This is a genomic window from Pseudomonas sp. SCB32 (genome assembly GCF_009189165.1).
Taxonomy (GTDB): domain Bacteria; phylum Pseudomonadota; class Gammaproteobacteria; order Pseudomonadales; family Pseudomonadaceae; genus Pseudomonas.
In genome coordinates, this window is record NZ_CP045118.1 from 1,177,597 (window position 1) to 1,232,191 (window position 54,595).

At 63.7% G+C, this 54,595-nt stretch carries 59 protein-coding genes and 1 other RNA gene (2 of these 60 running past the window's edge); 39 read left to right on the plus strand and 21 right to left on the minus strand.

Features of this window, described 5'->3' with window-relative positions:
• Positions 1-171, plus strand: partial view of a carbon-nitrogen hydrolase family protein gene (locus tag GA645_RS05460; RefSeq protein ID WP_152220656.1) — the 3' portion only. 678 nt of this gene lie to the left of the window's left edge; only the last 171 of its 849 coding nucleotides appear in the window; its start codon lies beyond the left edge, outside the window; its stop codon occupies positions 169-171.
• Between the two features lie 2 nt (positions 172-173).
• Positions 174-1,616: a metalloprotease TldD gene (tldD, locus tag GA645_RS05465; protein WP_152220658.1), complete on the plus strand. Its 1,443-nt coding sequence runs from the start codon at positions 174-176 to the stop codon at positions 1,614-1,616.
• Between the two features lie 40 nt (positions 1,617-1,656).
• Here tldD and yjgA read toward each other — a convergent pair whose 3' ends face one another.
• The gene (yjgA, locus tag GA645_RS05470; protein WP_256676074.1) at positions 1,657-2,181 is read right to left on the minus strand and encodes a ribosome biogenesis factor YjgA; all 525 of its coding nucleotides are present in this window, start codon (positions 2,179-2,181) and stop codon (positions 1,657-1,659) included.
• 118 nt (positions 2,182-2,299) lie between these two features.
• Here yjgA and pmbA point away from each other — a divergent pair, with 118 nt between their 5' ends.
• The gene (gene pmbA, locus GA645_RS05475) at positions 2,300-3,649 is read left to right on the plus strand and encodes a metalloprotease PmbA (RefSeq protein ID WP_152220660.1); all 1,350 of its coding nucleotides are present in this window, start codon (positions 2,300-2,302) and stop codon (positions 3,647-3,649) included.
• A 60-nt stretch (positions 3,650-3,709) separates the two neighbouring features.
• On the opposite strand, the gene GA645_RS05480 is transcribed toward pmbA, so the two are convergent.
• The 10 genes from GA645_RS05480 to GA645_RS05525 form a co-directional block, all read right to left on the minus strand.
• Positions 3,710-3,982 carry an HPr family phosphocarrier protein gene (locus tag GA645_RS05480; protein ID WP_152220662.1) on the minus strand — a complete coding sequence of 91 codons (273 nt, stop codon included), beginning with the start codon at positions 3,980-3,982 and terminating at the stop codon, positions 3,710-3,712.
• Positions 3,983-4,014: 32 nt separating this feature from the next.
• Positions 4,015-4,872 carry an RNase adapter RapZ gene (rapZ, locus tag GA645_RS05485; protein WP_152220664.1) on the minus strand — a complete coding sequence of 286 codons (858 nt, stop codon included), beginning with the start codon at positions 4,870-4,872 and terminating at the stop codon, positions 4,015-4,017.
• A 2-nt stretch (positions 4,873-4,874) separates the two neighbouring features.
• Positions 4,875-5,339 carry a PTS IIA-like nitrogen regulatory protein PtsN gene (gene ptsN / locus GA645_RS05490; RefSeq protein ID WP_152220665.1) on the minus strand — a complete coding sequence of 155 codons (465 nt, stop codon included), beginning with the start codon at positions 5,337-5,339 and terminating at the stop codon, positions 4,875-4,877.
• Between the two features lie 9 nt (positions 5,340-5,348).
• Positions 5,349-5,657, minus strand: coding sequence for a ribosome hibernation-promoting factor, HPF/YfiA family (gene hpf / locus GA645_RS05495; RefSeq protein WP_017518151.1), 309 nt, complete (start codon positions 5,655-5,657; stop codon positions 5,349-5,351).
• 78 nt (positions 5,658-5,735) lie between these two features.
• A complete protein-coding gene (locus GA645_RS05500) occupies positions 5,736-7,238 on the minus strand; it encodes an RNA polymerase factor sigma-54 (RefSeq protein WP_152220667.1) in 1,503 nt (500 codons plus the stop codon).
• A 241-nt stretch (positions 7,239-7,479) separates the two neighbouring features.
• Entirely contained in the window at positions 7,480-8,205 is a 726-nt protein-coding gene (lptB, locus tag GA645_RS05505) for an LPS export ABC transporter ATP-binding protein (protein ID WP_152220669.1), read from the minus strand.
• Positions 8,205-8,741 carry a lipopolysaccharide transport periplasmic protein LptA gene (gene lptA, locus GA645_RS05510; RefSeq protein WP_152220671.1) on the minus strand — a complete coding sequence of 179 codons (537 nt, stop codon included), beginning with the start codon at positions 8,739-8,741 and terminating at the stop codon, positions 8,205-8,207. The genes lptB and lptA overlap by 1 nt, the downstream gene beginning before the upstream one ends.
• Positions 8,728-9,300 (minus strand): LPS export ABC transporter periplasmic protein LptC, encoded by a 573-nt coding sequence (lptC, locus tag GA645_RS05515; protein ID WP_152220673.1) that lies wholly within the window; start codon positions 9,298-9,300, stop codon positions 8,728-8,730. Before lptC ends, lptA begins: the two co-directional genes overlap by 14 nt.
• Before the next feature lie 8 nt (positions 9,301-9,308).
• A complete protein-coding gene (locus tag GA645_RS05520) occupies positions 9,309-9,833 on the minus strand; it encodes an HAD family hydrolase (protein WP_152220675.1) in 525 nt (174 codons plus the stop codon).
• Entirely contained in the window at positions 9,834-10,808 is a 975-nt protein-coding gene (locus GA645_RS05525; RefSeq protein WP_152220678.1) for a KpsF/GutQ family sugar-phosphate isomerase, read from the minus strand.
• Positions 10,809-11,049: 241 nt separating this feature from the next.
• On the opposite strand from GA645_RS05525, the gene GA645_RS05530 reads away from it, so the two are divergent.
• From GA645_RS05530 to hisC, 10 genes are all read left to right on the plus strand, one after another.
• Entirely contained in the window at positions 11,050-11,859 is an 810-nt protein-coding gene (locus GA645_RS05530; RefSeq protein WP_152220680.1) for an ATP-binding cassette domain-containing protein, read from the plus strand.
• A complete protein-coding gene (gene mlaE, locus GA645_RS05535) occupies positions 11,859-12,656 on the plus strand; it encodes a lipid asymmetry maintenance ABC transporter permease subunit MlaE (RefSeq protein ID WP_152220682.1) in 798 nt (265 codons plus the stop codon). The genes GA645_RS05530 and mlaE overlap by 1 nt, the downstream gene beginning before the upstream one ends.
• Entirely contained in the window at positions 12,656-13,129 is a 474-nt protein-coding gene (mlaD, locus tag GA645_RS05540) for an outer membrane lipid asymmetry maintenance protein MlaD (protein WP_152220683.1), read from the plus strand. The genes mlaE and mlaD overlap by 1 nt, the downstream gene beginning before the upstream one ends.
• Before the next feature lie 11 nt (positions 13,130-13,140).
• Complete coding sequence (locus GA645_RS05545) at positions 13,141-13,794, plus strand: ABC transporter substrate-binding protein (protein ID WP_152220685.1); 654 nt, start codon at positions 13,141-13,143, stop codon at positions 13,792-13,794.
• Entirely contained in the window at positions 13,791-14,099 is a 309-nt protein-coding gene (locus tag GA645_RS05550) for a lipid asymmetry maintenance protein MlaB (RefSeq protein ID WP_152220687.1), read from the plus strand. The genes GA645_RS05545 and GA645_RS05550 overlap by 4 nt, the downstream gene beginning before the upstream one ends.
• A 111-nt stretch (positions 14,100-14,210) precedes the next feature.
• Positions 14,211-14,450, plus strand: coding sequence for a BolA family protein (locus GA645_RS05555; protein WP_152220689.1), 240 nt, complete (start codon positions 14,211-14,213; stop codon positions 14,448-14,450).
• A 20-nt stretch (positions 14,451-14,470) separates the two neighbouring features.
• The gene (gene murA / locus GA645_RS05560) at positions 14,471-15,739 is read left to right on the plus strand and encodes a UDP-N-acetylglucosamine 1-carboxyvinyltransferase (RefSeq protein ID WP_152220691.1); all 1,269 of its coding nucleotides are present in this window, start codon (positions 14,471-14,473) and stop codon (positions 15,737-15,739) included.
• A 14-nt stretch (positions 15,740-15,753) separates the two neighbouring features.
• Positions 15,754-16,389, plus strand: a complete 636-nt coding sequence (gene hisG, locus GA645_RS05565) for an ATP phosphoribosyltransferase (RefSeq protein ID WP_017518137.1) — start codon at positions 15,754-15,756, stop codon at positions 16,387-16,389.
• Positions 16,390-16,564: 175 nt separating this feature from the next.
• Positions 16,565-17,884, plus strand: a complete 1,320-nt coding sequence (hisD, locus tag GA645_RS05570) for a histidinol dehydrogenase (protein ID WP_152220693.1) — start codon at positions 16,565-16,567, stop codon at positions 17,882-17,884.
• Positions 17,885-17,887: 3 nt separating this feature from the next.
• Positions 17,888-18,943, plus strand: coding sequence for a histidinol-phosphate transaminase (gene hisC / locus GA645_RS05575; RefSeq protein WP_152220695.1), 1,056 nt, complete (start codon positions 17,888-17,890; stop codon positions 18,941-18,943).
• A gap of 66 nt (positions 18,944-19,009) precedes the next feature.
• Here hisC and algW read toward each other — a convergent pair whose 3' ends face one another.
• On the minus strand, positions 19,010-20,158 hold the full coding sequence (gene algW / locus GA645_RS05580; protein ID WP_152220697.1) for a Do family serine endopeptidase AlgW: 1,149 nt from the start codon (positions 20,156-20,158) through the stop codon (positions 19,010-19,012).
• Between the two features lie 113 nt (positions 20,159-20,271).
• On the opposite strand from algW, the gene GA645_RS05585 reads away from it, so the two are divergent.
• Positions 20,272-21,030 carry a Nif3-like dinuclear metal center hexameric protein gene (locus GA645_RS05585; protein ID WP_152220699.1) on the plus strand — a complete coding sequence of 253 codons (759 nt, stop codon included), beginning with the start codon at positions 20,272-20,274 and terminating at the stop codon, positions 21,028-21,030.
• 30 nt (positions 21,031-21,060) lie between these two features.
• On the opposite strand, the gene mltB is transcribed toward GA645_RS05585, so the two are convergent.
• Positions 21,061-22,167 carry a lytic murein transglycosylase B gene (mltB, locus tag GA645_RS05590; RefSeq protein WP_152220701.1) on the minus strand — a complete coding sequence of 369 codons (1,107 nt, stop codon included), beginning with the start codon at positions 22,165-22,167 and terminating at the stop codon, positions 21,061-21,063.
• 393 nt (positions 22,168-22,560) lie between these two features.
• Between mltB and cysD the strand changes: the two genes are divergently transcribed.
• A complete protein-coding gene (gene cysD / locus GA645_RS05595; protein WP_152220703.1) occupies positions 22,561-23,478 on the plus strand; it encodes a sulfate adenylyltransferase subunit CysD in 918 nt (305 codons plus the stop codon).
• 12 nt (positions 23,479-23,490) lie between these two features.
• Positions 23,491-25,392 carry a sulfate adenylyltransferase subunit CysN gene (gene cysN / locus GA645_RS05600; protein ID WP_152220705.1) on the plus strand — a complete coding sequence of 634 codons (1,902 nt, stop codon included), beginning with the start codon at positions 23,491-23,493 and terminating at the stop codon, positions 25,390-25,392.
• A gap of 164 nt (positions 25,393-25,556) precedes the next feature.
• On the opposite strand, the gene GA645_RS05605 is transcribed toward cysN, so the two are convergent.
• Complete coding sequence (locus GA645_RS05605) at positions 25,557-25,997, minus strand: YhcB family protein (RefSeq protein WP_152220706.1); 441 nt, start codon at positions 25,995-25,997, stop codon at positions 25,557-25,559.
• A gap of 139 nt (positions 25,998-26,136) precedes the next feature.
• Here GA645_RS05605 and GA645_RS05610 point away from each other — a divergent pair, with 139 nt between their 5' ends.
• The 3 genes from GA645_RS05610 (at position 26,137) to zapE (ending at position 29,353) form a co-directional block, all read left to right on the plus strand.
• On the plus strand, positions 26,137-26,763 hold the full coding sequence (locus GA645_RS05610) for an alpha/beta hydrolase (protein ID WP_152220708.1): 627 nt from the start codon (positions 26,137-26,139) through the stop codon (positions 26,761-26,763).
• 60 nt (positions 26,764-26,823) lie between these two features.
• Positions 26,824-28,164 (plus strand): tryptophan--tRNA ligase, encoded by a 1,341-nt coding sequence (locus GA645_RS05615; RefSeq protein ID WP_152220710.1) that lies wholly within the window; start codon positions 26,824-26,826, stop codon positions 28,162-28,164.
• A 94-nt stretch (positions 28,165-28,258) separates the two neighbouring features.
• Positions 28,259-29,353, plus strand: coding sequence for a cell division protein ZapE (gene zapE, locus GA645_RS05620; protein WP_152220712.1), 1,095 nt, complete (start codon positions 28,259-28,261; stop codon positions 29,351-29,353).
• A 144-nt stretch (positions 29,354-29,497) separates the two neighbouring features.
• On the opposite strand, the gene GA645_RS05625 is transcribed toward zapE, so the two are convergent.
• Both GA645_RS05625 and GA645_RS05630 read right to left on the minus strand, forming a co-directional pair.
• The gene (locus tag GA645_RS05625; protein ID WP_152220714.1) at positions 29,498-30,460 is read right to left on the minus strand and encodes a hypothetical protein; all 963 of its coding nucleotides are present in this window, start codon (positions 30,458-30,460) and stop codon (positions 29,498-29,500) included.
• Positions 30,461-30,551: 91 nt separating this feature from the next.
• A complete protein-coding gene (locus GA645_RS05630; RefSeq protein ID WP_178119614.1) occupies positions 30,552-31,451 on the minus strand; it encodes a GlxA family transcriptional regulator in 900 nt (299 codons plus the stop codon).
• 252 nt (positions 31,452-31,703) lie between these two features.
• Here GA645_RS05630 and GA645_RS05635 point away from each other — a divergent pair, with 252 nt between their 5' ends.
• Complete coding sequence (locus tag GA645_RS05635) at positions 31,704-32,849, plus strand: acyl-CoA dehydrogenase family protein (RefSeq protein ID WP_178119491.1); 1,146 nt, start codon at positions 31,704-31,706, stop codon at positions 32,847-32,849.
• 56 nt (positions 32,850-32,905) lie between these two features.
• On the opposite strand, the gene GA645_RS05640 is transcribed toward GA645_RS05635, so the two are convergent.
• Positions 32,906-33,943, minus strand: coding sequence for an NADP(H)-dependent aldo-keto reductase (locus GA645_RS05640; protein WP_152220720.1), 1,038 nt, complete (start codon positions 33,941-33,943; stop codon positions 32,906-32,908).
• Between the two features lie 245 nt (positions 33,944-34,188).
• Between GA645_RS05640 and rplM the strand changes: the two genes are divergently transcribed.
• The 7 genes from rplM (at position 34,189) to GA645_RS05675 (ending at position 38,977) form a co-directional block, all read left to right on the plus strand.
• Entirely contained in the window at positions 34,189-34,617 is a 429-nt protein-coding gene (gene rplM, locus GA645_RS05645; protein WP_152220722.1) for a 50S ribosomal protein L13, read from the plus strand.
• 14 nt (positions 34,618-34,631) lie between these two features.
• Positions 34,632-35,024 carry a 30S ribosomal protein S9 gene (gene rpsI, locus GA645_RS05650; RefSeq protein WP_017518120.1) on the plus strand — a complete coding sequence of 131 codons (393 nt, stop codon included), beginning with the start codon at positions 34,632-34,634 and terminating at the stop codon, positions 35,022-35,024.
• 250 nt (positions 35,025-35,274) lie between these two features.
• Complete coding sequence (gene petA, locus GA645_RS05655; RefSeq protein WP_152220724.1) at positions 35,275-35,865, plus strand: ubiquinol-cytochrome c reductase iron-sulfur subunit; 591 nt, start codon at positions 35,275-35,277, stop codon at positions 35,863-35,865.
• Positions 35,865-37,076, plus strand: a complete 1,212-nt coding sequence (locus GA645_RS05660) for a cytochrome bc complex cytochrome b subunit (RefSeq protein ID WP_152220726.1) — start codon at positions 35,865-35,867, stop codon at positions 37,074-37,076. The genes petA and GA645_RS05660 overlap by 1 nt, the downstream gene beginning before the upstream one ends.
• Complete coding sequence (locus tag GA645_RS05665; protein ID WP_152220728.1) at positions 37,076-37,855, plus strand: cytochrome c1; 780 nt, start codon at positions 37,076-37,078, stop codon at positions 37,853-37,855. Before GA645_RS05660 ends, GA645_RS05665 begins: the two co-directional genes overlap by 1 nt.
• Before the next feature lie 88 nt (positions 37,856-37,943).
• Positions 37,944-38,561 (plus strand): glutathione S-transferase N-terminal domain-containing protein, encoded by a 618-nt coding sequence (locus GA645_RS05670; RefSeq protein ID WP_152220730.1) that lies wholly within the window; start codon positions 37,944-37,946, stop codon positions 38,559-38,561.
• Positions 38,562-38,572: 11 nt separating this feature from the next.
• Entirely contained in the window at positions 38,573-38,977 is a 405-nt protein-coding gene (locus GA645_RS05675) for a ClpXP protease specificity-enhancing factor (RefSeq protein ID WP_152227938.1), read from the plus strand.
• A 49-nt stretch (positions 38,978-39,026) separates the two neighbouring features.
• Here the strand turns inward: GA645_RS05675 and GA645_RS05680 are convergent, their stop codons facing one another.
• Genes GA645_RS05680 through GA645_RS05695 form a run of 4 tightly spaced genes read right to left on the minus strand, consistent with a single transcriptional unit; the run spans position 39,027 to position 42,412 of the window.
• A complete protein-coding gene (locus tag GA645_RS05680) occupies positions 39,027-39,605 on the minus strand; it encodes a BON domain-containing protein (RefSeq protein WP_152220732.1) in 579 nt (192 codons plus the stop codon).
• Positions 39,602-40,195: a phosphoheptose isomerase gene (locus tag GA645_RS05685; RefSeq protein ID WP_152220734.1), complete on the minus strand. Its 594-nt coding sequence runs from the start codon at positions 40,193-40,195 to the stop codon at positions 39,602-39,604. The genes GA645_RS05680 and GA645_RS05685 overlap by 4 nt, the downstream gene beginning before the upstream one ends.
• A gap of 28 nt (positions 40,196-40,223) precedes the next feature.
• Positions 40,224-40,601, minus strand: a complete 378-nt coding sequence (locus GA645_RS05690; protein ID WP_152220736.1) for a YraN family protein — start codon at positions 40,599-40,601, stop codon at positions 40,224-40,226.
• On the minus strand, positions 40,598-42,412 hold the full coding sequence (locus GA645_RS05695) for a penicillin-binding protein activator (protein ID WP_152220737.1): 1,815 nt from the start codon (positions 42,410-42,412) through the stop codon (positions 40,598-40,600). The genes GA645_RS05690 and GA645_RS05695 overlap by 4 nt, the downstream gene beginning before the upstream one ends.
• Before the next feature lie 126 nt (positions 42,413-42,538).
• Between GA645_RS05695 and rsmI the strand changes: the two genes are divergently transcribed.
• The 12 genes from rsmI to murG form a co-directional block, all read left to right on the plus strand.
• Complete coding sequence (gene rsmI / locus GA645_RS05700; protein ID WP_152220740.1) at positions 42,539-43,387, plus strand: 16S rRNA (cytidine(1402)-2'-O)-methyltransferase; 849 nt, start codon at positions 42,539-42,541, stop codon at positions 43,385-43,387.
• Positions 43,388-43,427: 40 nt separating this feature from the next.
• An RNA gene (gene rnpB, locus GA645_RS05705) (RNase P RNA component class A) lies at positions 43,428-43,784 on the plus strand.
• A 308-nt stretch (positions 43,785-44,092) separates the two neighbouring features.
• Positions 44,093-44,548 carry a division/cell wall cluster transcriptional repressor MraZ gene (gene mraZ, locus GA645_RS05710; RefSeq protein ID WP_152220742.1) on the plus strand — a complete coding sequence of 152 codons (456 nt, stop codon included), beginning with the start codon at positions 44,093-44,095 and terminating at the stop codon, positions 44,546-44,548.
• Positions 44,549-44,556: 8 nt separating this feature from the next.
• Positions 44,557-45,498: a 16S rRNA (cytosine(1402)-N(4))-methyltransferase RsmH gene (gene rsmH, locus GA645_RS05715; RefSeq protein ID WP_152220744.1), complete on the plus strand. Its 942-nt coding sequence runs from the start codon at positions 44,557-44,559 to the stop codon at positions 45,496-45,498.
• Positions 45,495-45,788 carry a cell division protein FtsL gene (gene ftsL / locus GA645_RS05720; RefSeq protein ID WP_152220746.1) on the plus strand — a complete coding sequence of 98 codons (294 nt, stop codon included), beginning with the start codon at positions 45,495-45,497 and terminating at the stop codon, positions 45,786-45,788. Before rsmH ends, ftsL begins: the two co-directional genes overlap by 4 nt.
• Positions 45,785-47,533: a penicillin-binding protein 2 gene (locus GA645_RS05725; protein WP_152220748.1), complete on the plus strand. Its 1,749-nt coding sequence runs from the start codon at positions 45,785-45,787 to the stop codon at positions 47,531-47,533. The genes ftsL and GA645_RS05725 overlap by 4 nt, the downstream gene beginning before the upstream one ends.
• Entirely contained in the window at positions 47,533-48,996 is a 1,464-nt protein-coding gene (locus tag GA645_RS05730) for a UDP-N-acetylmuramoyl-L-alanyl-D-glutamate--2,6-diaminopimelate ligase (protein WP_152220750.1), read from the plus strand. The genes GA645_RS05725 and GA645_RS05730 overlap by 1 nt, the downstream gene beginning before the upstream one ends.
• Positions 48,989-50,353: a UDP-N-acetylmuramoyl-tripeptide--D-alanyl-D-alanine ligase gene (gene murF, locus GA645_RS05735; protein ID WP_152220752.1), complete on the plus strand. Its 1,365-nt coding sequence runs from the start codon at positions 48,989-48,991 to the stop codon at positions 50,351-50,353. The genes GA645_RS05730 and murF overlap by 8 nt, the downstream gene beginning before the upstream one ends.
• A complete protein-coding gene (gene mraY, locus GA645_RS05740; RefSeq protein WP_152220754.1) occupies positions 50,354-51,436 on the plus strand; it encodes a phospho-N-acetylmuramoyl-pentapeptide-transferase in 1,083 nt (360 codons plus the stop codon).
• A gap of 13 nt (positions 51,437-51,449) precedes the next feature.
• Complete coding sequence (murD, locus tag GA645_RS05745; protein WP_152220756.1) at positions 51,450-52,796, plus strand: UDP-N-acetylmuramoyl-L-alanine--D-glutamate ligase; 1,347 nt, start codon at positions 51,450-51,452, stop codon at positions 52,794-52,796.
• Positions 52,796-53,995 (plus strand): putative lipid II flippase FtsW, encoded by a 1,200-nt coding sequence (ftsW, locus tag GA645_RS05750; protein ID WP_152220758.1) that lies wholly within the window; start codon positions 52,796-52,798, stop codon positions 53,993-53,995. The genes murD and ftsW overlap by 1 nt, the downstream gene beginning before the upstream one ends.
• Positions 53,985-54,595: the 5' portion of an undecaprenyldiphospho-muramoylpentapeptide beta-N-acetylglucosaminyltransferase gene (gene murG / locus GA645_RS05755; RefSeq protein ID WP_152220760.1), read on the plus strand. The gene runs 463 nt beyond the window's last position; 611 of the gene's 1,074 nt are visible here — the first part of the coding sequence; its start codon is at positions 53,985-53,987; its stop codon lies off the right edge, out of view. Before ftsW ends, murG begins: the two co-directional genes overlap by 11 nt.

Here is a 54,595-nt window from a genome sequence, read left to right on the forward strand (position 1 = left end):
GCCATCGTCGACCCCTGGGGGCGTATCCTGGCCGAGCAGGGCAAGGGCGAGGCCGTATTGCTGGCCGAGCGCGACAGCGAGGAACAGGCGGCGGTCCGGCAGCGTATGCCGATTGCCCGGCACAGACGATTTTTCCCGCCGGTCGAACCGCGACCGGCGCGCACGGAGTAGATATGAGCGAATTGTTGTCATCCGTCAGCCAGCACCTGCTGGCCCCCGGTGGTCTGGACATCGAACGGTTGTTGCCGGTGCTGCATGAGCTCAGCGGCCCGGGTATCGATGCGGCCGACCTGTACTTCCAGAGCCAGATCTCCGAGTCCTGGATGCTCGAGGACGGCATCGTCAAGGAAGGCAGCTTCAACATGGACCAGGGCGTTGGTGTACGTGCGCAGTCCGGTGAGAAGACCGGTTTTGCCTACAGCAATGCGATCACCCATGAGGCGCTGATCCAGGCCGCCCGCGCTGCGCGCTCGATTTCCCGTGCTGGCCAGAATGGCAAGGTGCAGGCGTTCAGTGCCGTGGTGCCGCAACGCCTGTACTCCGGTGAGAATCCGCTGGACGTCCTCAGCCGCGCAGAGAAAGTGGAACTGCTGCAGAAGATCGACGTGGCGACCCGTGGCCTCGATCCGCGTATCCAGCAGGTTACCGTGAGCCTCGCCGGTGTCTGGGACCAGGTGCTGGTTGCCGCAACGGACGGCTCGCTGGCAGCGGACATCCGCCCGCTGGTGCGCTTCAACGTCAGCGTCATCGTCGAGCAGAACGGCCGTCGTGAACGTGGCGGCCACGGTGGTGGCGGACGCACTGACTACCGCTATTTCCTCCAGGAAGACCGTGCCATGAGCTACGCCCGTGAGGCGCTGCGCCAGGCACTGGTGAACCTCGAGGCCGTTCCCGCGCCTGCTGGCAGCCTGCCGGTGGTGATGGGCGCCGGCTGGTCTGGCGTGCTGCTCCACGAGGCGGTGGGCCACGGTCTGGAAGGCGACTTCAACCGCAAGGGCAGCTCAGCCTACAGCGGCCACATGGGCGAGAAGGTCGCTTCCAGCCTGTGCACCATCGTCGACGACGGTACCCTGGCCGGCCGTCGTGGTTCGCTGTCGGTGGACGACGAAGGCACGCCGACCCACTGCAACGTGCTGATCGAGAACGGCATCCTCAAGGGCTACATGCAGGACAAGCTCAACGCCCGTCTGATGGGCGTGGCGCGTACCGGCAACGGCCGTCGCGAGTCCTACGCGCACCTGCCGATGCCGCGCATGACCAACACCTACATGCTGGCCGGGCAGAGCGAGCCGGAAGAGATCATCGCCAGCGTCGAGCGTGGTATCTACTGCGCCAACCTGGGCGGCGGCCAGGTGGACATCACCAGTGGCAAGTTCGTCTTCGCCACCAGCGAGGCCTACCTGATCGAGAACGGCAAGATCACCCGCCCGGTGAAGGGCGCGACCCTGATCGGTAACGGTCCGGAAGTGATGAGCCGGGTGTCCATGGTCGGTAACGACCTGGCGCTGGACAGCGGCGTTGGCACCTGCGGCAAGGACGGTCAGTCCGTGCCGGTCGGTGTCGGTCAGCCGACCCTGAAGATCGACGCGATCACCGTCGGCGGCACGGGCGCCTGAGGCCGTTGATGGCCAGGCGGGGATGGGACGACGCGGCTGCTCAGCGCAGACCGCGTTTGAGCTCGTCCAGTTCGCGAATGTACTTGAAGATCTTCCGCGCCGCTGCCGGAGGCTTGTTGTGAGCGGCCTCGTGCTGGGCGTGGCGGATCAGCTGCAGCAGGTGCTGGCGGTCGCTTTCCGGGTATTCGCCGAAGAACGCGGCGAGCGCCGCGTCACCGCCGGTGATCAGGTGGTCGCGCCAGCGCTCCAGGGCGTGGAAGCGTTCGTTGTACTGGCGGGTCGAGGTGTCTACCTGATCCAGCAGCGCGACGATGGCGTCGATGTCCTGGTCGCGCATCAGCTTGCCGATGAACTGCCGGTGGCGCTTCTTGGCGGCGTTGGCCTTGTGCTTGGGTGCTTCGTCCAGTGCGCGGCGCAGCGGATCGGTGAGCGGCATGCGGTCCAGCAGGTCCGGCTTGAGCGTCGTCAGGCGCTCGCCGAGGTCCTGCAGGGCGTGCAGCTCGCGTTTGACTTGCGTCTTGCTCTTCTCTTCGAAGAGCGAGTCGTCATCGTGAATTTCAGCCATGGCGGGGGTCTCGTTGAAAACGCCGCCATGATAACGAGTCGAGGGCCGCTTGTCCGGCCCGGTCGGTCGCCGTCGCCCGAGTGCGATGTCGCCGGTACATGAACAGGAGAGGCATGCAATGAGCGAACACAACCCGGCGGTGGGCCCGGACGTCCTTCCCGAACTGCGTGAGCAGGTCGAGCGGATTATCGCCGAGGCTTCCCGGCAGGGCGCCAGCGCCTGTGAGGTGGCGGTTTCGGTGGAGCAGGGATTGTCCACCTCGGTGCGCCAGGGCGAGGTGGAGACCGTCGAGTTCAACCGCGACCAGGGGTTCGGCATCACCCTTTATGTCGGCCAGCGCAAAGGCTCGGCCAGTACCTCGGCCACCGGTTCCGATGCGATTCGCGAAACTGTGGCGGCAGCTCTGGCCATTGCCAAGCATGCTTCCGAGGATGATTGCGCCGGTCTTGCCGACCCCGCGCTGATGGCCCGCGACCTGCCGGACCTGGATCTGTACCACGCCTGGTCGATCACCCCGGATCAGGCGGTGGAGCGCGCGCTGGCCTGCGAAGCGGCAGCCTTCGCCGCAGACGCACGGGTAACCAAGGCCGATGGCACGACGGTGAACACCCACCAGGGTTGCCGCGTCTACGGCAACAGCCACGGCTTCGTCGGCGCCTACGCGAGTACCCGGCACAGCCTGAGCTGCGTGATGATCGCCGAAGGTCAGGGCCAGATGCAGCGGGACTACTGGTATGACGTCAATCGCCGTGGCGAGCTGCTGGCCAGCTCTGAGTCGATCGGCCGTCGCGCCGCTGAGCGTGCCGCCAGTCGACTGGGCGCGCGGCCGGTGGATACCGCCGAGGTTCCGGTGCTGTTCGCGCCAGAGGTGGCGGTAGGTCTGTTCGGCCACTTCCTGTCGGCAATTTCCGGCGGCAGCCTGTACCGCAAGTCGTCGTTCCTCGAAGGCACGCTGGGGCAGCGTCTGTTCCCCGAGTGGCTGACCCTGGATGAGCGTCCGCTGCTGGCTGGCGCGCTGGGCAGTGCATCCTTCGATAACGATGGACTGGCGACCTATGGCAAGCCCTTCGTCGAAGGTGGCGACCTGGTCTCCTACATCCTCGGCACCTATTCCGGCCGCAAGCTGGGCATGCCAAGCACCGCGAACGCCGGTGGCGTGCACAATCTGTTCGTCAGCCATGGCGACGAGGACCAGGCGGCGCTGATCCGACGCATGGGCCGGGGCCTGCTGGTGACCGAGCTGATGGGGCAGGGGGTGAACCTGGTGACGGGCGATTACTCCCGCGGCGCGGGCGGCTACTGGGTCGAGAACGGCGAGATCCAGTTCCCGGTGCAGGAAGTCACCATTGCTGCGAATCTGCGAGATCTGTTCCGCAACATCGTGGCCATTGGCAATGACGTTGAGTACCGCGGCAACCTGCACACCGGCTCTGTGCTGGTGGAGCGCATGACGGTCGCCGGCAACTGATTGCCTTACCCATGAAAAAGCCCGCCATCTGGCGGGCTTTTTTTATTCAGCGGGAATCGCTCACTCGCCTTCGTCGAAGTAGTTGTTGATCAATTCGACCAGCGCGTTCAGTGCATCGTCTTCCTGCTCGCCTTCTGCGGCAATGTGCAGGTTGGTGCCCTTGCCGGCAGCCAGCATCATCACGGCCATGATGCTCTTGCCGTCGACGGTGCTTTCCGGGTTGCGCCCTACGCGAACCTGGCAGGGGTAACGTCCCGCCACGCCGACGAATTTGGCTGCCGCGCGGGCGTGCAGACCAAGCTTGTTGATGATGGTGATTTCGAGGGCGGGCATCGCGAGGGGCTGTCCTTTGTTGTGTGTTGCTACTAGCTCAGGTCGCGGTGGCGAATCTGCACGTTGGTGAGGGTTTCCTTGAGGGCCTTGCCAATGCGCTCGGCCAGGTAGGTCGAGCGGTGCTGGCCGCCGGTACAACCAATGGCGACGGTGACATAGGCCCGGTTGCTCGCGGCGAAGCGCGGCAGCCATTTGTTCAGGTAGCCGAGGATATCCTGGTACATCTCCTCGACATCGGGTTGTGCCGCCAGGTACTCCTGGACATCCGCATCGAGCCCGGTGTGCTCGCGCAGCTCGGGCTTCCAGTACGGATTGGGCAGGCAGCGCACATCGAACACCAGATCGGCGTCCACTGGCATGCCGCGCTTGAAGCCGAAGGATTCGACCAGGAAAGCGGTGCCCAGTTCGGGCTTGTTGAGCAGGCGCAGCTTGAGTACGTCGCGCAGCTGATAGAGGTTCAGGTGCGTGGTGTTGAGCTTGAGGTCGGCCAGGTCGGCGATCGGCGCCAGCAGAACGGCTTCGTCAGCGATGGCTTCGGCCAGCGAGCGACTGTCGCTGGTCAGCGGGTGCCGGCGGCGCGTCTCGGAGAAGCGCTTGAGCAGGGTTTCATCATCGGCGTCGAGGTACAGCACATCGCACTGGATGTGCTTGTCGCGGGCCTCCTGCAGCAGTTCGGGGAAGCGCTGCAACTGGCTGGGCAGGTTGCGGGCGTCGATGGAGACGGCCACCTGCGGGTGCAGCAGCTCGGTGTGCAGCAACGCTCGCTGTGCCAGGTCTGGGAGCAGGCTGGCGGGCAGGTTGTCGATGCAGTAGAAACCGTTGTCCTCGAGCACGTTGAGCGCAGTGCTCTTACCCGAGCCGGACCGTCCGCTGATGATGATCAGGCGCATGATCAGTGGCCGTTCTGGAAGTCCACGACGATCCGGTACAGCTCCTCGCCGTTGGCGGCGTGGCGCAGGCGGTCACGGACGTCGGAACGGTCGAGCATGGAGGCAATCTGCCGGAGCAGCTCCAGGTGCTCTTCGGTGGCGGCCTCGGGCACCAGCAGGACGAAGACGAGATCGACCGGTGCGCCGTCGAGGGCGTCGAAGTCGACCGGGGCGTCCAGGTGCAGGATGGCGCTGATGGGGGACTGGCAGCCGGGAAGGCGGCAGTGCGGAATGGCGATGCCATTGCCGAATCCAGTGGAGCCCAGGCGTTCACGGGCCACCAGATTTTCAAAGATGTCTTGCGCATCGAAACCTGGCAGCTCGCGAGCTACCAGGTTTGCGATTTGTTCAAGGACGCGTTTTTTGCTGCCGCCCGGCACGTTCACCAGGGAACGGCCGGGGGTCAGGATTTGCTCGAGTCGAATCATAGGGAGGGGTTAACGAACACCAACACCCTGCTGGCGTTCGAGGTATTTTTCCTTGTGCTTGATCAGTTGGCGGTCGAGCTTGTCGGTGAGCAGGTCGATGGCCGCGTACATGTCCTCATGTTCGGCACAGGCCACCACTTCGCCACCTGCGATATGCAGGGTGGCTTCGATTTTCTGCTTTAGCTTTTCGACCTCCATGATGACCTGAACATTGGTGATCTTGTCGAAGTGGCGCTCCAGTCGGCCGAGTTTTTCGCCGACATAGTCGCGCAGGGCGTCGGTCACATCCAGTTGATGTCCACTGATGTTGACTTGCATACCGCTTTCTCCTTATTGCCCGTGTGTAAGTGGCAGGTTAGATGGCCTGCCGCCGGAACACTTTGGCGTGGATCAACGTCATACCAGTCGCTTGCGTTCGCTGGAGGGAGCAATCCCCAAGGACTCCCGGTACTTGGCGACGGTGCGACGTGCCACTTGAATGCCCTGTGCCTCCAGTAAACCAGCGATCTTGCTGTCACTCAATGGCTTTTTCGGACTTTCCGCCGCGACCAGTTTCTTGATGATCGCGCGGATCGCGGTGGACGAGCATTCGCCACCCTCGGAGGTGCTGACGTGGCTGGAGAAGAAGTACTTCAGCTCGAAGATGCCACGTGGCGTGTGCATGAATTTCTGCGTGGTGACGCGCGAGATGGTCGACTCGTGCATGCCTACCGCTTCGGCGATGTCATGCAGGACCAACGGCTTCATCGCCTCCTCGCCGTATTCGAGGAAGCCACGCTGATGTTCGACGATCTGGGTCGCCACCTTCATCAGTGTCTCGTTGCGGCTCTGCAGGCTCTTGATGAACCAGCGCGCTTCCTGCAGTTGGTTGCGCATGAAGGTGTTGTCGGCGCTGGAGTCGGCGCGGCGCACCAGGCCCGCATACTGCGAGTTGACGCGCAGGCGCGGCACGGCTTCCTGGTTGAGCTCCACCAGCCAGCGCTCGTTATGTTTCCGAACGATGACATCCGGCACCACGTACTCGGCTTCACCAGACTCGATCTGCGAGCCCGGACGCGGGTGCAGTGACTGGATCAGCTCGATGGTTTCGCGCAGCTCGTCTTCCTTGAGCTTCATGCGGCGCATCAGCTGGCTGTAGTCGCGGCTGCCGAGCAGGTCGAGGTGGTCGGCGACCAGTTTCTGGGCGTCGGCCAGCAGGTAAGTGTTGGCCGGCATCTGGCGCAGCTGCAGCAACAGGCATTCGCGCAGGTTGCGCGCGCCCACGCCGGCGGGCTCCATCTGCTGTACGCGGCGCAGGACAACCTGCACTTCGTCCATCTCCACACCCAATTCGGGGTCGATGGAGGCGAGGATGTCGTCGAGGGATTCTTCGAGGTACCCGTCGTCGTTGATGCCGTCGATGATGCTCAAGGCTATCAGGCGGTCAGTGTCGGACATCGGTGCCAGGTTGAGCTGCCAGAGCAGGTGGCTCTGCAGGCTTTCGCCCGCGGAGGTACGGGCGGTGAAGTCCCACTCGTCGTCGTCGCTGGCGGGCAGGCTGCTGGCGCTGGTCTGGTAGATGTCCTCCCAGGCGGTATCAACTGGAAGTTCGCTGGGAATGCACTCGGCCCACTGGTCTTCATCGAGACTGTCGGCAGTGGGAGTGGTGCTTTCCTGGAAACTGTCCTGGGAGTTGCTGGTGGCGCCGTTGGCGCCCGACTCGGCGCCGTCCGCCATGGGATCGCTGTTGTCGTAATCCTCGCCCTCTTCCTGGCGCTCCAGCATCGGGTTGGACTCCAGGGCTTCCTGGATTTCCTGTTGAAGGTCCAGTGTGGAGAGCTGGAGCAGTCGGATGGCCTGTTGCAGCTGCGGGGTCATCGTCAGCTGCTGGCCCATCTTGAGGACGAGCGATGGTTTCATGGCTGGAACTAGGCACCTTGTTCGCTGGCGCAGCAAGCGCCATATCCACGACTACGGACGCCTAGGCGCCGCGAGGAAGCAAATTATATGCCTGAGTCTGGACGCTTTGCCTAGGGGCTGTCGACCTTTCGTTACAACCTGATTATCGGGCAAGTGCGAGGCAGCGGGACGCGCGGCGCGGAATGAGGGTCCGGACCGTCAGGGAAGGAGGTGGGGCGCCGCCGGGAGGGCGGCTTCCGGGTCAGAGGCGGAACTCGTGACCCAGATAGACTTCCTTCACCAGATCGTTGGCGAGGATGGTCTCGGCGCTACCTTCGGCGATCAGCTGGCCATCGTTGACGATGTAGGCGGTTTCGCAGATATCCAGCGTCTCGCGGACGTTGTGGTCGGTGATCAATACACCGATACCCTTGGCCTTGAGGTGATGGATGATCTGTTTGATGTCGCCCACGGAAATCGGGTCGACGCCAGCGAAGGGTTCATCCAGGAGGATGAACTTCGGGGAGCTGGCCAGTGCGCGGGCGATTTCCACGCGGCGTCGCTCACCACCGGACAGGCTCATGCCGAGGTTGTCGCGGATGTGGTGGATGTGGAACTCCTCGAGCAGGCTTTCCAGGGCTTCCTGGCGGCCGCTGCGATCCAGGTCGCTGCGGGTTTCGAGGATGGCGCTGATGTTGTCGGCCACCGACAGCTTGCGGAAGATCGAGGCCTCCTGTGGCAGGTAGCCGATTCCGGCGCGCGCACGGCCATGCATGGGCAGGTGCGTGACGTCCTGGTTGTCGATGCGTACCACGCCCTGGTCGGCGCGGACCAGGCCGACGATCATGTAGAAGCAGGTGGTCTTGCCCGCTCCGTTGGGGCCGAGCAGGCCGACGATCTGTCCGCTGTCGATGCTCATGCTGACGTCGCGGACCACTTGCCGGCTCTTGTAGCTCTTGGCGAGGTGCTGGGCGGTGAGCGTAGCCATTACTGCGCTTGATCCTGCTTTTTCTTGGGCTGGATGACCATGTCGATACGCGGGCGCGGTGTGGTCACCTGGGCGCCAGTGGCGCGGCCTGCGTTGACGATCTGGCGCTGGGTGTCGTAGACGATCTTCTCGCCTTCGAAGGTATTGCCTTCCTGAATGACTTTCGCCTGGTCGATCAGTACGACGCGGTTCTGCGCGACGAAGTACTGGATCGTCAGACCGTAGGCCTTGGTGACTTCCTTTTCCGGCGATGGCTTCTGCTCGAAATAGGCAGGCTTGCCCACCGAGGTCACGACCTCGATATCGCCGTTCTTGTTCTGCTTGAGTGTGACGGTATTGCCGGTCAGCTTCATGCTGCCCTGGGTTACCACCACGTCGCCGCGATAGACGGCCACACCCTGCTTATCGTCCAGTTCGGCGCTGTCGGCCTGGACGCGGATGGGCTGTTCCCGGTCGGTGGGAAGAGCCCAGGCGGCGTGGCTACCGATGGCGGCAGCGAGGCTGAAGAGAAGGGGGAGGGTTTTAACGAGCCTCATGCTGACCTCTTACGTTGGACAGCAGGAGCATCCGGCTGTCTTTCAGATACGCTTTCATGCCAACTGCAGTGGTCACACCGTTGGGGTCGGTGATTTTCACGGGCTGGTCAGTCTGCGCATAGTCCTTGTCCGGGAACACCGTCATTCGCGTCGTGTTGAGCAGCAGTGAGCGCTGTTGCGCATCGGTGCGCGCTACACGCACGTCGTCGATCAGCTCGACTTGCTTGCCCGCGGGGCCTACTTCGGCGCGAACGCTCTGGACATGCCACGGCTGCGGTTCCTGCTCGCGATAGAAGTACAGGTCCGGCGTGGTGACCATGGTCATGTCGGTTGCTTTCATGTGTTCCAGTTTGTCAGCGGTCATCTCGTAGGCGAGCGTACCGTCGACGCGGTACTGCACGCTGTGGGGGTTGACCGCGTAGAAATCGATGGCGTCATTGGCCTGCGACTTGAGCTGGCGCTCGTTGAAGTCCAGGCGGACGTTCCAGTAATAGCCGAGCGCGATCAGCAGGACGGCAATCAGGGCGAGCAGCAGCTTCTGGCGGAGTGTCTTGGGCATGTTCGGCTCTAGAGGTACGCGCTCTGGGCGGCTTCGAGATTGCCCTGGGCACGCAGGATCAGCTCGCAGAATTCGCGAGCTGCACCTTCGCCGCCGCGTGCCTGGGTGACACCGTCGGCATGTTGGCGGACGAACGGGTCGGCACTGGCCACGGCCATGCCCAGGCCCGCCTTGCGGATGGCTGGCAGATCAGGCAGGTCATCGCCCAGGTAAGCGACTTCCTCATAGCCTAGACCGAGTTCGGCAAGCAGCTCGTCGAGCGCGACCAGCTTGTCTTCACGGCCCTGGAACAGGTGAGTGATGCCCAGGTTCTTCGCCCGGCGCTCGACCACCGGGCTGGAGCGGCCGGTGATGATCGCGGTGCGCACGCCGGAGGCCATGAGCATCTTGATGCCGTGGCCGTCCAGGGTGTTGAAGGTCTTGAACTCGCTGCCGTCGGGCAGGAAATAGAGCTTGCCGTCGGTCAGCACGCCGTCGACGTCGAAAACAGCCAGGCGAACAGCCTTGGCGCGCTGCAGCAGGTCGGCGCTCATTCAGATGACTCCGGCACGGGTCAGATCGTGGATATGCAGGACGCCCACCGGGCGGTCTTCCCCATCGACCACGACGAGCACGCTGATCTTGTGGTCATCCATGATCTTCAGGGCCTCGGCGGCCAGCATGTCGGGGCGTGCGGTCTTGCCGTGGATGGTCATGACCTGGTCGATGCTCACCTGGCGTACATCCAGGCCCTTGTCCAGGGTGCGGCGCAGGTCGCCATCGGTGAAGATGCCGGCCAGTGTGCCTGCTTCATTCAGGACGATGGTCATGCCCAGGCCTTTGCGGGTCATTTCCAGCAGCGCGCCGCTGAGCGAGGTGCCCAGCAGTACCTGGGGCAGCTCCTCGCCGACGTGCATCACGTTCTCGACCTTGAGCAGCAGGCGGCGGCCCAGTGCACCACCCGGGTGCGAGAAGGCGAAATCTTCAGCGGTAAAGCCGCGGGCTTCCAGCAGGGCGATGGCCAGAGCGTCGCCGAGCACCAGCGTCACCGTGGTCGACGAGGTGGGGGCAAGGTTCAGCGGGCAGGCTTCCTGCTCGACGCTGGCATCCAGGTTGACGATCGCGGCCTTGGCCAGCGGCGACTCCGGGTTGCCGGTCATGCTGATCAGGGTGATACCCAGGCGCTTGATCAGGGGCAACAGGGTGACGATTTCAGCGGTCGACCCCGAGTTGGACAATGCGATGACCACATCGTCACGGGTGATCATGCCCATGTCGCCATGGCTGGCTTCGGCGGGATGCACGAAGAACGCGGGCGTGCCGGTGCTGGCCAGGGTGGCGGCAATCTTGTTGCCGACATGCCCGGACTTGCCCATGCCGACGACGACCACGCGACCCGTGCAGGCCAGTAGCAGCTCGCAGGCGTGGGTGAAGTTCGCGCCGATGCGCTCCAGCAGTGAGTCCACGGCGTCGCGCTCAAGACGGATGGTGCGTTGCGCCGAGTGAATGAAATCGTGTTTCTGGCTCATGTTCGAAATGGCGTGGAGCGAAGTGAAGGGCGAGATTATAACGGGAAAGCGCCAAAGGCTCATCACACACGTTCTTAATGTGAGCGTATTTTGCTGAACATTGCCTTAACGACCCCAGGGCGGGCCTTGGGGCGGGGCTTGCCGGAGTGCTATAGTTCGCGGCCGTTCGGCCTGTCACGCCGCGCCGTGCTCTCGTTGTGGGGGCGGGCCACAGGGACAGTGCCGTGATGCAAGGAGTTCTATGAGCACGAACGACCAATACGCTGTCGAGTTGAAGGGGCTGACCTTCAAGCGCGGCCAGCGTGCGATTTTCGATAACGTGGATATCCGCATCCCGCGCGGCAAGGTCACCGGGATCATGGGCCCTTCGGGTTGCGGCAAGACCACCCTGCTGCGGCTGATCGCCGCCCAGCTACGTCCGTCCAAGGGCGAGGTGTGGGTCAACGGGCAGAATCTCCCCACCCTGGGACGCAGCGATCTGTTCGATATGCGCAAGCAGTTCGGCGTGCTGTTCCAGAGCGGCGCGCTGTTCACCGACCTGGATGTTTTCGAGAACGTCGCCTTCCCGCTGCGGGTGCACACCCAGCTTCCTGAAGAGATGATTCGCGACATCGTCCTGATGAAGTTGCAGGCCGTGGGTCTGCGCGGGGCGGTGGAGTTGATGCCGGATGAGCTGTCCGGTGGCATGAAGCGTCGCGTGGCGCTGGCGCGGGCGATCGCGCTGGACCCGCAGATCCTCATGTACGACGAGCCTTTCGTGGGGCAGGACCCGATCGCCATGGGCGTTCTGGTCCGACTGATCCGTCTGCTCAACGATGCCCTGGGCATCACCAGCATCGTGGTCTCGCACGACCTGGCGGAAACCGCCAGCATCGCCGACTACATCTATATCGTCGGTGATGGTCGTGTGCTCGGGCACGGTACGCCGGATCAGCTGCAGCAGCTCGACGATGCGCGCGTGCGCCAGTTCATGAAGGGCATCCCCGACGGTCCCGTGCCGTTCCATTATCCTGCCCGCGATTATCGCGTCGATCTGCTGGGAGAACGCTGATGCGCAAGACTTCACAGCTCGAGCGAGTTCGTCTGCTCGGGCGCGCGGGCCTCGATGTCCTCGAGGCGCTCGGCCGTTCGACACTGTTCCTGGTGCACGCGATCTTCGGTCGCGGTGTTCACAGCGGCGCCTTCCAGCTGCTGGTCAAGCAGCTGTATTCGGTGGGCGTGCTGTCGCTGGCGATCATCGTGGTGTCCGGGCTGTTCATCGGCATGGTGCTGGCCTTGCAGGGCTACAACATCCTGGTGAGTTATGGTTCCGAGCAGGCGGTCGGCCAGATGGTGGCGCTGACCCTGTTGCGTGAACTGGGACCGGTGGTGACGGGTCTGTTGTTCGCGGGGCGTGCCGGTTCGGCGCTGACCGCTGAAATCGGCAACATGAAGTCCACTGAGCAGCTGTCGAGCCTGGAAATGATCGGCGTCGATCCGCTCAAGTACATCATCGCGCCGCGCCTGTGGGCCGGCTTCATCTCCATGCCTTTGCTGGCAACCATCTTCAGTGTCGTCGGTATCTGGGGTGGGGCGATGGTCGCGGTGGACTGGCTGGGCGTGTACGACGGTTCCTACTGGTCGAACATGCAGAACAGCGTGGTGTTCTCCAAGGACATCCTCAATGGTGTCATCAAGAGCGTGGTGTTCGCCTTCGTGGTGACATGGATCGCCGTCTTCCAGGGCTATGACTGCGAGCCCACCTCGGAAGGTATCAGCCGCGCAACGACGCGCACCGTAGTCTATGCCTCCCTGGCCGTGCTGGGGTTGGACTTCATCCTGACCGCTTTGATGTTTGGAGACTTCTGATGCAAACCCGCACCCTGGAAATCGGTGTAGGCCTGTTCATTCTGGCCGGTCTGCTGGCCCTGCTGCTGTTGGCCCTGCGGGTCAGCGGTCTGACGATTGGTAATACGGGCGATACCTACAGGCTGTATGCCTATTTCGACAATATTTCCGGCGTCACCGTGCGTGGCAAGGTGACCATGGCCGGCGTGACCATCGGCAAGGTCACCGCGATCGATCTGGATCACGACACCTATCGCGGGCGCGTGACCATGGAGATCAATCGCAAGGTGAATAACCTGCCGGACGACTCCACTGCTTCTATTCTCACTGCTGGTCTGCTGGGTGAGAAGTACATCGGTATCAGCGTCGGCGGCGACGAAGCGCTGCTCAAGGACGGCGATACCATCAAGGACACCCAGTCCGCCCTGGTGCTCGAAGATCTGATCGGCAAATTCCTGCTGAATTCAGTCAACAAAGACGACTCGAAGAAATGAGGACTCATTCCATGTTGAAAACCTTGCGTCGTGGCCTTCTGGTCGTGCTCGCCATGCTGCCGCTGTTCGCTCAGGCCGAGCAGACCGCACAGCAAGTGGTACAGCAGACCGTCGACAGCCTGCTGAGCGATCTGAAAACCAACAAGGCCAACTACAAAACCAATCCTCAGGCGTTCTACGACACCCTGAACCGTATTCTCGGTCCGGTAGTGGATTCCGAGGGCATCGCCAAGGGCGTGATGACCGTCAAGTACTCGCGTGGGGCCACTCCGGAGCAGATCAAGCGCTTCGAAGAGACCTTCAAGGGCAGCCTGTTCCAGTTCTACGGCAACGCCCTGCTGGAGTATGACAACCAGACCATCCGCGTGCTGCCGTCCACTGGCAAGCAGGACCCGGAGCGTACTGCGGTGAACATGGAAGTGGTCGGTACCAACGGTGCCGTCTATCCGGTGCAGTACACCATGATCAGCCAGGGCGGCAACTGGCGCCTGCGTAACGTGATCATCAACGGCATCAACATCGGCAAGCTGTTCCGCGACCAGTTCGCCGATTCCATGCAGAAGAACGGCAATGACCTGGAAAAAACCATCGCTGGTTGGGGTCAGGTGGTTGCTCGTGCCCAGGAATCGGCCAAGGGCCAGAAGTCGGAAGGCGGCGCCCAATGAGTCAAGGCAGCGTCACGCAGCGCGCCGATGGCGAGCTCGTGCTGGCCGGCGTTCTGGACTACAGCACCGGGCCCGCGCTGCGCGATCAGGGCGGTTGCCTGATTGCCGCGAGCAAGGCCAACGCACTGCGCCTGGATTGCTCGGCGGTGGAGCGCTCCAGCAGCGTCGGATTGTCGCTGCTGCTGTCCTTCACCCGTGATGCGCACAAGGCGGGTAAGGCGCTGCAGATCGTCGGTATGCCCAAGGACATGCAGGAAATCGCCGGGGTTGGCGGTCTCCTGGAGATCCTGCCGCTGCAGCACTGACGCACGAAAGAAGGCCCTCCGTCCGCGACTTCCCCTGCCGGGGTTCGCAGGCGGGGGGCTTTTTTGTATCATGGCCGACCCGCGCGCGTAGGGCGCCGAACGAGGTTGAGCATGCAGGCCGTAGAAGTCAAAAACTTCCTGGAAACGAAACTGCCAGGTACCCAGGTTGAAGTGGAAGGTGAAGGCTGCAACTTCCAGTTGAACCTGATCAGCGATGAGCTGGCCGGCCTGAGCCCGGTAAAACGCCAGCAGCAGATCTATGCCCACCTGAACGAGTGGATCGCCTCGGGCGCCATCCATGCCGTCACCATGAAATTCTTCAGCCGCGCCGCCTGGGCCGAGCGTTCCTGAGCCCACGGGGAATCATTGCAATGGATAAACTGATCATTACCGGCGGCACTCGTCTCGATGGCGAGATCCGCATCTCCGGCGCCAAGAACTCCGCGCTGCCGATCCTCGCCGCGACCCTGCTGGCGGACACCCCGGTGACCGTCTGCAACCTGCCGCACCTGCACGACATCACCACCATGATCGAGCTGTTCGGCCGCATGGGCGTGCAGCCGATCATCGACGAGAAGCTCAACGTCGAAGTCGACGCCAGCACCATCAAGACCCTGGTGGCGCCCTACGAGCTGGTGAAGACCATGCGCGCGTCGATCCTGGTGCTCGGCCCGATGGTTGCCCGCTTCGGCGAAGCCGAAGTCGCGCTGCCCGGCGGCTGCGCCATCGGTTCGCGCCCAGTTGACCTGCACATCCGCGGCCTCGAAGCCATGGGCGCGCAGATCACCGTCGAAGGCGGCTACATCAAGGCCAAGGCCCCGACCGGCGGCCTGCGTGGCGCGCACTTCTTCTTCGATACCGTCAGCGTGACCGGTACCGAGAACATCATGATGGCCGCCGCGCTGGCCAATGGCCGCTCCGTGCTGGAAAACGCTGCGCGCGAGCCCGAGGTCGTCGACCTGGCCAACTTCATCAACGCCATGGGCGGTGATGTGCAGGGTGCCGGCACCGACACCATCGTGATCAACGGTGTAAAAAGTCTGGGCGGCGGCGCCAAGTACAGCGTCATGCCCGACCGCATCGAGACCGGCACCTACCTGGCCGCCGCTGCCGCCACTGGTGGCCGCGTCAAGCTCAAGGATACCGATCCGACCATCCTCGAAGCGGTGCTGGCCAAGCTGGTCGAAGCCGGCGCGCACATCACCACCGGCAGCAACTGGATCGAGCTGGACATGAAGGGCCACCGGCCGAAGGCGGTGAATATCCGCACTGCGCCGTACCCGGCATTCCCCACCGACATGCAAGCGCAGTTCATCTCCATGAACGCCATCGCCGAAGGTACCGGCGCGGTCATCGAGACCGTGTTCGAGAATCGCTTCATGCACGTCTATGAAATGAACCGCATGGGTGCGCAGATCCTGGTCGAAGGCAACACTGCCATCGTCACCGGCGTTCCGCAGCTCAAGGGCGCACCGGTCATGGCGACCGACCTGCGCGCTTCCGCCAGCCTGGTAATTGCTGCCCTGGTGGCCGAAGGCGACACCATGATCGACCGCATCTACCACATCGACCGTGGTTACGAGTGCATCGAAGAGAAACTGCAACTGCTCGGGGCGAAGATTCGCCGCGTGCCGGGCTAGGGCTGAGCCAGAAAATGCTGACGATTGCCCTGTCCAAGGGCCGTATCCTCGACGACACCCTGCCGCTGCTCGCAGCGGCAGGCATCGTGCCGACCGAGAATCCGGACAAGAGCCGCAAGCTGATCATCCCCACCACCCTCGATGATGTGCGCCTGCTGATCGTGCGCGCCACCGATGTGCCGACCTACGTCGAGCACGGCGCCGCCGATCTGGGCGTCGCGGGCAAGGACGTGCTCATGGAGTACGGTGGCCAGGGCCTGTACGAGCCGCTGGACCTGAAGATCGCCAACTGCAAGCTGATGACCGCCGGTGCGGTTGGCGCGCCGGAGCCCAAGGGCCGCCTGCGCGTGGCCACCAAGTTCGTCAATGTCGCCAAGCGCTACTACGCCGAGCAGGGCCGCCAGGTCGACGTGATCAAGCTGTACGGCTCCATGGAGCTGGCACCGCTGGTCGGCCTCGCCGACAAGATCATCGACGTGGTCGATACCGGCAATACCCTGCGTGCGAACGGCCTGGAACCCCAGGAACTGATCGCGCACATCAGCTCTCGCCTGGTCGTGAACAAAGCCTCGATGAAGATGCAGCATGCTCGCATCCAGGCGCTGATCGACACCCTGCGCGAAGCGGTGGAGTCTCGACACCGGGCGTAATTCCTAGCGCGGCCTTCTCGCCGCGCCCGTGACCGCCATGGATGGCGGGAATGCCGAAAACGCAGGAGCAGCTTTTCGGCCCTATCCGTGTCATAGCCAAATTTTCTCGGGTGCCCGCACGGAAGGCTTGATAGTCTTGCGGCGCCCGAGATCATGCCAATTAAAGAGGCCAGCTATGACCGCACCCTTCGCTATCCGTCGACTCAACGCCGCCGATCCGGACTTCGCGCGTCATCTGGACCATCTGCTCTCCTGGGAAAGCGTGTCCGACGAGTCGGTGAACCAGCGCGTACTCGACATCATTGCCGACGTGCGCAAGCGCGGTGATGCCGCCGTAGTGGAGTTCACCCAGCGTTTCGATGGCGTCGACGCCAAGACCATGGCCGACCTGATCCTGCCGCGCGAGCGTCTGGAACTGGCCCTGACCCGCATTACCCCGGCCCAGCGCGAAGCGCTGGAGACAGCCGCCGAACGCGTGCGCAGCTACCACGAGCAGCAGAAGCAGGACTCCTGGCGCTACACCGAAGCCGACGGCACCGTGCTCGGCCAGCAGGTCACCCCGCTGGACCGCGCCGGCCTGTACGTGCCCGGCGGCAAGGCATCCTACCCGTCTTCCGTGCTGATGAACGCCATTCCGGCCAAGGTCGCCGGTGTCGCCGAAGTGGTGATGGTGGTGCCGACCCCGCGCGGCGAGATCAACGAAATCGTCCTGGCTGCCGCCTGCATCGCCGGCGTCGACCGCGTGTTCACCATCGGCGGCGCCCAGGCCGTGGCCGCACTGGCCTATGGCACCGAGAGTGTGCCGCAGGTGGACAAGATCGTCGGACCGGGCAACATCTACGTCGCCACCGCCAAGCGCCACGTGTTCGGCCAGGTCGGCATCGACATGATCGCCGGCCCTTCGGAGATCCTCGTGGTCTGCGACGGCGGCACCGATCCGGACTGGATCGCCATGGATCTGTTCTCCCAGGCTGAGCACGACGAAGACGCCCAGGCCATCCTGGTTAGCCCGGATGCCGCCTTCCTCGACAAGGTCGCGGCGAGCATCGAGAAGCTGCTGCCGACCATGGAGCGTGCTGAGATCATCCGCACCTCGCTGACCAACCGTGGTGCGCTGATTCTGGTCGCCGACCAGCAGCGTGCCTGCGAGGTTGCCAACCGTATCGCTCCGGAACACCTGGAGTTGTCGGTCTCCGATCCGGAAAGCTGGCTGCCGAAGATCCGCCACGCCGGCGCCATCTTCATGGGCCGCTACACCGCCGAGGCGCTGGGCGACTACTGTGCCGGCCCGAACCACGTGCTGCCGACTTCCGGCACCGCGCGCTTCTCCTCGCCGCTGGGCGTCTATGACTTCCAGAAACGGTCCTCGATCATCTTCTGCTCCGCGCCGGGCGCTTCCGAGCTGGGCAAGACCGCGTCGATCCTTGCCCGTGGCGAGTCGCTGACCGCCCACGCGCGCAGTGCCGAATTCCGAATCCTGGAGAAGGGTGAATAACGCATGAGCAAGTTCTGGAGTCCCTTCGTCAAGGAACTGGTCCCCTACGTACCAGGTGAGCAGCCGAAGCTGGCCAGGCTGGTCAAGCTGAACACCAATGAGAACCCCTACGGCCCTTCGCCCAGGGTGATCGCCGCGATCCAGGGCGAGCTGAACGACACGCTGCGCCTGTACCCGGACCCCAACGCCGACCGCCTGAAGCAGACCATCGCCGAGCACCACGGCGTGAAGGCTTCCCAGGTATTCGTCGGCAACGGCTCGGACGAGGTTCTGGCCCATGCCTTCCACGCGCTGTTCCAGCACGGCAAGCCGCTGCTGTTCCCCGACGTGACCTACAGCTTCTACCCGGTCTATTGCGGCCTCTACGGCATCGACTTCGAAGCGCTGCCGCTGGACGAGCAGTTCCAGATCCGCGTCGAGGATTACGCGCAACCGAACGGCGGCATCATCTTCCCCAACCCCAACGCTCCCACCGGCTGCCTGCTGCCGCTGGAGGCCATCGAGCGCCTGCTGCAAGCCAGCCCGGACAGCGTGGTGCTGGTGGACGAAGCCTACGTCGACTTCGGTGGTGAGACCGCGATTTCCCTGGTCAACCGCTACCCGAACCTGCTGGTGGCGCAGACCTTGTCCAAGTCGCGCTCGTTGGCAGGCCTGCGGGTCGGCTTCGCGGTCGGTCACGAGGACCTGATCGAGGCGCTGGAGCGGGTGAAGAACAGCTTCAACTCCTATCCGCTGGACCGCTTGGCGCTGGCCGGTGCGGTGGCCTCCTTCGAGGACCAGGCCTACTTCGAGCAGACTTGCAGCGCGGTTATCCACAGTCGCGAGAAGTTGGTGGCGGAACTGAAGGTCCTGGGTTTCGAGGTGCTGCCGTCGGCGGCGAACTTCATCTTCGCCCGCCACCCGCAGCGCGATGGCGCCGAATTGGCTGCGGCCCTGCGCGAGGAGGGGGTGATCGTGCGCCACTTCAAGCAGCAGCGGATCAACCAGTTCCTGCGCATCAGCATCGGCACCGAAGAGCAGAACCAGGCGCTGGTGGATGCCTTGCACTTGAAGCTGTAAGGCATTCTCTGCACATGAAAACGGCGCCCTCGGGCGCCGTTTTCATTTTCAGGAGCGAGGCTGGCTTCAGCCGCCGCTCGGAGCCGGCGGCGGGCGCACGCCGACCTCGGCGTTCAGTGTCACCGGCTTGCCGTTGCGCAGCACCTGGATGGCGATTTTCTCGCCCGGCTTGGTGCGGGCTACCTGGTTCATCGAGCGGCGACCGTCGCCGGCAACCTCGCCATCGATGCTCAGGATGATGTCGCCCGGCAGCAGGCCGGCCTTGGCGGCGGGGCCGTCGCGGTAGACGCCGGCGACGACGATGCCGGCCTTTTCCTTGAGGTCGAAGGACTCGGCCAGTTCCGGGGTCAGCGGCTGCACTTCCACGCCGAGCCAGCCACGGATCACCTGGCCGTGCTCGATAATCGACTGCATGACTTCCAGCGCCAGCTTGGTCGGGATGGCGAAGCCGATGCCCTGGGAGCCGCCGGACTTGGAGAAGATGGCGGTGTTGATGCCGATCAGGTTGCCGTTGGCGTCCACCAGCGCGCCGCCGGAGTTGCCCGGGTTGATCGCCGCGTCGGTCTGGATGAAGTCCTCGTAGGTATTCAGGCCCAACTGGTTGCGGCCGGTGGCGCTGATGATGCCCATGGTGACGGTCTGGCCGACGCCGAAGGGGTTGCCGATGGCCAGGCAGACGTCGCCGGTGCGGATGCCTTCGGAACGGCCGAGCATGATCGACGGCAGGTCCTTGAGGTCGATCTTCAGTACCGCGAGGTCGGTCTCGGGGTCGCTGCCCACCAGGCGGGCGATGGTCTCGCGGCCGTCGCGCAGGGCCACGATGATCTGGTCGGCGCCGGTGGTCACATGATTGTTGGTCAGCAGGTAGCCTTCCGGGCTCATGATCACCGCCGAACCCAGGCTGGACTCCATGCGCTTCTGCTGCGGCAGGTTATCGCCGAAGAAGCGGCGGAACAGCGGGTCGTCGAGCATGGAGTTGCTCGGCTTGCTGACCATCTTGGTGGTGTAGAGGTTGGCCACGGCAGGGGCGGCGCGGGTCACGGCGTCGGCGTAGCTGACCGGGCCTTGCTGGAGGCGGCTGAGCAGCGGAGCTTGTTGCAGATGCACTTCCTGCTGCGGTAGGCCGACCCACTGGGGGTTATGCTGGATGATCAGTAGCGCCAACAGGACGCCAACCAGCACGGGCCAGCCGAGGAAACGCAGGGCCTTCAGCATCGAAGAAAATCCTTGGGGTTGCTTGGCCGGGGGATGGCCGATAGGGTGGCGGCCATTATACGGGCGGCGGGCCAAGAAAATAGACGCTCGCCGCGGATGTTGGAGGAATTTCGATGGCTATCGCACTGAGCACTCTGGTCGAGGAAGCCGACCGCTACCTGGATGCTGCGAAGGTCCAGGATTACTGCCCCAATGGCCTGCAGGTCGAGGGGCGCCCACAGGTGCATCGCATCGTATCCGGCGTGACCGCCAGCCAGGCATTGCTGGATGCGGCGGTGGAAGCGGATGCCGATGTGGTGCTGGTGCACCATGGCTATTTCTGGAAGGGCGAGAACCCCTGTGTGGTCGGTATGAAGCAGCGGCGCTTGAAGACCCTGCTCAATCGTGACATCAGCCTGCTGGCTTATCACCTGCCGCTGGACCTGCACCCCGAGGTGGGCAATAACGTGCAACTCGGGCGCCAGCTCGGGTTCGAGATCGAGGGGCCGCTGGAACCGGGCAATCCGCGCTCCATCGTTTTGGTCGGCTCGCTGCCTGAAGCCCTGCTGCCGAGCGACCTGGCGATCCATGTGCGCGACGTGCTGGGGCGCGAGCCGTTGCTGGTGGACGGCCAGCGACCGATCCGGCGCATCGCCTGGTGTACCGGCGGTGCCCAGGGCTACATCGACCAGGCGATTGCTGCCGGCGTGGATGCCTATCTGACCGGGGAGGTCTCTGAGCAGACCGTGCACAGCGCGCGGGAAAACGGCATCAGCTTCATTGCCGCCGGCCACCATGCCACCGAGCGTTACGGCGTGCAGGCGCTTGGGGACTACCTGGCCAAGCGCTTTGCCATCGAGCATCTGTTCATCGATTGCCCCAACCCCGCCTGAGGCCGGCGGAGCCGGCCCCGACAGGAGTGCTTACGGGGACTTGGCGTAGCGCTGACGCGCCTGGCCCACGGCCTTGCCCAGTTCCCACACGGCCATGGCGTAGTGGGTGCTGTGATTGTAGCGGGTGATCACGTAGAAGTTCGGCAGGCCGTACCAGTACTGGTAGTTGCTGCCCATGTCCAGGCGCAGCAGGCTGGCCTGCTGGTGGCCGTTGAGCGAGCCCTGCGGGCGCAGGCCGACGGCGGACAGGGTGGCGACCGGGTACATGGTCTGGAAGCCATTCTCCAGCGACGGCGCCTGGCCGCTGGCGGGCACCGCCACCATGTCGCCGCTGATCCAGCCGTGCTGCTTGAAGTAGTTGGCCACGCTGCCGATGGCGTCGCGGGGGTTCCACAGGTCTATGTGGCCGTCGCCGTCGAAGTCCACCGCGTACTGGGTAAAGGAGGAGGGCATGAATTGCCCGTAGCCCATGGCGCCGGCGTAGGAGCCGCGCAGCGCCAGCGGGTCGTCGCCTTCCTTGCGTGCCTGGAGGAGGAACTGCTCCAGCTCACCGCTGAAGAAGTCTGCACGGCGCGGATAGGAGAAGGACAGGGTGGCCAGCGCATCGATGATCCGGGTCTTGCCCATTACTCGGCCCCAGCGGGTTTCCACGCCAATGATGCCGACGATGATTTCCGGCGGTACACCATAGGTACGGTAGGCGCGCATCAGGTCGTTCTCGTACTGGTTCCAGAACTGCACGCCGTTCTGCACGTTCTCCGGGGTGATGAACTTCTTCCGGTAGCGCAGCCAGGCTCCGTTCGGACCGCTGGGCGGCGTGTAGACCGGCGCCTGCTGGTCCATCAGGCGGATCACCCAGTCCAGCTCGCGGGTCTGGGCGAAGACTTCCTGCAGGTCCTGCCGATTGAAATTGTGCTGGCTCACCATCTTGTCGATGAACCGCTGAGCGCTCGGGTTGTTGGCGAAGTCGCCGCGAAGCGGAGTGAGGGGCTGCACGGAGCCGAACGCCGGTTGGGCGCTGGGGCTGACGAGGGTCGGCGCCTGCGGCTTGGTGGCCGCTTGCGGAGCAGATGTGGGTTTGCTGCTGCACGCTGAAATCAGGACGAGCAAAGGCAGAGTGAGAGCGATGCGGCGCATGGGAAATCTTCTGGGGCAGGAAAAGTGCTCGCTATGCTAGCGCAGAGCGCTTCGCAGGCAAGCGCAACTCGCGAAGTACTGGCTCTCAATCTGTTGCAGGAAGCGTTTTCCGGATGATCGGCACAGGCGGGTGCAGGGATTCATTCGTGGGCGGGGCAAGCACGTCGTTCCAGGTTCGGATCGTTGAGTCGACGGTGCGCGCCAGGGCTTGCCGAGTGGACCCTGGAATGGCCTTCCGGCCGGCAATCCCGCGGGCTCCAGCAGTGAGCGCGGACGGCTATATGTGTATATTTTTTCGGTATAAAAGGCGCGCCGGTTAGAGTCCTGCGCTGTGTTAGAGTGCGCCCTCGTCTACGGCCCGAAGGCCGTCCATAAGCAATTCCGTGAGTAGCCATGGTCGACAAACTGACGCATCTGAAACAGCTGGAGGCCGAGAGCATCCACATCATCCGCGAGGTCGCCGCCGAGTTCGACAACCCGGTGATGCTGTACTCGATCGGCAAGGACAGCGCGGTGATGCTCCACCTCGCGCGCAAGGCCTTCTTCCCCGGCAAGCTGCCGTTCCCGGTGATGCATGTCGACACCCGCTGGAAGTTCCAGGAGATGTACAGCTTCCGCGACAAGATGGTCTCGGAAATGGGCCTGGACCTGATCACCCACATCAACCCCGATGGCGTGGCGCAGGACATCAACCCGTTCACTCACGGCAGCGCCAAGCACACCGACATCATGAAGACCGAAGGCCTCAAGCAGGCCCTCGACAAGTACGGCTTCGACGCCGCCTTCGGTGGAGCTCGCCGCGACGAGGAGAAGTCCCGCGCCAAGGAGCGCGTCTACTCTTTCCGCGACAGCAAGCACCGCTGGGACCCGAAGAACCAGCGTCCCGAGCTGTGGAACGTCTACAACGGCAAGGTGAAGAAGGGCGAGTCGATCCGCGTCTTCCCGCTGTCCAACTGGACCGAGCTGGACATCTGGCAATACATCTATCTGGAGCAGATCCCGATCGTCCCGCTGTACTTCGCCGCCGAGCGCGAAGTCATCGAGATGAATGGCGCGCTGATCATGATCGACGACGAGCGCATCCTCGAGCACCTCAGCCCCGAGCAGAAGGCCAGCATCCAGAAGAAGATGGTGCGTTTCCGCACCCTGGGCTGCTACCCGCTGACCGGCGCGGTGGAGTCCACCGCCACCACGCTGCCGGAAATCATCCAGGAAATGCTGCTGACGCGGACTTCCGAGCGCCAGGGCCGGGTCATTGACCACGACGCCGCCGGCTCGATGGAAGAAAAGAAACGTCAGGGCTACTTCTAAGGTTCTCGCACCATGTCGCATCAATCCGATCTGATCAGCGAGGACATCCTCGCCTACCTGGCCCAGCACGAGCGCAAGGAACTCCTGCGCTTCCTCACCTGCGGCAACGTCGACGACGGCAAGAGCACCCTGATCGGGCGCTTGCTGCATGACTCCAAAATGATCTACGAGGACCACCTCGAGGCCATCACCCGCGACTCGAAGAAAGTCGGCACCACTGGCGACGACGTCGACCTGGCGCTGCTGGTGGACGGCCTGCAGGCCGAGCGCGAGCAGGGCATCACCATCGACGTGGCGTATCGCTATTTCAGCACCGCCAAGCGCAAGTTCATCATCGCCGACACCCCCGGCCATGAGCAGTACACCCGCAACATGGCCACCGGTGCGTCCACCTGCGACCTGGCCATCATCCTGATCGACGCCCGCTACGGCGTGCAGACCCAGACCCGCCGGCACAGCTTCATTGCCTCGCTGCTGGGCATCAAGCACATCGTCGTCGCCATCAACAAGATGGACCTCAAGGGCTTCGACCAGGGCGTGTTCGAGCAGATCAAGGCCGACTACCTGCAGTTCGCCGGCAAGATCAACCTCAAGACCAACTCCCTGCACTTCGTGCCGATGTCGGCGTTGAAGGGCGACAACGTGGTCAACAAGTCCGAGCGCTCGCCGTGGTACACCGGCCAGTCGCTGATGGAAATCCTCGAGACCGTGGAGGTCGCGGGCGACCGTAACCTCGACGACATGCGCTTCCCGGTGCAGTACGTCAACCGTCCGAACCTGAACTTCCGCGGCTTCGCTGGCACCCTGGCCAGCGGTGTCGTGCGCAAGGGCGACGAAGTCGTGGCCCTGCCGTCGGGCAAGGGCAGCAAGGTCAAGTCCATCGTCACCTTCGAAGGTGAACTGGAGCAGGCCGGCCCGGGCCAGGCCATCACCCTGACCCTGGAAGACGAGATCGACGTCTCCCGTGGCGACATGCTGGTGCACGCCGACAACCGTCCGCAGGTGACCGACGGCTTCGACGCCATGCTGGTGTGGATGGCCGAAGAGCCGATGCTGCCGGGCAAGAAATACGACATCAAGCGCGCCACCAGTTACGTGCCGGGTTCCATCCCGAGCATCACCCACAAGGTGGACGTGAACACCCTGGAAGAGACCGCCGCCAGCGAACTCAAGCTCAACGAGATCGCCCGCGTGAAGGTCAGCCTGGATGCGCCGATTGCGCTGGATGGCTACGGCCAGAACCGCACCACCGGTGCTTTCATCGTCATCGACCGCCTGACCAACGGCACCGTCGGCGCCGGCATGATCATCGCCGCGCAGCAGGCGGGCCATGGCGCTGCTACCCATCACGGTGCAAACGCTCATGTAGCTCGCGAGGAGCGTGCAGCGCGCTTCGGCCAGCAGCCCGCTACCGTGCTCTTCAGCGGCCTCTCCGGCGCCGGCAAGAGCACCCTGGCCTACGCCGTGGAGCGCAAGTTGTTCGACATGGGCCGTGCGGTCTACGTGCTGGACGGCCAGAACCTGCGCCACGACCTGAACAAGGGGCTGCCGCATGATCGCGCCGGTCGCACCGAGAATTGGCTGCGCACTGCGCATGTGGCCAAGCAGTTCAACGAAGCCGGGCTGCTCAGCCTGTGCGCCTTCGTTGCCCCCAGTGCCGAAGGCCGCGAGCGCGCCAAGACACTGATCGGTGCCGAGCGCCTCATCACCGTCTATGTCCAGGCGTCTCCGCAGATCTGCCGCGAGCGTGATCCGCAGGGCCTGTACGCTGCCGGCCAGGACAACATCCCGGGCGAGTCCTTCCCCTACGACGTACCGCTGGATGCCGATCTGGTGATCGACACTCAGACCCAGTCGGTGGAAGAGGGCGTCAAGGCGGTCCTTGACCTGCTGCGCCAGCGCGGCGCGATCTGATCGCGAAGTGCTGAATAGAAAAGGCCCCGCATCTGCGGGGCTTTTTCATTGGTAGTCGCTGATCTGTCCCACGCCTGATGCGGAGTCGTCCGCTCCTACGGGAGCATTTCGGCGTTCCATGAAAAAGCCCCGCGAGTGCGGGGCTTTTTCTACGTAACGGAGACTCAGTACTTGCCTTTCAGCCCATACGTCTCGTCCAGCGTACCAGGGCCCTCGCTCGGCTTGGGCGCGTAGTCACGCGGCGCTTCGTTATTCGCCGGCGGGGTCAGGCGCTCGCGGCGCTCGGGGTATTCGTCGGCGTGCAGGGCGGCCAGCAGGCGCTGCTTGGTCTGCTCGTCCAGGGCCAGGCGCTCGGCGCCCTCGGACAGGTGATCCTGGACGTCCTGATAGCTCTGGGTGAGCTTCTTCATCAGGCTGGCGGAGGTGTTGAAGTGGGTCACCACTTCGCGCTGGTAACTATCGAAACGATCCTGCATGTCGTCCACCTGGCGCTGCAGCTTGTTCGGCGCGGCGTTGGGGAGCAGGCGGGCGATCAGGAAGCCGATGGCGCCCCCGACAATCAGGGCGAGTACCGGCAGCAACCAGGTGGTGAGGGACTGTTCCACGCGAATCCTTCCTCTATAGACGGCTTTGCTTTACGTTAGCGGCTTGCACCTGTGCTTGTATACCGTGGCGAACGCTTCGCCGCCTGCGCAGGTATTGTGCTAGACGAGACGACCCGCCACGGGGTCACGGAGTTGTTGTTTGACCACCCGCGAAATCCCTCTGTTCCTCGACGGCCCCGACGGCCAGCTGGAAGCCCTGCATCTTGCCACACCGGACGCCAAGGGCGTCGCGCTGATCTGCCATCCGCATCCGCTGTTCGCCGGCACCATGCAGAACAAGGTGGTCGCCACCCTGCAACGCGCCGCACGGGATGCAGGATACGCCACGCTTCGTTTCAATTTTCGTGGCGTTGGTCAGAGCGGTGGCAGTTATGCCGAAGGTCGCGGCGAGATCGATGACGCGCTTGCCGCCGCGCGCTGGCTGGCCGAGCAGCATCCGGGCCTGCCGCTGACGCTGATGGGGTTCTCCTTCGGTTCCTGCGTGGCCGGCAACGCCGCCGAGCGCCTGGAAGAGGAGGGCGCCGCCCTGGCGCAACTGTTCATGCTGGCGCCGCCGGTGGAGCGCTTCGACGTCGACCTGCCCGAGCGCTGCCCGCTGACGGTGATCCAGCCGGAGACCGACGAAGTGGTCACGCCCGAGCGCGTCTACGCCTGGAGCGCCGAGTTGACCAAGCCCCATGAGCTGATCCGCGTCCCCGAATGCAGTCATTTCTTCCACGGCAAGCTGATCGAGCTCAGGGACCTGATTCAGGCCCGGCTCGCCTAGGCCGCCGAGCCGCGTTACCATCCGGCCCGCCATTTCAATTGTGTTGATTCCTGGATTCCCATGACGACCCGTATCCTGACCGGCATCACCACCACCGGTACCCCGCACCTGGGCAACTATGCCGGCGCCATCCGCCCGGCCATCGTCGCCAGCCGCGATCCGCAGGCAGATTCCTTCTACTTCCTGGCCGACTATCACGCGCTGATCAAGTGCGATGATCCGGCGCGCATCCAGCGTTCGCGCCTGGAGATCGCCGCCACCTGGCTGGCCTGCGGCCTGGATGCTGACAAGGCGACCTTCTATCGCCAGTCCGATATTCCCGAAATCCCGGAACTGACCTGGCTGCTGACCTGCGTCAGCGCCAAGGGCCTGCTCAACCGCGCACACGCCTACAAGGCCTCGGTGGACAAGAACGTCGAGGCCGGCGAAGACCCGGATGCCGGCGTCACCATGGGCCTGTACAGCTATCCGGTGCTGATGGCCGCGGACATCCTGATGTTCAACGCCCACAAGGTGCCGGTCGGCCGTGACCAGATCCAGCACGTGGAGATGGCCCGCGACATCGGTCAGCGTTTCAACCACCTGTTCGGCAACGGCAAGGAGTTGTTCACTCTGCCCGAGGTGGTGATCGAGGAAGACGTGGCGACCCTGCCGGGTCTGGACGGTCGCAAGATGTCCAAGAGCTACGACAACACCATCCCGCTGTTCGGCACAGCCAAGCAGCTCAAGGACGCCGTCGCGCGCATCGTCACCGACTCCCGCGCGCCGGGCGAGCCGAAGGATCCGGACAACTCGCACCTGTTCACCCTTTACCAGGCCTTCTCCACCCACGAGCAACAGGCCGCGTTCCGTGCCGAGCTGCGCGATGGTCTGGCCTGGGGCGAAGCCAAGCAGCGTCTGTTCGAGCTGCTCGACAACGAACTGGGCGAGGCCCGTGAGCGCTACCACGCGCTGATCACCCGCCCGGCTGACCTGGAGGACATCCTTCTCGTCGGCGCCGCCAAGGCCCGCCGCATCGCCACCCCGTTCCTCGGCGAACTGCGTGAGGCCGTTGGCCTGCGCTCGTTCCGCGAACAGGTTCAGGTGGCCAGCGAAGGCAAGAAGAAGGCTGCCAAGGCTGCGCGTTTCGTCAGCTTCCGTGAGGATGATGGCTTCCGTTTCCGCCTGTTGGATGCTGCCGGCGAGCAACTGCTGCTCTCCATCGCCTTCGCTGACGGCAAGGCCGCGGGCCAGGTGACCAAGCGCCTGCAGTCCGAGGAACTGGACCTGCATGCCGAGCGGAGCATCTTCAGCGTGCGCCTGGATGGCGAAGCCGTGGCCTACAGCCCGGAGTTCTCCACCGACGCTGAGCGCGACGCCGCCATGCAGCGCCTGCGCGAGGCGCTCGCTCCGCAAGAGTGAGGGTAGGCAGGCCGGTCCGACTACCGGCCAATTGCCAAGCAACGGGGGCGCCGCTAAAGTGTGCGCCCCCGTTTTCGTTACCTTGCTACCGATCATGACGCCTCTTCAGCGCTACCAGGAAGACCTTAAACGCCCCGATTTCTTCCACGACGCCGCGCAAGCGAACGCCGTGAAGCACCTGCAACGCCTCTACGACGACCTGGTCGCCGCCGATAAAGGCAAGACTGGTCTGTTTGGCAAGCTGCTGGGCAAGAGATCCCAGGAGCCGGTGAAAGGCCTGTATTTCTGGGGCGGCGTCGGCCGTGGCAAGACCTACCTGGTGGATACCTTCTTCGAAGCGCTGCCCTTCAAACAGAAGATGCGCACGCACTTCCACCGCTTCATGAAGCGTGTCCACGAGGAAATGAAGACCCTCAAGGGCGAGAAGAACCCGCTGACCATCATCGGCAAGCGCTTCGCCGACGAGGCACGGGTCATCTGCTTCGATGAATTCTTCGTCTCCGATATCACCGACGCGATGATCCTCGCGACCCTGCTGGAGGAGCTGTTCAAGAACGGCGTCAGCCTGGTGGCGACCTCCAACATCGTGCCGGACGGCCTGTACAAGGACGGCCTGCAGCGTGCTCGCTTCCTGCCGGCCATCGCCCTGGTCAAGCAGCACACCGAAGTGGTCAACGTCGACAGCGGCGTGGACTACCGCCTGCGTGCCCTGGAGCAGGCCGAGCTGTACCACTGGCCGCTGTCCGAGCAGGCCGAGCAGGCCATGAGCCGCGACTTCAAGGCGCTGACCCCGGAGTGCGCCGCGGCGACCCGCGATGACGCGCTGATGATCGAGAACCGCGAGATCCGCGCGCGCATCACTTGCGATGACGTGGCCTGGTTCGAGTTCCGCGAGCTGTGCGACGGCCCACGCAGCCAGAACGACTACATCGAGCTGGCGAAGATCTTCCACGCGATCCTGATTTCCAACGTCGAGCAGATGAACGTGGCCAAGGACGACATGGCTCGCCGCTTCATCAACCTGGTGGACGAGTTCTACGACCGCAACGTCAAGCTGATTCTCTCCGCCGAGGTGGAGCTCAAGGACCTGTACACCGGCGGCCGCCTGGAGTTCGAATTCCAGCGCACCCTGAGTCGTCTGCTGGAAATGCAGTCCCACGAATACCTGAGTCGTCCGCACCGTCCCTGATGGTTCAGCGAATGAAAAAGGCTGCCCTCGAGCAGCCTTTTTTGTTTTCGAGCGACGGGGGCGCTGATCGTGCCGAGCTTCCTGTAGGAGCGGGCCATGCCCGCGATCGCGGACAAAGTCCGCTCCTACAGGGATATCCCATTGTCAGCGCTGCGCCATCTCCTGCTGTGCCTTCTTCAACAACTGCTTGGCATGCGCCACTTCCAGCGCTTCCATGGCATTGATTGGCTGGATCGCGGTGGCCTTCTTCAACTGATCCAGCGCCTTCTGCTCCTCATCCCCGCCGTACACGTAGGTCAGTGCGTTGGCATATTCGTAGTGTCCAATCGGCAGGTCGCTGGCGGCGCGGAAGGAGCGGGCGAAGTACTGCTCCATCTGGTCGGCGCTGACCCCATAAGTCATCTTGCCCACCAGCTTTCCGACCTTGCGGATCACACCAGCCTCGTAGCCGCCGTAGAGCGCCAGGGCGAACGGCTGGTTGGGCTGCTTGGCCAGCAGGGCGTCCAGTTCCTTGGGAATTTCACCGGTATAGCCGCGCTTGAGTACCACCGGTACCGGCAGGTCCTCGGCCAGGCGCGCCTTGGCGTAGGCGCGGCCGAACTGTGCGATGGGGTCGGCGTTGAGCAGCGGGCCAGCCTGGTCGGTGTAGCTGATCACCTCTTCCAGCAGTCGCTGTTTTTCCTCCTGGGTCGGTGCCAGGAAAAGGGCGTAGAGGGTCTGGGCGAACATCGCCGGCACCTGGCCGCCGACGCCCAGCGCCAGGCCGTCTTTCTTGGCCTGGGCGAAGTCGCCGCGGAACACCTTGCGCCATACGCCCTGCAGTTTCTCGGCATAGACCTGCGCTTCCTCCGGCTTGCCGGTGAAGCCGGTGCCGGCGGTCACGGTCTTCTCCAGCGCGTCGGGATGCTGGGTGGCCATGGTCACGACCCAGTCGGCATCAGGGAAGGGGTAGTTGCCGAAGCCGCGGGTCAGTTTCGGCCAGGCGGCGCGCAGCTTGTCGCCGCTGTAGTCGAAGGCGCTCTGGTCGTAGGGGAAGGGTTTCCAGGTGTCGTCCGCCACAGCGTTCAGGCTGAAGGCGGCCAGCAGGGCAAGCAGAAAGCGGCGCATGGCGATATCCCGTCGGGTTCTTGTTGTCGAAAGCTGCCCCGATCATAGGGCGCCTCCCGAGTCCGTGAACCCATCCTAGGGATGGCCTGTTTCAGGCTTCCTTCTGTTCGTACTGGCGTCGGTAATGGTTCGGCGACAGTCCGGTGTGCTGGCGGAACAGTCGGGCGAAAAAGCTGGCGTCGTCGTAGCCGACTTCGTAGCTGATAGTCTTGATGCTCTTGCGGGTGGTCGACAGCAGGTTGCGCGCGGTCTCGATGCGCAGGCGCTGCAGGTAGTGCAGCGGTTTGTCGCCGGTGGCCGCCTGGAAGCGCCGCATGAAGTTGCGGATGCTCATGCCGTGGTCGCGGGCCACGTCCTCGAAGCGAAACTTGTCGGAGAAGTGTTCTTCGAGCCAGTGCTGGATCTGCAGGATCGCCGGGTCGTGGTGCAGTTTCTGCCCGCCGAAGCCGAGACGACCAGGCGTGTAGCTGCGCTGCACTTCGTAGAGGATGTCGCGGGCCACGCCCTGGGCGACGGCGGCGCCGCAGAAGTGTTCGATCAGGTAGATGTACAGGTCGCGGACCGACGTCAGGCCGCCGGCGCTGTAGATATTGTCGGCGTCGGCGAGGTGCTTTTCCTGGTTGAGCAGCACCTTCGGATAGCGCTCGGCGAATTCGCGGAAGAAGCGCCAGTAGGTGGTCGCTTCCTTGCCGTCGAGCAAGCCGGCCTCGGCCAGCCAGAACACGCCGGATACCTCGCCGCAGAGCACGCAGCCGGCCGCGTGGCGCTCGCGCAGCCAGGGCAGTACCTCGGGGTAATGGCTCAGGAGTTCGTCGAAGTCGCCCCAGAAGGCGGGGAGGATCACCAGTTCCGGCTCATCAAGCGCGCCCTGCACCGGCAGCGTGTCGCCGCTGAAGCTGACCACGGGCTTGCCGTCAGGGCTGATGATGCGGGTTTCGAAGCTGGGGTTCAGGCCAAGGCCTTGCTGGCGGCCGTGGCGCAGGCTGGCCATGTGGAAGAAGTCCTTGGCCTGCATCAGGGTGGAGCCGAAAACGCCGTGGGTGGCGAGGATGCTGACGCGGCGCAGCCGATTGGAAACGGGGGTGGGCATCGATTCTTGTACTTCTTATGGATGTCTCGGCATGACGCTAAAGTGGTCATGATGCGGCTGGATCGTCTTATTTTTTGGCGAAAGTGTCCAGTGCAGAGCGGTTCGCGCTGTCCTACAGTCGGCCTTCCAATAATTCCTACAATCGATCCGCAGGTGCAGCGCATGATTCCAAGAACCCTGTTCAGTTCCGACCACGAGCTGTTCCGTGACAGCGTCCGCAAGTTCCTCGAACAGGAGGCGGTGCCCTTCCATGCCCAGTGGGAAAAGGACGGCCACGTCGACCGTCGGCTGTGGAACAAGGCCGGCGAGGCGGGGATGCTCTGCTCGCACCTGCCCGAGGCTTACGGCGGCATGGCGGCGGACTTCCTCTACAGCGCCGTGGTGATCGAGGAGATCGGCCGGTTGGGTCTGACCGGCATCGGCTTCTCCCTGCATTCGGACATCGTCGCGCCCTACATCCTTCACTACGGCAGTGAAGAGCTGAAGCAGCGCTACCTGCCCAAGCTGGTCTCCGGCGAGATGGTCTCGGCCATCGCCATGACCGAGCCGGGCGCCGGCTCCGACCTGCAGGGCGTGAAGACCACCGCGGTGCTGGACGGCGACGAGTACGTGATCAACGGCTCGAAGACCTTCATCACCAACGGCTGGCTGGCCGACCTGGTGATCGTGGTCGCCAAGACCGACCCCAAGGCTGGCGCCAAGGGCACCAGCCTGTTCCTGGTGGAGGCGGGCACGCAGGGCTTCTCCAAGGGCAAGCGCCTGGAAAAGGTTGGCATGAAGGCCCAGGACACCTCCGAGCTGTTCTTCCAGGACGTGCGCATTCCCAAGGAAAACCTGCTGGGCAAGGACGGGCAGGGGTTCATCTACCTGATGCAGGAGCTGCCCCAGGAGCGCCTGACCGTGGCCCTCGGCGCACTGGCCTCGGCCGAGGCGGCGCTGAAATGGACGCTGGACTATACCCGTGACCGCAAGGCGTTCGGCAAATCCATCGCGGACTTCCAGAACACCCGCTTCAAGCTGGCGGAAATGGCCACCGAGATCCAGGTCGGCCGGGTCTTCGTCGACCGCTGCCTGGAGCAGCATCTGGAGGGCAAGCTGGATGTGCCGACCGCGGCGATGGCCAAGTACTGGACCACTGACCTGCAGTGCAAGGTACTCGACGAATGCGTGCAGCTGCACGGTGGCTACGGCTTCATGTGGGAGTACCCGATCGCCCGCGCCTGGGCCGACGCACGGGTGCAGCGCATCTATGCCGGTACCAACGAGATCATGAAGGAGATCATCGCTCGCTCGCTGTAGCCGGCACCGATGAAAAAGCCCGGCATCGGCCGGGCTTTTTAGTTTCCTGGAGGCTGTCAGGGCGCCGGGTTCGGCTGGTCCTTGTGGATCGCCTCGATGCCGGCCAGCACCTCATCGGAGAGCTTCAGGTCGAAGCTGCCGAGGTTGGCTTCCAGTTGCTCGAGGTTGGTGGCGCCGATGATGTTGCTGGTCACGAACGGCTGGCGGGTGACGAAGGCCAGGGCCATCTGCGCCGGGTCCAGGCCGTGCTCTCGGGCCAGGGTCACGTAGCGGTCGCAGGCGCTGGCGGTCTGCGGGTTGGTGTAGCGGGTGAAGCGGCTGAACAGGGTGATCCGCGCATTAGCCGGGCGGGCGCCGCCGAAGTACTTGCCCGAGAGCATGCCGAAGGCCATCGGCGAATAGGCCAGCAGGCCAATCTGCTCGCGGATCGAGATTTCCGCCAGACCCACCTCGAAGCTCCGGTTGAGCAGGTTGTAGGGGTTCTGGATCGACACGGCGCGCGGCCAGCCGCGTTCCTGGGCAATCTGCAGGAAGCGCATGGTGCCCCAGGGTGTCTCGTTGGACAGGCCGATATGGCGGATCTTGCCGGCCCGTACCTGCTCGTCGAGCGCTTCCAGGGTGTCTTCCAGCGCCGTGAAGCTTTCTTCCTTGTGCTGGTAGCCCAGTTGGCCGAAGAAATTGGTGCTGCGCTCGGGCCAGTGCAGTTGGTAGAGGTCGATCCAGTCGGTGTGCAGGCGCTTGAGGCTGCCGTCGAGCGCTTCGACGATATTCCTGCGGTCGTGCTTGAGCTGGCCGTCGCGAATATGGCTGATGGAGTTGCCGGGACCGGCGATCTTGCTGGCGAGAATCCAGTCGGCGCGATCGCCGCGCTGGCGGAACCAGTTGCCGATGATCTGCTCGGTGCGGCTGTAGGTTTCCGCGCGGGGAGGAACCGGGTACATCTCGGCGGTATCGATGAAATTCAGACCGGCGGCCTTGGCCCGCTCGATCTGGGCGAAGGCTTCGCTCTCGGTATTCTGCTCGCCCCAGGTCATGGTCCCCAGGCAGAGTGCGCTGACATTCAGATCGGTGCGGTCGAGCGGGCGGTACTCCATGCAGGTCTCCTCATGAAAACAAGTGCGTGACACGGTTGAAAATTCTGCCGGAATCTGCATAATTCCGCAGCCTTTCATCGGTGGGGGATGCCAAGCCTGCCGATCGATACATCTAGTCGTTACGGACGCACACCGACCCGAGCCCCAATTCGTGTCTGTCTTCGGCTGTCCTTGACTTGTCAAGGCAACCACTGTCCAGTAAGATTCGCCGTCTTATTTTCAGGCGGCCCCTGAGGCTATAACGAATGAAAACTTATACCGCGAAACCAGAAACTGTTAAGCGCGACTGGTTCGTCGTCGACGCTGCTGGCCTGACCCTGGGTCGTCTGGCTACCGAGATTGCTACCCGCCTGCGCGGCAAGCACAAGCCGGAATACACCCCGCACGTTGACACCGGCGACTACATCGTCGTCATCAACGCCGAGCAGGTTCGTGTCACTGGCGCCAAAGCTACCGACAAGATGTACTACCATCACTCGGGCTTCCCGGGCGGTATCAAGTCGATCAACTTCGAGAAGCTGATCGCCAAGGCTCCTGAGCGTGTTATCGAGACTGCCGTAAAAGGCATGCTGCCGAAGAACCCGCTGGGCCGCGACATGTACCGCAAGCTGAAAGTGTACAAGGGTGCCAGCCACCCGCACACCGCTCAGCAGCCTCAAGAACTGAAGATTTAACGGGATAGCTCATTATGTCGGCGACTCAAAATTACGGCACTGGCCGTCGTAAGACCGCTACCGCTCGCGTCTTCCTGCGTCCGGGCACTGGCAAGATCTCCATCAACAACCGCAGCATCGAGCAGTTCTTCGGTCGTGAGACCGCTCGCATGGTTGTCCGTCAGCCGCTCGAGCTGACCGAGAACACCGAGAAGTTCGATATCTACGTTACCGTCGTTGGCGGTGGCGTGAGCGGTCAAGCTGGTGCGATCCGTCACGGTATCACCCGCGCTCTGATCGAATACGACGAGACCCTGCGCAGCCCGCTGCGTAAGGCCGGCTACGTCACTCGCGACGCTCGCGAAGTTGAACGTAAGAAAGTCGGTCTGCGTAAAGCGCGTAAGCGTCCGCAGTACTCCAAGCGTTAATACGACGCTTCGAAAAAAAACGCCCAGATCCTTTGGACTGGGCGTTTTTTTATGTCTGTAATTTGTTCGTGCGGCAAGGTGTCGCATCCGTGCGGGCCCCGTCCCGCAAGGGTTTCGCCAACTTCGTATCTGGCTATTACCTTGTCAGCACAAGGGCTTTTCTTTACCATTTGGCGAATTTTTTGCGCGGCTCGAATTTTTACTTAAAAGCCTGAACTGAACAGGCTTGAAGCTGATGGGAGACGACTGAATGAGTAATGACGGCGTGAATGCAGGCCGGCGTCGCTTCCTTGTCGCGGCCACCTCGGTGGTTGGTGCGGCAGGAGCGGTCGGAGCTGCGGTCCCGTTCGTGGGGTCATGGTTCCCCAGTGCCAAGGCGAAGGCCGCTGGCGCGCCGGTGAAGGTCAACGTAGGGAAGATCGAGCCGGGCCAGCAGGTTATCGCTGAGTGGCGCGGCAAGCCGGTGTTCCTGGTGCATCGCACCAAGGAAATGCTGGACGCTCTGCCGACCCTCGACGGGCAACTGGCCGACCCCGAGTCCAAGGCTTCGGAGCAGCCAGCCTACGTCGATCCCAAGCTGCGTTCGATCAAGCCGGAGCTGGCCGTGATCGTCGGTATCTGCACCCACCTGGGCTGCTCGCCGACCTTCCGCCCTGAGGTCGCTCCTGCGGACCTCGGTCCGGACTGGAAGGGTGGCTACTTCTGCCCCTGCCACGGCTCCCATTACGACCTCGCCGGCCGCGTTTACAAGGGGCAGCCCGCGCCCCTGAACCTGCCGATTCCGCCCTATACGCTGGATGGTGATGAGTTGACCATCGGTGTGGACCAGGAGAAAGCCTGATGAACAAGTTCATGGCTTGGGTCGATGCCCGCTTCCCCGCGACCAAGATGTGGGAAGACCATCTAAGCAAGTACTACGCACCGAAGAACTTCAACTTCTGGTACTTCTTCGGTTCGCTGGCGCTGCTGGTCCTGGTCAACCAGATCCTCACTGGTATCTGGCTGACCATGAGCTTCACCCCGTCGGCGGAAGAGGCCTTCGCCTCCGTCGAGTACATCATGCGAGATGTCGACTACGGGTGGATCATCCGCTACATGCACTCCACCGGTGCATCGGCGTTCTTCATCGTGGTCTACCTGCACATGTTCCGCGGCCTGCTCTACGGCTCCTACCAGAAGCCGCGCGAGCTGGTGTGGATCTTCGGCATGCTGATCTACCTCGCCCTGATGGCCGAGGCCTTCATGGGCTACCTGCTGCCCTGGGGCCAGATGTCCTACTGGGGTGCCCAGGTGATCATCTCGCTGTTCGGTGCCATTCCGGTCGTTGGTAACGACCTGGCCCAGTGGATTCGCGGTGACTTCCTGATCTCCGGCATCACCCTGAACCGCTTCTTCGCCCTGCACGTGATCGCCCTGCCGATCGTCCTGCTCGGCCTCGTCGTGCTGCACATCCTGGCGCTGCACGAAGTCGGTTCGAACAACCCGGACGGCGTGGACATCAAGAAGAAGAAGGACGAGAACGGCGTACCGCTGGACGGCATTGCCTTCCACCCGTACTACACCGTCAAGGACATCGTCGGTGTCGTGGTCTTCCTGTTCATCTTCTGCACCGTGATCTTCTTCTTCCCGGAAATGGGCGGTTACTTCCTCGAGAAGCCCAACTTCGAGATGGCGAACCAGTTCAAGACCCCGCCGCACATTGCGCCGGTTTGGTACTTCACTCCGTTCTACGCCATTCTCCGTGCCGTTCCGGACAAGCTGATGGGTGTAGTCGCCATGGGCGCTGCCATCGCGATCCTGTTCGTGCTGCCGTGGCTTGACCGTAGCCCGGTTCGCTCGATCCGCTACAAGGGCTGGCTGAGCAAGATCTGGCTGGTGATCTTCGCGATTTCCTTCGTGATCCTCGGCTACTACGGCTCCCAGGCGCCGTCGCCGCTGGGTACCACGCTGTCGCGCCTGTGCACCATTCTGTATTTCGCCTTCTTCATCCTGATGCCGTTCTACACCCGGATGGAGAAGACCAAACCGGTTCCGGAAAGGGTGACTGGCTGATGAAAAAGCAATTCGCAGCATTGATTCTGGCTTTCCTGCCGGTATTCGCATTCGCCAACGAAGCGGGTCCTGAGCTCGATCACGTCGATATCGACCTGACCGACAAGGCTGCCATGCAGGACGGCGCACGTACCTTCGCCAACTACTGCATGGGCTGCCACAGCGCCAAGTTCCAGCGCTATGAGCGTGTCGGCAAGGACCTGGGTATCCCGGAAGAGCTGATGATGAGCCACCTGGTGTTCACCGGTGCGAAGATCGGCGATCACATGGACGTCGGCATGAAGCCGGCTGACGCCAAGGTATGGTTCGGCGCTGCTCCGCCGGACCTGACCCTGGTAGCCCGCGTGCGCGGCAGCGACTGGCTGTACACCTACCTGCGTTCGTTCTATGAAGATCCCAAGCGTCCGTGGGGCGTGAACAACAAGGTCTTCCCGAACGTCGGCATGCCGAACGTGCTGGCCAGTGTCCAGGGTCGTCAGGTCGTCGGCTGCAAGCAGGTTCAGGTCGTCGAGAATGGCAAGAAGCAGTACGATCCTCTGACCGGCACCCCGCTGACCCACGAGGCCTGCGATCAACTGACCGTCGTTCCGAAGACCGGTCAGCTGAATGAAGCCCAGTTCGACGAAAAGGTGAAGAACCTGGTGACCTTCCTGGCTTACTCGGCTGACCCGAACAAGCTGGAATCCCACCGCATCGGCACCTACGTCCTGCTGTTCCTGGCCTTCTTCTTCGTGTTCGCCTATCTGCTCAAGCGTGAATACTGGAAGGACGTGCACTAAGCACTGCCAGCTGTAACAAGCGCGCGCCCTACGGGGCGCGCGCGTCTTTCTACCTCCCACAAGTAGAATCTGCGAGGAGGCGCGCGGCATGGCCGCAATCAATAAGCTCACCTGTTTTTCCGACCCTTCCTGCCACTACAGCCATCGCGTGCGCCTGGTTCTGGCCGAGAAGAGTGTCGTCGCCGACATCATCGACGTGCCGGCCGGTACTATTCCGGCCAAGCTCGCTGAAGTGAATCCCTATGGCAGCCTGCCGACTCTGGTGGATCGCGATCTCTCGCTCTACGAGTCGACGGTGGTCATGGAATATCTCGATGAGCGTTATCCACACCCGCCGTTGCTCCCGGTCTATCCGGTGGCTCGCGCCAACAGCCGGCTGCTGATTCATCGAATCCAGCGTGACTGGTGTGCGCTGGTGGATCGAATTCTCGACTCGCGGCAGAAGGACGCCGAGCGTGCCTTGGCGAGAAAGGAATTGCGTGAGAGCCTGACGGGTGTATCGCCGCTGTTCGCCGACAAGCCCTTCTTCCTCAGTGAGGAGTTGAGCCTGGTGGACTGTTGCCTGCTGCCAATCCTCTGGCGGTTGCCGGTTCTGGGTATCGAATTGCCACGCCCGGCCAAGCCGTTGCTGGATTACATGGAGCGGCAGTTTGCGCGGGAAACTTTCCGTGCGAGCCTGTCCTCTATCGAACGTGATATGCGCTAAGGAGCCTGATGATGAACTCCAGTCGTCCCTACCTCGTGCGAGCCCTCTATGAGTGGATCGTCGATAACGGCTGCACCCCGCATATCCTGGTGAACTCCGAGTACCCTGGCGTGCGCGTGCCGCCGGGCTATGCCAGTGATGGCCAGATCGTGCTCAATGTCTCGCCCTCGGCGGTGCGTCACCTGCAGATGGACAATGAGGCGGTCAGCTTCGAAGGCCGTTTCGGCGGTGTTGCCCAGAGCCTGTACATCCCGTCCCAGGCCGTCCTGGCCATTTATGCGCGGGAGAACGGCCAGGGAATGGTCTTCGACCTGGAGCCGCCGGTGCCGACCGATGACGAGGACCTTCCGGACGATGGCCCGTTCGACGAGCCGCCACGGCCCAGTGGCCGGCCGAGTCTCAAGGTGGTGAAGTAATAAAAAAGGCGACCCGAGGGTCGCCTTTTTCATGTCTGCAGTTCGTTGCTCAGTCGATGTACTCGAACAGGCGAACGATCTTCTGTACGCCATCCACGCCCTGGACTACCTGGGTCGCCAGGTCTCCTTCGCGTTTGGTCACCAGGCCCAGCATGTAGACGATGCCGTTCTCGGTCAGGATCTTGATGCGAGTGGAGGGAACGTTGGCGTCAGCGAGCATCTGGCTCTTGATCTTGGTGGTCAGCCAGGTGTCGTTGCTGCGTGCGGCCAGGGAGGAGGGCTGCAGGATCTGCAGCTCGTTGTGCACGGTCTTGACCTTCTGGGTCTCGCGCGCGGCCTGCTCGGCCTTGCTCTTCAGATCGGCGCGCGGGGTCTGGCCGGCCAGCAGCACGACGCCGTTGTAGCTGATCACCACAACATGGGAGTTGCGGTCGAGGTCAGGATCGGCCTTGGCGATGTTGACCGCCACCTTGGTTTCGATCAGCGAGTCGTCGATCTTGCTGCCAAGGGTGCGGGTGCCCTTGTCATCGTCGATCGGTTTGTCGCGGGTGGCGCTGACGAAACTGGTGCAGCCACCCAGGGCCATGGTCACGGCCAGCATGGCCGCGATCAGTGGGGTGCGGGTCATTCTTCGCTCCCGAACAGTTGGCGGTCGATGAGGTCGCACAGGCAGTGGATGACCAGCAGGTGGACTTCCTGGATGCGTGCGGTGACCTTGGCCGGGACGCGGATTTCCACGTCTTCGGGCAGCAGCAGCGAAGCCATGTTGCCGCCGTCGCGGCCGGTCAGGGCTACGACAAGCATTTCGCGATCATGTGCGGCCTGGATCGCCTGAATCACGTTCGCCGAGTTACCGCTGGTGGAAATCGCCAGCAGTACGTCGCCCGGCTGGCCCAGTGCGCGGATCTGCTTGGAGAAGACTTCGTTGTAGCTGTAGTCGTTGGCGATCGAGGTGATGGTGGAGCTGTCGGTGGTCAGGGCGACCGCCGGTAGGCTCGGACGCTCACGCTCGAAGCGGTTCAGCAGCTCGGAGGAGAAGTGCTGGGCGTCGCCGGCGGAGCCGCCGTTGCCGCAGGAGAGAATCTTGCCCTCGTTCAGCAGGGCATTGACCATCACCATGCTGGCCTGCTCGATATGCGGGATGAGCACCTCGGTGGCCTGTTGCTTGGTCTCGATGCTGGCATGGAAGAGCTGGCGGATACGGGATTGCATGTCCATCAGGGATGACCTTTCGTCGGGCGTCTGATCAGGTGTCAAAGGCGTTGGGGATCCAGTTCAAGTGCCCTGCGGAGCCTGGGGTTCGACGGTCGATGGCGACGATGTCGAACCGGCAGGGGTGTCTGCTCCAGCGGGCGTTCTGTTGCAGGAAGTGTTCAGCGGCGGCGGCCAGGCGCTGACGCTTGCGCGAGTCCACACTTTCCAGCGCTCCTCCCCAGGCGTCATGCCGGCGGGAGCGAACTTCGACGAATACTACTGTATCGCCGTCCAGCATGACCAGATCGAGCTCGCCGCGGCGGCAGTTCCAGTTCTGCGCGATCAGGCGCAGCCCATGCAGTTCGAGGTGGGCGCGGGCGCTGGCTTCCGCCTCGCGCCCGGCCTTCTGGGAGGGGCTGTTGCCGATCAAATACCGCTGTTCTCCAGCGGTTGGACCTGGCCGTTCTTGAACTCAGCCCAGGGCAGGTGGCGCTCGATGCGCTGGCTGGCGTTGATGCTCAGGGTGCCGGTCAGGCCGTCGACCTGCATGCTCGGCACGGCCTTGAGCTCCGGCAGGCGCGGGGCCAGCTGGTAGGCGTCGGCACCCATGGCGTAGAGGCGACCGAGGCTGCCGTTGGCGGCCGGCCATTGTGCGGCAACTTGCTGACGCAGCGGGTTGTTCGGCTCCAGCAGCCAAGGGGTTTCGCAGAAGCGGATGCCGTTCAGGTCCTGGTCCTGGGCCGGGTTGTTCACGCCGGTGTACAGGTTGGACGTGGCGTAGACCGGGAGGTCGCCGGCGTACTGGAAGGCCAGGGTCGGCTTGATCTGGCGCGCCTGCTGCGGGGTGGCGGCCAGGAAGATGAAGTCAATGTCCTGGCGGCGCGACGGTTGGGTGTCGACGCTGCTGTCGAGCACGCCCTGCAGGCGCTTGGCGCGGCCTTCGCTCTGGCGCAGTTGCAGCAGGTCGGCGATCTGGCGGGCCAGTTCGACGGGCTGGTCAACGTGCTCGGCGGCGATCAGGGTGCCGCCGGCGGCCTGCCAGCTACGGCTGAAGGAGGCCAGGACGCGGTCGCCCCACTCGCCACGCGGCACCAGGGCCACGGCGCGACGCATACCGTCGCTCCAGGCGCGGTTGGCAACTTCGCGGGCTTCGTCTTCGGCGGACAGGCCGAACTGGAACAACTGGGCCGGACCTTCCTGGTTGCCGTCGCTGTAGTTCAGCGCGAGGGTGGTGATCGGCAGTTGCTGCTGGCTGCTCAGCTGCTTGACCAGGTTCTTCTCCAGCGGGCCAACGACCAGTTGGACGCCGTCGGCCTGGGCCTGGCGGTAGAACTCATCCAGCGAGCGGACCTGGCTGCTGTCGTAGATCTTGATTGCCGGCTGCGCCTGGCCGCTTTTCTGGGCCTGGTAATGGGCGGCCAGGAAGCCGTCCTGCAGTGCGCGGGATACCGAAGCCAGCTGGCCTTGTTGCGGCAGCAGCAGGCCGATGGTGTTCAGCGGTTGGGCGGCCAGGGACTTCAGCTTGGTCAGGGCGTCCGGCAGTTGCTTGGCGGCCGGGTGGTCGGCGTTCTGGGCGACCCACTTGTCGATGTTGGACTGTTGTTCCTTTAGCGTCGACGAGGTCTTGGTGATGCGCGCCAGTTCCAGCCAGCCGTTCAGGTCGCCTTCGTTGCCGTTGGGCTGCAGCTGCTCGACCGGCAGGCTGGAGACCAGGCCCCAGATGGCTTCGTGGTTGCTCTTGCTGGCTTCGGCATTGAGCAGCGGGTCGATGAATACACGCTCGCGGGCGGCGCTAAGGGTCTGGCCGTCGGCGGCCAGGGCCTGGGCCTTGACCATGCCGGCGCGGGCCTGCAGCTCCACCGGCATTTCGCCCAGGCGCTGGAAGTTCGGGTTATCAAAGGCCTTCAGCGCAGCCTTGGGCTTGTTGCGGGCCAGTTCGAGCTGGGCGCGGAGGGTGCTGGCGTAGACCTGCTGGGCCGGCTTCAGGCCGTCCATCGGTGTCTGGTCGAGGATCTGCGTGGAGCGGCCAAAGTCCTTCTGCTTGTACGCGAGGTCGGCGGCGGAGAGACGCAGCACGGCAGCCTCGTCGGGCTTGGCGGTGGAGGCCTGCTGCAGCAGCTGTTCGATGCTGGCGTCCGGGGTGCGCGGCAGTTCGCCGAGATTGGACGACGGGGACGAGGCGCAGGCGGCGAGCATGCCGGCAAGGAACAGGGCGGATAGCGGGCGCAGGCGAGCGATCATATCGGGCTTCTCGTGACGCATTCAAAGAGCTGCCGATTGTACCGAAGCGGCGAGGGTGACGCGATGGCGGCTGCCGGAATCGGGATACAATGCGGCTTTTTCAGATACTTCCGGCGAGGTTAGCGCGTGACTCTTGGCACTCTCTATGTGGTGGCCACTCCCATTGGCAACCTGGACGACATCAGCGCGCGGGCGCTGAAGGTGCTGGCTGACGTGGCGCTGATTGCGGCCGAAGATACTCGTCACTCCGTGCGCCTGCTGCAGCATTTCGGCATCGAGACGCCGCTGGCGGCCTGTCACGAGCACAATGAGCGGGAGCAGGGCGGCCGCTTCCTTACCAAGCTACAAGCCGGCGAGGATGTCGCGCTGATTTCCGATGCGGGCACGCCGCTGATCTCCGATCCGGGCTATCACCTGGTGCGCCAGGCGCGTGCCGCAGGTATTCAGGTGGTGCCGGTGCCGGGTGCCTGCGCGTTGATCGCTGCGCTGTCTGCCGCCGGATTGCCGTCGGATCGCTTCGTCTTCGAGGGCTTCCTGCCGGCCAAGGCCGCAGGGCGTCGCGGTCGGCTGGAAGCGCTGCTGGAAGAGCCGCGCACGCTGATCTTCTATGAGGCGCCACACCGCGTGCTGGAATGCATCGAGGACATGGCATCGATCTTCGGCAGCGAGCGCCCGGCGCTGTTGGCGCGGGAACTGACCAAGACCTTCGAGACCCTGAGGGGGCTGCCGCTGGGCGAGTTGCGCGAATTCGTCGCCGCCGACAGCAATCAGCAGCGGGGCGAGTGTGTGCTGCTGGTGGCCGGTAAGCCGGCGCCGGAAGGCGCTGAGGCGGTGGACGCGCAAACGCTGCGCGTGCTCGATCTATTGCTGGCCGAGTTGCCGGTGAAGCGTGCGGCGGCACTGGCGGCGGAGATCACCGGAGCGCGCAAGAACCAGTTGTATCAGATCGCGCTGGAGCGCCAGGGCAAGGCTTGAGCTTGTTCTGAGCGTCGCCAACCGCTAACCTTACGGACTGAGAGTTGGTTGGACAGTCGCTGTTTCGTGATGTTCCATCACGGGATGGAGGAAAGTCCGGGCTCCATAGGGCAGAGTGCCAGGTAACGCCTGGGAGGCGCGAGCCTACGGAAAGTGCCACAGAAAATAACCGCCTAAGCGCAACAGCGCCGGTAAGGGTGAAAAGGTGCGGTAAGAGCGCACCGCACGGCTGGCAACAGTTCGTGGCTAGGTAAACCCCACTCGGAGCAAGACCAAATAGGAATCCATTGGCGCGGCCCGCGTTGGATTCGGGTAGGTCGCTTGAGGCATACAGTGATGTATGTCCCAGAGGAATGGCTGTCCTCGACAGAACCCGGCTTACAGACCGACTCTCACCTCATTTCCCCCACTTCTTCCCACTATGACCATTTGTCGCTGATTGGAAGAAGTTACAAAGTTAAGAAATCACTTTAAGTGTGAAAGCCCAGTGTTTTGAAAATACTGGGCTTTTCTCTTTTCCAGCGCGTCAAATTTCCCCCCGAAACCCTCCCAAAGCACGCTAAATCTCGGTCCTGTAAGGATTTTTCCCATCTGGCTCGCCTTGACGGTGGGGAGCACGGATTTCTATAGTGTGCGGAAGTGGTACGAAGTGGGTAAAAGTGGGATCAACAGGCATGGATAGCCAGCCACAGGGGAAGCGCTGACGTGTTTCGCGGAGCTAACGCCATTAGTCTCGACGCCAAAGGGCGCCTCGCGATGCCGAGTCGGTATCGTGACGAGCTCGTTTCGCGGTGCAATGGCCAGCTCATCGTCACCATCGATGCCGTCGACACCTGCCTCACCGTATACCCCCTCCCTGAATGGGAACTCATTGAAGCCAAGCTGCGTGAGCTGCCGTCGCTGCGTGAAGAAACGCGGCGCCTGCAGCGTTTGCTGATTGGTAATGCCGTGGATATTGAGCTGGATAGCGCCGGGCGCTTTCTCGTTCCGCCACGGCTTCGCGAATACGCCGGCCTGGACAAGCGGGCGATGCTGGTCGGTCAGCTGAACAAGTTCCAACTGTGGGACGAAGACAAGTGGAATGCGGTTGCCGAGGCCGATCTCGCAGCCATTAAAGAGCCCGGCGGCCTGCCGGATGAATTGCGCGACCTTATTCTGTGAGCCTGCCTGTGACCAGTACCTTCCAACACATCACCGTTCTACTCGAGGAGGCCGTCGAAGCGCTGGCCCCCGTGGCGGACGGCCGCTATGTGGACGGAACCTTCGGAAGGGGAGGGCACAGTCGCGCCTTGCTTGGCAAGCTTGGGCCGGGCGGTCAACTGCTCGGGTTCGACAAGGACCCCCAAGCGATTGCGACGGGAAAAACACTGGCGGCCGAAGACGGCCGCTTCGTCATTGTGCAAAGGTCCTTCGCCGAGATGGCCGAAGAGTTCACCGCGCGCGGCCTGCAGGGCGGCGTGAACGGCGTACTGCTGGACCTGGGCGTGTCCTCGCCGCAGCTGGATGACCCCGAGCGCGGCTTCAGCTTCCTCAATGACGGTCCGCTGGACATGCGGATGAACCCGGATCAGGGCGTCAGCGCGGCGCAGTGGATCGCCACTGCCGCCGAGGACGAGATCGCCCGTGTGTTCAAGGATTACGGCGAAGAGCGCTTCGCCAAGCGCATGGCGCGCGCCATCGTGCAACGCCGCGCGGAAAAGCCGTTCGAGCGCACTGCCGACCTGGCTGCTGTGATCACCGAGGCCAACCCGGCCTGGGAGAAGGGCAAGAATCCGGCCACCCGTGCCTTCCAGGGGCTGCGCATCTTCATCAATAACGAGCTGGGCGATCTGGAGCGTGGCCTCGAGGCTGCAATGGAAGGCCTGGCCGTAGGTGGTCGCCTGGTGGTGATCAGCTTCCACTCCCTGGAAGACCGCATAGTCAAACAGTTCATGCGCAAGCAGGTGAAAGGCGAGGCGGACAACCTGCCGCGCAACCTGCCGATCCAGGTCAAACCGTTCGAGCCGCGCCTGAAGCTGATCGGCAAGCCGGTCTACGCCTCCGAGGCCGAACTGAAGGCCAATCCGCGCTCGCGCAGCGCAGTCATGCGCATTGCGGAGAAGCTGAGATGAGCCGCCTCTTCGCCAAGCGCCTGCCGACCGGCAGCTTCTTCATGTTGCTGCTGTTCATCGGTGTGCTGCTGTCGGCGATCTCCGTTTCCTACAGCGCCTACTGGAACCGTCAGCTGCTCAACTCGCTGTACACCGAGCTCAACGTGCGCGACAAGGCGCAGGCCGAGTATGGCCGCCTGATCCTCGAACAGAGCACCTGGACGGCGCATAGCCGCATCGAAGGCTTGGCCACCGACCAGCTGAAGATGCGCGTGCCCGATCCGACCGAAGTCATCATGGTGGCGCCATGAAGCACCTGCCCGGAGCTCGCTACCCCTGGCGCTTCCGCGTCGTCATCGGCCTGCTGATGGCGATGGTGGCGGCGATCGCCTGGCGTATCGTCGATCTGCACGTCATCGACCATGACTTCCTCAAGGGGCAGGGCGATGCGCGCAGCGTGCGCCATATCTCCATTCCCGCGCACCGTGGCCTGATCACCGACCGCAACGGCGAGCCACTGGCCGTCAGTACGCCGGTCGCCACGCTCTGGGCCAACCCCAAGGAGCTGGTGCTCGAGCGCGACAAGTGGGGCTTCCTGGCCGAAGCGCTGGGTCAGCCGCAAGCAGCCCTGACCGAGCGTCTGGATCAGAACGCCGACAAGGAGTTCATCTACCTGGTCCGTGGCCTGACCCCGGAGCAGGGCGAGGCCGTGATGGCCCAGGTGAAGACCCATCGCATTCCGGGTGTCTATTCGGTCGAAGAATTCCGCCGTTTCTATCCGTCCGGCGAAGTCGCCGCCCAGGTCGTGGGCTTCACCGACGTGGATGATCGTGGCCGGGAAGGCGTTGAGCTGGCGTTCGACAGCTGGCTGGCCGGTGTGCCGGGCAAGCGCCAGGTGCTCAAGGACCGCCGTGGTCACCTGATCCGCGACGTGCAGGTCACCCGCAATGCCAAGGCCGGCAAGACCCTGGCCCTGTCCATCGACCTGCGCCTGCAGTACCTCGCCAACCGCGAGCTGCGCAACGCACTGGTGGATAACGGTGCCAAGGCCGGCAGCCTGGTGATCCTCGACGTGAAGACCGGCGAAGTGCTGGCCATGGCCAACCAGCCGACCTACAACCCGAACAACCGCCGCAACCTGCAGCCGGCGATGATGCGCAACCGCGCCATGATCGACGTATTCGAGCCGGGCTCCACCATGAAACCGTTCTCCATGAGTGCGGCGCTGGAAACCGGCCGCTGGAAGCCCTCCGACAAGGTCGAGGTCTACCCTGGCACCCTGCAGATCGGCCGCTACACCATTCGCGACGTATCCCGTACCGAAGGTCCGGTGCTGGATCTGACCGGCATCCTGATCCGCTCCAGTAACGTGGGCATGAGCAAGGTCGCCTTCGATATCGGCGGCGAAGCCATTTACAGCGTGATGCAGAAGGTCGGCCTCGGTCAGGACACTGGTCTGGGCTTCCCTGGCGAGCGCGTCGGCAACCTGCCGAACTACCGGGAATGGCGAAAGGCGGAAACCGCCACGCTGTCCTACGGCTATGGCCTGTCCGTCACCGCCATCCAGCTGGCCCATGCCTATGCGGCGCTGGCCAACAATGGTCGCAGCGTGCCGCTGACGATGGTTCGCGCCGACCGTCCGGCCGATGCGACCCAGGTTATTCCCGAGCCGGTCGCCAAGACCATGCAGGGCATGCTGCAGCAAGTGATCGAAGCGCCGAATGGCGTGTACCGCGCCCAGGTGCCGGGTTATCACGTGGCCGGTAAGTCCGGTACCGCGCGTAAAGCCCAGGTCGGCACCAAGGGTTACGCCGAGAACTCCTACCGCTCCCTGTTCGCCGGCTTCGCGCCAATGAGCAACCCGCGCTACGTCGCCGTGGTGGTCATCGATGAGCCCAGCAAGGCCGGCTACTTCGGTGGCCTGGTGTCCGCGCCGGTGTTCAGCAAGGTGATGTCCGGCACGCTGCGCCTGATGAACGTGCCGCCAGATAATCTGCCGGCGACTCCACAGCAGCAAGCCGATGCTGCGCCCGCTACCAAAGGAGGGCGTGGCTGATGCCGATGAGCCTCAATCAACTGCTGCCGCAGGCCGAAAGCAGCGAACTGATCCGTGAACTGACCCTGGACAGCCGCACCGTCAAGCCGGGCGACCTGTTCCTGGCCGTGCCCGGTGGTCGCCAGGATGGTCGTGCGCACATCGCTGCCGCCCTGACCCAGGGCGCCGCCGCCGTCGCTTACGAAGCGGAAGGCGCCGCCGATCTGCCGCCCAGCGACGTGCCGATGATCGCCATCAAGGGGCTGGCCAAGCAGCTGTCCGCCATTGCCGGCCGCTTCTACGGCGAACCGAGCCGTGGCGTCGATCTGGTCGGCGTGACCGGTACCAACGGCAAGACCAGCGTCAGCCAGCTGGTAGCCCAGGCGCTGGACCTGCTGGGCGAGCGCTGCGGCATCGTCGGCACCCTCGGTACCGGCTTCTACGGCGCGCTGGAAAGTGGCCGCCATACCACCCCCGACCCGCTCGCCGTGCAGGCGACCCTGGCGCGCCTGAAGCAGGCCGGTGCCAGGGCGGTGGCCATGGAAGTGTCGTCCCACGGCCTGGAACAGGGCCGCGTGGCGGCGCTGGGCTTCGACGTGGCGGTGTTCACCAACCTGTCCCGCGATCACCTGGACTACCACGGCTCGATGGAAGCCTACGGTGCGGCCAAGGCCAAGCTGTTCTCCTGGCAGGGGCTGCGTTGCCGGGTGATCAACCTGGACGACGATTTCGGCCGCCAGCTGGCTGGCGAATCGCACGAATCCCGCCTGATGGGTTACAGCCTGATCGACCCGTCGGCCTACATCTATTGCCGCGAAGCCAAGTTCAGCGACGCCGGTGTGCTGGCGCAGATCGTCACCCCGCAGGGTGAAGGCCTGCTGCGCAGCTCGCTGCTGGGCAAGTTCAACCTGAGCAACCTGCTGGCCGTGGTCGGTGCGCTGCTGGGCCTGGAATATCCGCTGGGCGAAGTGCTTGCCGTGCTGCCGCAGCTGGAGGGCCCGATTGGCCGCATGCAGCGCCTGGGCGGCGGTGAGAAGCCGCTGGTAGTGGTGGATTACGCCCATACCCCGGATGCGCTGGAGAAAGTCCTGCTGGCCTTGCGTCCGCATGTGCATGGCCGACTGCTCTGCCTGTTCGGTTGCGGTGGCGACCGTGACAGCGGCAAGCGCCCGATCATGGCGCAGATCGCTGAGCAACACGCCGATCGTGTACTGGTCACCGACGACAACCCGCGTACCGAGAAGAGCGACGCGATCATCGCCGACATCCGTGCCGGCTTCGCCAAGCCCGAGGCTGTCGAGTTCGTCCCCGGTCGTGGCGATGCCATCGCCCGACTGATCGCCTCGGCCGGCGTGGATGACGTCGTGCTGCTGGCTGGCAAGGGGCATGAGGATTATCAGGAGATCGACGGCGTTCGCCATCCGTTCTCCGATCTTGATCAAGCCGCCAAGGCGCTGGCTGCCTGGGAGGTGAAGCGTGCTTAAGCCCCTGTCGCTCAACGACGTCGCCGGCGCACTCAGTGGCCGCGTGGTTGGCGCCGACGCTACCTTCAATGCAGTGAGCACCGATAGTCGGGCCATCGTGCCGGGCCAGCTGTTCATCGCGCTGACCGGCCCTCGCTTCGACGGCCATGACTATCTGACCGACGTTGCTGCAAAGGGCGCCGTAGCTGCCCTGGTCGAGCGTGAGGTCGCCGGTGCGCCGCTGCCGCAACTGGTGGTGGAAGACACCCGCATCGCGCTGGGCCAGCTCGGCGCGCTGAATCGCGACGCTTTCCCGGGCCGTGTCGCTGCCGTTACCGGCTCCAGCGGCAAGACCACCGTGAAGGAAATGCTTGCCAGCATCCTGCGTACCCAGGGGGACGTCCTGGCCACCCGGGGCAACCTGAACAATGACCTCGGCGCGCCGCTGACCCTGTTGCAGCTGGCGCCCGAGCAGCAGAGCGCGGTCATCGAGCTGGGCGCCTCGCGTATCGGCGAGATTGCCTACACCGTTGCGCTGACCCGCCCCCACGTTGCCATCATCACCAATGCCGGTACTGCCCACGTAGGCGAGTTCGGTGGGCAGGACAAGATCGTCCTGGCCAAGGGCGAGATTCTCGAAGGTCTGGCCGCCGACGGCGTGGCCATCCTCAATCGCGACGACAAGGCGTTCGACACCTGGACGGCTCGCGCCGCCGGTCGTCGCGTATCCAGCTTCGGTCTGCATGACGACCGCGCTGACTTCCGCGCCAGCGATGTGCAGCGCGATGCCCGCGGCTGCCCGGGCTTCACCCTGCGCGCCCCCGCTGGCGAGGCACGCATCCAGCTGAACCTGCTGGGTGAGCACAGCGTCACCAATGCTCTGGCTGCCGCGGCAGCCGCCCATGCCCTCGGCGTGCCACTGGTCGGGATCGTTTCCGGCCTGCAGAACCTGCAGCCAGTCAAAGGCCGCGCCGTAGCCCAACTGGCGACGAGCGGCATGCGGGTTATCGACGACAGCTACAACGCCAACCCGGCTTCAATCTGCGCGGCGATTGATATACTCGCCGGCTTTTCCGGCCGGACCCTCCTCGTCCTTGGGGACATGGGCGAGCTGGGGGCCTGGGCAGAGTCTTCCCATCGTGAAGTGGGAACTTATGCGCTTGGCAAAGTCACCGCGCTCTATGCCGTCGGACCGTTGATGAGCCACGCCGTGCAGGCGTTCGGTTCCGCGGGCCGGCACTTCGCCGATCAGGCCAGCCTGATCAGTGCCCTGGCCGACGAAGCTTCGACAACCACCATTTTGATCAAGGGTTCCCGCAGCGCGGCGATGGACAAAGTCGTCGCGGCGTTGTGCGGTTCCTCCGAGGAGAGTCACTAAATGCTGCTGCTGCTCGCCGAGTACCTGCAACAGTTCTACAAGGGCTTCGGCGTCTTCCAGTACCTCACCCTGCGCGGCATCCTGAGCGTGTTGACCGCGCTCGTCCTGTCGCTGTGGCTGGGCCCGTGGATGATCCGCACCCTGCAGATCCGCCAGATCGGCCAGGCTGTGCGCAACGACGGCCCGCAATCGCACCTGTCGAAGAAAGGCACCCCGACCATGGGCGGTGCGCTGATCCTTACCGCCATCGCCATCAGCACCCTGCTGTGGGCTGACTGGTCGAACCGCTACGTCTGGGTCGTGCTGGCCGTGACCCTGTTGTTCGGTGCCGTGGGTTGGGTCGATGACTACCGCAAGGTGATCGAGAAGAACTCCCGCGGCCTGCCGAGCCGCTGGAAGTATTTCTGGCAGTCGGTGTTCGGCCTGGGCGCCGCGGTCTTCCTCTATATGACTGCTGAGACCCCGATCGAGACCACCCTGATCGTGCCGCTGCTGAAGAACGTCGAGATCCCGCTGGGCATCTTCTTCGTGGTGCTGACCTACTTCGTGATCGTCGGCTCCAGCAACGCGGTGAACCTGACCGACGGCCTCGACGGCCTGGCCATCATGCCCACCGTGATGGTCGGCGGGGCGCTGGGCATCTTCTGCTACCTGTCGGGCAACATCAAATTCGCCGAATACCTGCTGATCCCCAGCGTTCCGGGGGCAGGTGAGCTGATCATCTTCTGCGCCGCTATCGTCGGCGCGGGCCTGGGCTTTCTCTGGTTCAACACCTACCCGGCACAGGTCTTCATGGGTGACGTCGGCGCGCTGGCGCTCGGCGCCGCGCTGGGCACCATCGCCGTGATCGTCCGACAGGAAATCGTGCTGTTCATCATGGGCGGCGTGTTCGTCATGGAGACCCTGTCGGTGGTGATCCAGGTCGCTTCCTTCAAGTTGACCGGCAAGCGTGTGTTCCGCATGGCGCCGATTCACCACCACTTCGAACTCAAGGGCTGGCCTGAGCCGCGCGTGATCGTGCGTTTCTGGATCATCACGGTGATTCTCGTGCTGATCGGCCTGGCCACGTTGAAACTGCGTTGAGGACTGATCGAGCATGAGCCTGATCGCTTCCGACCAATTCCGCATCGTTGTCGGCCTCGGCAAGAGCGGCATGTCCCTGGTGCGCTACCTCGCTCGCCAGGGCGTGTCGTTTGCCGTCGCCGATACGCGCGAGAATCCGCCGGAGCTGGCGACCCTGCGCGAGCAGTATCCGCAGGTCGAGGTGCGCTGCGGCGACCTCGACGCCGATTTCCTCTGCCGCGCCCAGGAGCTCTACGTAAGCCCCGGCCTGTCGCTGCGCGTCCCGGCGCTGGTGGAAGCCGCCGCTCGTGGCGTGCGCATGTCCGGTGACGTCGACCTGTTCGCGCGTCACGCGAAGGCGCCGATCGTGGCCATCACCGGTTCCAACGCCAAGAGCACCGTCACCACCCTGGTGGGCGACATGGCCAAGGCGGCCGGCAAGCGTGTCGCCGTTGGTGGCAATCTCGGCACCCCGGCGTTGGACCTGCTGGCCGACGACGTCGAGCTGTACGTGATGGAACTGTCCAGCTTCCAGCTGGAAACCTGCGAGCGCCTGAACGCCGAAGTCGCCACTTGCCTGAACGTCAGCGAAGACCACATGGACCGCTACGACGGCATGGCCGACTACCACCTGGCCAAGCACCGCATCTTCCGCGGTGCCAAACAGGTTGTGGTGAACCGCGCCGACGCGCTGAGCCGTCCGCTGATCGCCGACAACGTGCCGTGCTGGACCTTTGGCATCAGCAAGCCGGACTTCAAGGCCTTCGGTCTGATCGAGGAAGACGGCGAGAAGTGGCTGGCCTTCCAGTTCGACAAGCTGATGCCGGCCCGCGAGTTGAAGATCCGTGGCGCGCACAACCAGTCCAACGCCCTGGCTGCGCTGGCGCTCGGCCATGCCATCGGCCTGCCGTTCGAGCCCATGCTGCAGACCCTGCGTGAATTCGCCGGTCTCGCCCACCGCTGCCAGTGGGTGCGCGAGCGCAGCGGCGTGAACTACTACGACGATTCCAAGGCCACCAACGTTGGTGCAGCCCTGGCCGCCATCGAAGGCCTCGGAGCCGATATCGACGGCAAACTGGTACTGATTGCCGGTGGCGATGGCAAAGGCGCTGACTTCCAGGACCTGCGTGTTCCCGTGGCGCAGCATTGCCGCGCGGTGGTGCTGCTGGGTCGTGATGCCGAACTGGTCGGCGCGGCCATCGGCAATGCAGTGCCCAAGGTGCGTGTGAACACCCTCGACGAGGCCGTCGAACATGCCGCCGATCTGGCGCTGTCGGGCGATGCCGTGCTGCTGTCGCCGGCTTGCGCGAGCCTGGACATGTTCAAGAACTACGAAGAGCGCGGCCGACTGTTCGCCAAGGCCGTGGAGGAGCTCGCCTGATGTTCTCCTTCCTGCGCCCCTATCCGTCCCCGCTGATCAGCCGCCACGGTATCGACATCGACTTCCCGCTGCTGGCGGGTTGCCTGGCGCTGCTCGGCCTGGGACTGGTGATGGTCACCTCGGCGTCCTCTGAAGTGGCCGCGGCGCAGTCCGGCAATCCGCTGTACTTCTCGGTCCGTCACCTGATCTACCTGGCCATCGGCTTCGTCGCCTGCGGCCTGACCATGATGATCCCGATGGAAACCTGGCAGCGCCTGGGCTGGAAGCTCCTGGCCATCGCCTTTGGGCTGCTGGTGCTGGTGGTGACCCCCGGTATCGGCCGCGAGGTGAACGGTTCGATGCGCTGGATTGGTTTCGGCCTGTTCAACATCCAGCCCTCGGAGATCGCCAAGGTCTTCGTGGTGATCTTCATGGCCGGTTATCTGGTGCGCCGCCAGGAAGAGGTGCGCGAGAGCTGGCTCGGCTTCTTCAAGCCCTTCGTGGTGCTGCTGCCGATGGCCGGCCTGCTGCTGCGCGAGCCCGACTTCGGCGCCACCGTAGTAATGATGGGCGCCGCCGCGGCCATGCTGTTCCTCGGCGGGGTGGGGCTGTTCCGCTTCGGCCTGATGGTTGCCCTGGCCGTCGCCGCAGTGGTGCTGCTGATCCAGACCCAGCCCTACCGGATGGCGCGCCTGACCAACTTCACCGATCCCTGGGCCGACCAGTTCGGCGCCGGCTACCAGCTCAGCCAGGCGCTGATTGCCTTCGGTCGTGGCGGCTGGACGGGCATGGGCCTGGGCAACAGCATCCAGAAACAGTTCTACCTGCCCGAGGCGCACACCGACTTCGTGTTTGCCGTGCTTGCCGAGGAACTGGGCATCGTCGGGGCCATGGCCACCGTGGCCCTGTTCGTCTTCGTCAGCCTGCGTGCGCTCTACATCGGCATCTGGGCCGAGCAATCCAAGCAGTACTTCTCCGCCTACGTGGCCTACGGCCTGGCGTTCCTCTGGATCGGCCAGTTCCTGATCAACGTGGGTGTGAACGTCGGCCTGCTGCCGACCAAAGGTCTGACCCTGCCGTTCCTCAGCTATGGCGGCAGCTCGCTGGTGATCTGCTGTGCCCAGCTGGGAATGCTGCTGCGTATCGAATGGGAACGTCGCACCGTGATGGGTAGCGAGGAATATGAATTCAGCGAAGAGGACTTTGCCGATGAAAGGTAACGTCCTGATCATGGCTGGCGGCACTGGCGGACACGTGTTCCCGGCGCTGGCCTGCGCCCGCGAGTTCCAGGCGCGCGGCTACAACGTGCACTGGCTCGGTACGCCGCGCGGTATCGAAAACGACCTGGTACCCAAGGCTGGCCTGCCGCTGCACCTGATCAACGTCAGCGGTCTGCGTGGCAAGGGCCTGAAGTCGCTGCTGCGTGCACCCTTCGATCTGCTCAAGTCACTGTTCCAGGCCATTGGCGTGGTTCGCCAGCTCAAGCCGGTCTGCGTGCTCGGACTGGGTGGTTACGTCACCGGCCCGGGGGGGCTGGCCGCCAAGCTGTCCGGTGTGCCGCTGGTGATCCATGAGCAGAACGCCGTTGCTGGAACTGCCAACCGCAGCCTGGCACCGCTGGCCAAGCGGGTCTGCGAGGCCTTCCCGGACACCTTCGACGCCAGCGCCAAGCGCCTGACCACCGGCAACCCGGTACGCGCCGAGCTGTTCCTGGAGGCAGGCGCCCGCGCACCGCTTTCGGGGCGCCGCGTCAACCTGCTGGTGCTGGGCGGCAGTCTGGGCGCCGAGCCGTTGAACAAGCTGATTCCCGAAGCGTTGGC

What these genes read in the sequence shown, in the direction of transcription:
- mlaE (WP_152220682.1), top strand. Translation starts at nt 11,859, where the DNA reads ATGCGCAAGACTTCACAGCTCGAGCGAGTTCGTCTGCTCGGGCGCGCG.
- pmbA (WP_152220660.1), top strand. Translation starts at nt 2,300, where the DNA reads ATGAGCGAACACAACCCGGCGGTGGGCCCGGACGTCCTTCCCGAACTG.
- GA645_RS05685 (WP_152220734.1), bottom strand. Translation starts at nt 40,195, where the DNA reads ATGGACATGCAATCCCGTATCCGCCAGCTCTTCCATGCCAGCATCGAG.
- rpsI (WP_017518120.1), top strand. Translation starts at nt 34,632, where the DNA reads ATGTCGGCGACTCAAAATTACGGCACTGGCCGTCGTAAGACCGCTACC.
- GA645_RS05640 (WP_152220720.1), bottom strand. Translation starts at nt 33,943, where the DNA reads ATGGAGTACCGCCCGCTCGACCGCACCGATCTGAATGTCAGCGCACTC.
- GA645_RS05730 (WP_152220750.1), top strand. Translation starts at nt 47,533, where the DNA reads ATGCCGATGAGCCTCAATCAACTGCTGCCGCAGGCCGAAAGCAGCGAA.
- GA645_RS05520 (WP_152220675.1), bottom strand. Translation starts at nt 9,833, where the DNA reads ATGAGCGCCGACCTGCTGCAGCGCGCCAAGGCTGTTCGCCTGGCTGTT.
- ptsN (WP_152220665.1), bottom strand. Translation starts at nt 5,339, where the DNA reads ATGATTCGACTCGAGCAAATCCTGACCCCCGGCCGTTCCCTGGTGAAC.
- GA645_RS05550 (WP_152220687.1), top strand. Translation starts at nt 13,791, where the DNA reads ATGAGTCAAGGCAGCGTCACGCAGCGCGCCGATGGCGAGCTCGTGCTG.
- GA645_RS05675 (WP_152227938.1), top strand. Translation starts at nt 38,573, where the DNA reads ATGAACTCCAGTCGTCCCTACCTCGTGCGAGCCCTCTATGAGTGGATC.
- murD (WP_152220756.1), top strand. Translation starts at nt 51,450, where the DNA reads ATGAGCCTGATCGCTTCCGACCAATTCCGCATCGTTGTCGGCCTCGGC.
- cysN (WP_152220705.1), top strand. Translation starts at nt 23,491, where the DNA reads ATGTCGCATCAATCCGATCTGATCAGCGAGGACATCCTCGCCTACCTG.
- hisC (WP_152220695.1), top strand. Translation starts at nt 17,888, where the DNA reads ATGAGCAAGTTCTGGAGTCCCTTCGTCAAGGAACTGGTCCCCTACGTA.
- lptA (WP_152220671.1), bottom strand. Translation starts at nt 8,741, where the DNA reads ATGAGGCTCGTTAAAACCCTCCCCCTTCTCTTCAGCCTCGCTGCCGCC.
- yjgA (WP_256676074.1), bottom strand. Translation starts at nt 2,181, where the DNA reads ATGGCTGAAATTCACGATGACGACTCGCTCTTCGAAGAGAAGAGCAAG.
- petA (WP_152220724.1), top strand. Translation starts at nt 35,275, where the DNA reads ATGAGTAATGACGGCGTGAATGCAGGCCGGCGTCGCTTCCTTGTCGCG.
- GA645_RS05630 (WP_178119614.1), bottom strand. Translation starts at nt 31,451, where the DNA reads ATGGCCAGCCTGCGCCACGGCCGCCAGCAAGGCCTTGGCCTGAACCCC.
- mltB (WP_152220701.1), bottom strand. Translation starts at nt 22,167, where the DNA reads ATGCGCCGCATCGCTCTCACTCTGCCTTTGCTCGTCCTGATTTCAGCG.
- zapE (WP_152220712.1), top strand. Translation starts at nt 28,259, where the DNA reads ATGACGCCTCTTCAGCGCTACCAGGAAGACCTTAAACGCCCCGATTTC.
- GA645_RS05670 (WP_152220730.1), top strand. Translation starts at nt 37,944, where the DNA reads ATGGCCGCAATCAATAAGCTCACCTGTTTTTCCGACCCTTCCTGCCAC.
- hisG (WP_017518137.1), top strand. Translation starts at nt 15,754, where the DNA reads ATGCTGACGATTGCCCTGTCCAAGGGCCGTATCCTCGACGACACCCTG.
- GA645_RS05660 (WP_152220726.1), top strand. Translation starts at nt 35,865, where the DNA reads ATGAACAAGTTCATGGCTTGGGTCGATGCCCGCTTCCCCGCGACCAAG.
- GA645_RS05555 (WP_152220689.1), top strand. Translation starts at nt 14,211, where the DNA reads ATGCAGGCCGTAGAAGTCAAAAACTTCCTGGAAACGAAACTGCCAGGT.
- GA645_RS05725 (WP_152220748.1), top strand. Translation starts at nt 45,785, where the DNA reads ATGAAGCACCTGCCCGGAGCTCGCTACCCCTGGCGCTTCCGCGTCGTC.
- GA645_RS05585 (WP_152220699.1), top strand. Translation starts at nt 20,272, where the DNA reads ATGGCTATCGCACTGAGCACTCTGGTCGAGGAAGCCGACCGCTACCTG.
- cysD (WP_152220703.1), top strand. Translation starts at nt 22,561, where the DNA reads ATGGTCGACAAACTGACGCATCTGAAACAGCTGGAGGCCGAGAGCATC.
- murA (WP_152220691.1), top strand. Translation starts at nt 14,471, where the DNA reads ATGGATAAACTGATCATTACCGGCGGCACTCGTCTCGATGGCGAGATC.
- rapZ (WP_152220664.1), bottom strand. Translation starts at nt 4,872, where the DNA reads ATGCGCCTGATCATCATCAGCGGACGGTCCGGCTCGGGTAAGAGCACT.
- GA645_RS05665 (WP_152220728.1), top strand. Translation starts at nt 37,076, where the DNA reads ATGAAAAAGCAATTCGCAGCATTGATTCTGGCTTTCCTGCCGGTATTC.
- ftsW (WP_152220758.1), top strand. Translation starts at nt 52,796, where the DNA reads ATGTTCTCCTTCCTGCGCCCCTATCCGTCCCCGCTGATCAGCCGCCAC.
- tldD (WP_152220658.1), top strand. Translation starts at nt 174, where the DNA reads ATGAGCGAATTGTTGTCATCCGTCAGCCAGCACCTGCTGGCCCCCGGT.
- rplM (WP_152220722.1), top strand. Translation starts at nt 34,189, where the DNA reads ATGAAAACTTATACCGCGAAACCAGAAACTGTTAAGCGCGACTGGTTC.
- hpf (WP_017518151.1), bottom strand. Translation starts at nt 5,657, where the DNA reads ATGCAAGTCAACATCAGTGGACATCAACTGGATGTGACCGACGCCCTG.
- GA645_RS05545 (WP_152220685.1), top strand. Translation starts at nt 13,141, where the DNA reads ATGTTGAAAACCTTGCGTCGTGGCCTTCTGGTCGTGCTCGCCATGCTG.
- mlaD (WP_152220683.1), top strand. Translation starts at nt 12,656, where the DNA reads ATGCAAACCCGCACCCTGGAAATCGGTGTAGGCCTGTTCATTCTGGCC.
- mraY (WP_152220754.1), top strand. Translation starts at nt 50,354, where the DNA reads ATGCTGCTGCTGCTCGCCGAGTACCTGCAACAGTTCTACAAGGGCTTC.
- ftsL (WP_152220746.1), top strand. Translation starts at nt 45,495, where the DNA reads ATGAGCCGCCTCTTCGCCAAGCGCCTGCCGACCGGCAGCTTCTTCATG.
- GA645_RS05480 (WP_152220662.1), bottom strand. Translation starts at nt 3,982, where the DNA reads ATGCCCGCCCTCGAAATCACCATCATCAACAAGCTTGGTCTGCACGCC.
- lptC (WP_152220673.1), bottom strand. Translation starts at nt 9,300, where the DNA reads ATGCCCAAGACACTCCGCCAGAAGCTGCTGCTCGCCCTGATTGCCGTC.
- hisD (WP_152220693.1), top strand. Translation starts at nt 16,565, where the DNA reads ATGACCGCACCCTTCGCTATCCGTCGACTCAACGCCGCCGATCCGGAC.
- GA645_RS05525 (WP_152220678.1), bottom strand. Translation starts at nt 10,808, where the DNA reads ATGAGCCAGAAACACGATTTCATTCACTCGGCGCAACGCACCATCCGT.
- GA645_RS05695 (WP_152220737.1), bottom strand. Translation starts at nt 42,412, where the DNA reads ATGATCGCTCGCCTGCGCCCGCTATCCGCCCTGTTCCTTGCCGGCATG.
- GA645_RS05615 (WP_152220710.1), top strand. Translation starts at nt 26,824, where the DNA reads ATGACGACCCGTATCCTGACCGGCATCACCACCACCGGTACCCCGCAC.
- GA645_RS05530 (WP_152220680.1), top strand. Translation starts at nt 11,050, where the DNA reads ATGAGCACGAACGACCAATACGCTGTCGAGTTGAAGGGGCTGACCTTC.
- lptB (WP_152220669.1), bottom strand. Translation starts at nt 8,205, where the DNA reads ATGGCTACGCTCACCGCCCAGCACCTCGCCAAGAGCTACAAGAGCCGG.
- GA645_RS05625 (WP_152220714.1), bottom strand. Translation starts at nt 30,460, where the DNA reads ATGCGCCGCTTTCTGCTTGCCCTGCTGGCCGCCTTCAGCCTGAACGCT.
- GA645_RS05680 (WP_152220732.1), bottom strand. Translation starts at nt 39,605, where the DNA reads ATGACCCGCACCCCACTGATCGCGGCCATGCTGGCCGTGACCATGGCC.
- GA645_RS05500 (WP_152220667.1), bottom strand. Translation starts at nt 7,238, where the DNA reads ATGAAACCATCGCTCGTCCTCAAGATGGGCCAGCAGCTGACGATGACC.
- algW (WP_152220697.1), bottom strand. Translation starts at nt 20,158, where the DNA reads ATGCTGAAGGCCCTGCGTTTCCTCGGCTGGCCCGTGCTGGTTGGCGTC.